Origin of the sequence: uncultured Piscinibacter sp. (assembly GCF_937952055.1) — a bacterium.
Classification (GTDB): Bacteria; Pseudomonadota; Gammaproteobacteria; order Burkholderiales; family Burkholderiaceae_C; genus Piscinibacter.
On sequence record NZ_CALFYO010000020.1, the window covers coordinates 452,015 to 506,032 of the forward strand.

A 54,018-nucleotide genomic window follows, 5' to 3' on the forward strand; every position below is an offset into this window, starting at 1 on the left:
CGGCCGCAGCGAAGGCCCGCCGGCGGCCAGCGTCGAAGCGCTGGCCGACTGGACGCTCGCCTTGCTCGATGCCGCCGGCGTGCAGCACGCCGCCGTCGTCGGCCACAGCATGGGCACGCTGGTCGGGCTGGAGATGGCCGCGCGTGCACCACAGCGCGTCACGCAGTTGATCATGCTGGCAACCGCCTTTCCGATGAAAGTGTCCGATGCGCTGCTCGTCACTGCACGAGAGCAGCCGCTGCGGGCGATCGACATGGTCAATGCGCTGTCGCATGGCGGCCTCGCTGCCAAACCCTCGTTTCCCGGGCCGGGTGCGTGGCTGCACGGAGGCAACCGCGCGCTCATGCGGCGCATGCTCGCCGGGGCCACCGGCCTGACCGGCATGAACCTCTTCGAACACGACTTCCGCGTCTGCGATGCCTACGCCAACGGGCTGCAGGCCGCCTCGAAGGTACGATGCCCGGTGACGTTCGTGCTCGGCACGCGTGATCAGATGACAGCGCCGAAGAGTGCCCGCGAACTCGGCCGCGCGCTGCGTGCCAACATCGTCACGCTGCCGGCCGGACATTCCCTGATGACCGAAGCGCCGGACGGCGTGTTGAATGCGACGATAGCGGGTCTGACCCGCACCGAGGGGGCTGCATGAGCGCCGATGCTGTCGATCCGAAGTCGCTGAAGACCTTCGCCGAGTTCTATCCGTTCTACCTGAGCGAGCACCGCAACCGCACATGCCGGCGGCTGCATTTCATCGGCTCGACGCTGGCGCTGGTGTGCCTGGCCATGCTGGTGGCGACCGGTCGGCCGCAATATCTGCTCTACGGCCTGCTGTGCGGCTACGGCTTCGCCTGGATCGGCCACTTCGGCTTCGAGAAGAACAAGCCTGCATCGTTCAAGCGCCCGCTGTTCAGCTTCATGGGCGACTGGGTCATGTACAAGGAGATCCTGACGGGGCGCATCGCGTTCTGATTCATGTGCCAGGGCCAGCCGTCTTCCGCATCCATGCCCGACTCCGCCGACACCTCCTCCCGCTCGATCGAGCGGCTCGTCAACGTCGTCGCGCTGCCGATCGGTCGTTGGGACCGCGAGTCTCGGCTGGTGTTCTGCAATGCGCCCTACCTGATGTGGTCGGGCCGCACGCGCGACGATTTGCTCGGCCACACGCTCGCCGAGCTCTATGGCGACGAAGCCTGGGATCGGGCCCGTCCTGCCTTCGAGCGCGCTTTCCGCGGCGCGACGACGAGCTACGAGCGGCTGCTGCGCCACGGCACGCTCAGCGGGCGCTGGGCGCGCATCCAGGTGTTCCCCGACGCCGACGCGAACGGCGAGGTGCATTCGGTGTTCACCATTGCCACCGACATCCACGAAGACATCACGGCGCGCGAAGCGCTGATTGCCGCGCGCGTGCGCCTGGACCGCTTCACCGAGAACATCCCCTATCCGCTGACCTACGTCGATCGCGAGTTCGTGCTGCGCTTCGTCAACAAGGCCTACTGCGAGATGGCCGGCAAGCCCGCCGAGCAGCTGCTCGGCCGGCACATCGGAGCGGCGCGCGGCCAGCGGCGCTGGGCCGAGCATGAACCGCACTTCCGCCGCGCGCTCGAGGGCAAGACGGTGCAGTACACGAGGCTGGTCGACGGATTGGCCTACAACCCCGGCGGCGGCCCGCGCTGGCTGCGCACCAGCTACGTGCCCGACTTCGACGCCGAGCAGAACGTCGTCGGCCTGTACACCGTGACGATCGACGTGCACGACCTCACCGTCGCGCAAGAGCAATTGCGCCGCAGTGTCGAGCGCGACATGCTCACCGACGTGCTCAGCCGGCGCACCATGATGGATCGCATCGAGGCGGCGCTGGTCACCGCCGCGCACGAGCCGGTGGCGCTGTTCTTCGTCGATCTCGACGGTTTCAAGGCGGTCAACGACCGGCTCGGCCATCGCGAGGGCGATGCGCTGCTCGTCAGGGTGGCTCAGGCCCTGCAGAAAAGCGTGCGCGCGGACGACTCCGTGGGCCGTTTCGGCGGCGACGAGTTCCTCGTGCTCGCGGCGGTGCGCGGGCCATCGGGCGCGCGCGCACTGGCGCTGCACATGCTCGAGGCAGTGCGCCAGGTGAGCCTCGCGGTCAGCGGCGGAGGCGTCAGCGCGAGCATCGGCTATGCGCTCGCACCGGCAGACGCGCAGCATCCACTCAAGCTGCTGCAGGCGGCCGACGATGCGATGTACGCCGCCAAACGGCTGGGCAAGGACCGCGTGCAGCACCACGGCACGGTGCGCACCGAGCTCAGCGCTGCAGCAGTTCGGCCAGCGTGAGGCGGTCGAAGCCCGCGCGGTCGCGAAAGGCGCGCAGCGCCGGTGACGGCTCGAGCAGCATTTGCGCGAGCAGCGGCGCAGCCGGCGTCGTGGCCGGCTCGGCGAGCAGCACGTAGCGCGCCGCTCCTGGCTCGTCGAGCCGCGCCAGCCAGTCCATCTCGACCAGCGCATCGACGATCGGTTCGGCCTGCAGCGGGTCGACGCGCAGCGATTCCGACAGTTCGGCCAGGCTCAGCCCGCGAGCCTCTCCACGGCGCGCACGCTCCAGTTCGACGAGCAAGGCCACCGCGAGCCCGAAGCGCGAACCCGGCGCATCGGGCCAGCGTGCCACGCGCATCTGCAGGCTCGGCGCATAGGCGGCGATGACCGCCCCGAGCAGCACGATCACCCAGCCGAGGTAGATCCACACCAGCAGGATCGGCAGCGTCGCGAAGGCGCCGTAGACGACCGCGAAAGTCGGCACCTGGGCGATGTACCAGGCCAGCGCCTTCTTCGCCACCTCGAAGCCGATCGACACGAACACACCGCCAGCGATCGCATGGCGCCACTTCACATGGGTGTTGGGCACGTAGTGGAACAGCGCGGCCATGCCGGCGGCGAGCAGCACGAACTCGATGGTGTTGAGCAGCAGGCTCACGCCGCCAGGAAGTTCGGAGACGAGGCCGCGCGAGGCCGAGATCACATAGGAAGTGAGGCTCAGGCTCACGCCCAGCACCAGCGGCCCGAGCGTCGCCGCCGCCCAGTAGACGAGCACGCGCTGTGCGATCGGCCGCGGCTTGCGCACGCGCCAGATGGCATTGAGCGTGCGATCGATGGTCAGCATCAGCGCGAGCGCGGCGAAGAACAGGAACACCAGGCCCACCGTGCCGAGCCGGTTGGCCTTGGCGGCAAACTGGGTCAGCGCCGTCATCACCTGCTTGGCGATGTTGTCGGGCACCAGGCTCTGCAGGAAGTACTTCTGCAACGATTCCTGGAACGAGGCGAACATCGGGAAGGCGGCGAAGACCGCCAGCGTCACCGTGACCAGCGGCACCAGCGAGATCAGCGTCGTGAAGGTCAGGCTGCTCGCCGTCAATCCGAGGTGGTCCTCGCGGAATCGCTGGCGCAGCGTACGCAGCGTGTCCATCCAGGGCCAGTTCTGCAGCGTCTCGACGAGCAGCGCGATGCGCTCGCGCCAGCTCTCTTCGAGGCGGGACTTCAGATGGGACGGGAGATTCATTGCTGGCATCATAGCCAGCGATGCAGCACGCACCTTCCTCTGCGGTGGCCTGGACGCAGCGCGTCGCGGTGGCCAGCCTGCTCGGCCTGATCGCGCTCGGCCTGGCCTGGGAACTCTGGCTCGCCCCGACCGGCAACGGCACGCTGGCGCTGAAGGTGCTGCCGCTGACGCTCCCCCTGGGCGGGCTGCTCAAGCGTCGCATGTACACCTACCGCTGGGTCAGCCTGATGGTCTGGCTCTACTTCACCGAGGGCGTGGTGCGGGCCACCAGCGACGCTGGCCCGTCGGCGGCGCTGGCGGTGATCGAGATCGTCCTGTGCCTGCTGCTGTTCGCCGCCTGCGCGGCGCATGTGCGCTGGCGATTGCGAGCGGGAAAGGAGAGTGCCGCATGACGCTGGAAGCGACGCTGCGCGGCATCGTCGGCACGGCGCACGTGCTGCAGGGCGGCGACCTGTCCGCCTACGAGGTCGACTGGCGCAAGCGCTTTCGTGGCCGCGCCCGCTTGGTGGTGCGCCCGGGCTCGACCGTCGAGACCGCCGCCGTGGTACGCGCCTGCGTCGGGGCAGGGGTCTCGATCGTGCCGCAAGGCGGCAACACCGGCCTGGTGGGTGCCTCGGTGCCCGACGACAGTGGCACGCAGGTGCTGCTGCACCTCGGCCGCCTCAACCGCGTGCGCGAGATCGACACCGCGAATCTGACCATGACCGTCGAAGCCGGCTGCCTGCTGCAGCTCGTGCAGGATGCGGCCACGGCCAAGGGCTTGCTGTTTCCGCTCAGCCTGGCCGCCGAGGGCAGCTGCACCATCGGCGGCAATCTCGCCACCAACGCCGGCGGCACTCAGGTGGTTCGCTACGGCAATGCGCGCGATCTGTGCCTCGGGCTGGAGGTGGTGACGGCCGAGGGCGAGGTCTGGGACGGCCTGTCCGGCCTGCGCAAGGACAACACAGGCTACGACCTGCGCGACCTCTTCATCGGCAGCGAGGGCACGCTGGGCGTCATCACCGCGGCCACGCTCAAGCTCTACCCGCAGCCTGCGGCCGTGACGACGGCGATGGCCTCGCTTGACTGGCTGGACTCGGCGGTAGAGTTCCTCGGCCTCGCACAGTCCAGGCTGGGCGCTTCGCTGACCGGCTTCGAGGTGATGAACCGCTTTTCGCTCGAGCTGGTGCGGCAGCACTTCCCGCAGCTGCCGCAGCCTGTGCCCGGCGCCGCCTGGACGGTGCTGCTCGAACAGTCCGCCAGCGACGACCAGGCCGGCGCCGCGCAGCGCTTCGAGGACCTGCTCGCCGCCGCATTCGAGCGCGGCCTGATCACCGACGCCGCCGTGGCGGCCAGCCTCGAGCAGTCCAAGACGATGTGGCATCTGCGCGAGTCCATCCCGCTGGCGCAGAGCCTCGAAGGGCTGAACGTCAAGCACGACATCTCGGTGCCGATTTCCCGCATCCCGGCCTTCGTGCGCGCCACCGACGAGGCGCTGGAGCGCGCCGTGCCCGGCGTGCGCCTGGTCGACTTCGGCCATCTGGGCGACGGCAACCTGCACTACAACGTGCAGGCGCCGCTGGACGTGCCTGCGGAACGCTTTCTCGCCGACCGCGAGGCGGAGGTCAACCGCATCGTCTACGACGCGGTGACGGCCCATGGCGGCTCGATCTCCGCCGAGCATGGCATCGGGGCGCTCAAGCGAGACGAGCTCGCCCGGCGCAAGTCGCCGGTGGCGCTGAAGCTGATGATGTCGATCAAGCAGGCTCTTGACCCGCTGGGCCGCATGAACCCGGGCCGGATGCTCTGAGGACGGTCGCTGCGGTTACTGCAGCGGGCCCTTGAGGGCGGCGGGAACGGGAACTGCCAGCACTTCGATGCCCTCCTCACGCAAGGCGTCGGCGTCTTCGCGCGAGGCCTGGCCACGGATGCCACGTGCCTGCGCTTCCCCATAGTGGATGCGGCGCGCTTCCTCGGGGAAGCGCTCGCCGACGTCCTCGGTATGGGCCATCATGTGCCGGACGGCCTGCACCCAGGCGGCCTGCACGGCCTGCCCCGGCTCCGCGCCGACGACCTCCTGCTTCAGGCCGGAGACGTTGAGGCGCGGCGCAGTGGGCAGGCGGGAGACGGCGCTGTCGCCACAGACCGGACAGCTCACCAGCTGGCGCGACGACTGCGATTCAAAGTCGTCGTCGCAGCCGAACCAGCCTTCGAAGCGATGGTCATGGGCGCAGCGCAGGTTCAGGACCTTCATGGGCCCGATTATGGGCCGGCAGGGTTCAGCGGGGCTTAAGTCCCGGGATGGCCCAGCGTCCGGCTTGCCAATTCTGCAACCACTGCAGCCCGACCAGCGTCTTCGCGTCGGTGACCCCGCCGGTGCCGCAGAGGCGATCGAGCTCCTCGACGGAACAGATTTGCAGGTCGAGAAACTCGCCATCGTCGAGTTGGCGCTCCCCCGCGCTCAGGCCGCGCGCGAACCAGATCTCGATGCGCTCGCTCGAGTAGGCGATGGCGTTGTGCAGCACGCCCGCGAGCGCCCATTCACGAGCGCGATAGCCGGTTTCCTCGAACAGTTCGCGTTGCGCACAGTCCAGCGTCGGCTCACCAGCCTCCAGCTTGCCGGCGGGAAATTCCAGCATGACGCATTCCAGCGGGTAGCGCCACTGGCGCTCCATCACCAGCCGACCATCGTCGAGGATGGGGACGATCATCACCGCGCCGGGGTGGACGATGAACTCTCGCGTCGCCTCGCCGCCATCGGGCAGGCGGATGCGGTCGCGGCGAACCTCGAGCAGGCGCCCATGGAACACCGTCTCGGTGGCGACGGTTTCCTCGCGAAGGTGCGCGTCGTCGGCGCCGGCAGGCGGCTGGCTCACGCCCGCACGCTCAGGAGCCCAGCGCCTTGACGATCGCCTGGGCGCACAGCGCCATCAGGCCGCCCGGCAGGATGCCGAACACCAGCACGGCCGCACCGTTGAGCGACAGGATCGTGCGCACCTCTCCGGTGCTGGCAATGGGGTGCGTGTCGAGCGGCTCGTCGAAGTACATCACCTTGACCAGGCGCAGATAGTAGAACGCCGCCACCAGCGAGAGCAGCACGGCGATCACGGCAAGCCAGATGTAGAGCGCGACGTTGGTGGAGACGATCGCCTGCAGCACCGCCAGCTTGGCGTAAAAGCCCACCGTCGGCGGGATGCCGGCCAGCGAGAACATGAAGATGGCCATCACGGCCGCGTACCAGGGGCTGCGCCGCGCCAGACCCTTCAGGTCGTCGATCTGCTCCGACTCGTGGCCGGCGCGCGACAGCAGCATGACGATGCCGAAGGTACCCAGCGTGGTGAACACGTAGGTGAGCACGTAGAACATCGAGGAGCTGTAGCCGTTGGCGGCCGACAGCGTATTGCCGGCGACCACCGTCGGCGTGAGGCCGAGCAGCATGAAGCCCATCTGCCCGATGGTCGAATAGGCCAGCATGCGCTTCAGGTTGGTCTGCGCGATGGCGGCCACGTTGCCCAGCGCCATCGATGCGACCGACAGCACGATCAGCATCTGCTGCCAGTCGACGGCCAGCCCGGACATGCCCTCCACCAGCAGGCGGATGGTGATCGCGAAGGCGGCCAGCTTCGGCGCGCCGGCGACCAGGACAGTGACCGCCGTGGGCGCGCCCTGGTAGACGTCCGGGATCCACATGTGGAACGGCACGGCGCCCAGCTTGAACGCCAGACCCGAGACGACGAAGACGACGCCGAGCACCATCACGCCCTTGTCGATCTGACCGGTGGCGATCGCGTTGAAGACGCCGGCAATGTCCAGCGAACGGGTCGCGCCATACATCATCGAGAGTCCGTAGAGCAGGAAGCCACTGGCCAGGGCGCCCAGCACGAAGTACTTCATGGCCGCCTCGGTCGCCGCGGCGTGATCGCGGCGCAGCGCCACCAGCGCGTACAGGCTCAGCGACATCAGCTCCAGGCCGAGGTAGACGACGAGGAAATTGTTCGCCGACAGCATCACGTTGATGCCCAGCAGCGAGAACATCGCCAGCGTGATCAACTCGCCCTTGAGGATGTCGCGCTCGGCCGCATAGGGCCGCGCGTAGGCGAGCGAGACCATCGTCGCCAGGGTGGCGAAGAAGGCCAGCAGGTGACCCATCGGATCGGCCACCACCATGCGCTGCACGGCGTAGAAGGTCTCGCCGTCGTCGAAGCGCAGCAAGTGCATCGCCGCGACCACGGCGAGCGAGGCCTGGGCCAGCAGGTAGGTGGGCGTGCGGCGCGGATGCTTGATCCACAGGTCGACCATGGCGACCACCAGGGCCATGACCAGCAGCACGACCTCGGGGGCAATGGCGAGCCAGTTCATCTCGTTCATGTCAGGGGACCAGCTTGGATTGCGCCACGTGCTTGAGCAGTTCAGTCACCGACACGTGCATCACGTCGGTGAAGGGCTTGGGATACACGCCCATCCAGAGCACGGCGACGGCGAGGATGGCCATCATCAGGAACTCGCGGCTGTTCAGGTCCGTCAGCGCCTTGACGTGGGCGTTGGCCACCGGACCGAAGTACACGCGCTTGACCATCCACAGGTTGTAGGCGGCACCGAACACCAGCGCGGTGGCCGCCAGGAAGGCGAGCCAGAAGCCGGCCTTCACCGTGCCGAGGATGACCATCCACTCGCCGACGAAGCCGCTCGTGCCCGGCAGGCCGCTGTTGGCCATCGCGAAGAACACGGCGAAGGCGGCAAACTTGGGCATCGTGTTCACCACACCGCCGTAGGCGGCGATCTCGCGCGAGTGCACGCGGTCGTAGAGCACGCCGATGCACAGGAACATCGCACCGGAGACGAAGCCGTGCGAGACCATCTGCACGATGCCGCCGGAGACGCCCAGTTCGCTGAAGATGAAGAATCCCAGCGTGCAGAAGCCCATGTGCGCGATGGACGAGTACGCCACCAGCTTCTTCATGTCCTGCTGCACCAGCGCCACCAGGCCGATGTAGATCACGGCGATCAGCGAGATCGCGATGATGAACCAGGCCCACTCGCGGCTGGCGTCGGGCGCGATCGGCATCGAGAAGCGCAGGAACCCATAGGCGCCGAGCTTCAGCATGATCGCCGCCAGCACGACCGAGCCGCCGGTCGGCGCCTCGACGTGGGCATCCGGCAGCCAGGTGTGCACCGGCCACATCGGCACCTTGACCGCGAAGGCCGCGAAGAAGGCGAAGAAAAGCAGGGTCTGGGAGGTCGACGTCAACGGCAGCTTGTGCCAGGCGAGGATGTCGAAGCTGCCGCCGGACTTGTAGTACAGGTAGACCAGCGCCACCAGCATCAGCAGCGAACCGGCCAGGGTGTAGAGGAAGAACTTGAACGCGGCGTAGACGCGCCTCGGGCCGCCCCAGATGCCGATGATGATGTACATCGGGATCAGCGTGGCCTCGAAGAAGACGTAGAACAGCAGGCCATCGACAGCACTGAACACGCCGACCATCAGGCCGGAGAGGATCAGGAACGCGCCCATGTACTGGTTGACGCGGTCGGTGATCACTTCCCAGGCCGAGATCACCACGATCACGGTGATGAAGGCGGTCAGCGGCACGAACCACATCGACAGGCCGTCGACGCCGAGGGCGTAGCGCACGTTGAAGCGCTCGATCCAGGGCAGCGCCTCGGTGAACTGCAGCGCCGCGGTGGAGGTGTCGAATCCCGCGATCAGCGGCAAGGTGACGAGGAAGCTGGCGATCGCGCCGACGAGCGCGATCCAGCGCACCGCGATCGCGTTCGAGTCGCGGCCGAGCGCGAGCAGCAGCACGCCGCAGGCGATCGGCAGCCAGATGGTCAGGCTGAGCAAACCCATGTTCTTGTTCTCCGTCCTGTCCGCTACTTGCCGCCCAGGCTGCCCAGGTAGGGCCACAGCTGCCAGGTCATCAGGCCGATCACGCCCACGATCATCACCAGCGCGTACCAGTAGAGGTAGCCGGTCTGCAGGAAGCGCGTCAGCGCCGCGAGGCCGCCGACCGCACGCGCAGAGCCGTCGATCACGATGTTGTCGATCAGGCCGACGTCACCGCCCTTCCACAGGCCACGGCCGATGCCGCGCGCCGCCGGGGCGAAGATGGTCTCGTTGATCCAGTCCATGTAGTACTTGTTCTCCAGCACACGCACCAGCGGGCTGAAGATGCGTGCAAGCGCGGCCGGGATCTCCGGCTTGAGCATGTAGAACACGTAAGCCGTGAGCACGCCGGCCAGGGCGAGCCAGAACGGCAGCGTGCTGAGGCCGTGAGTCGCCATCGCCAGCGCGCCGTGGAAGCCCTGGGCCAGTTCCGCCATGGCAGGGTGCTTGTCGAGGTTGACGACGATCGAATCCGAGAACAGCTCGCCATAGAGCATCGGCTGGATCGTCAGGTAGCCGATCACCACCGAGGGCACGGCCAGCAGCAGCAGCGGAGCGGTCACCACCCAGGGCGACTCGTGCGGCTCGTGCGCGTGGCCGTCGCCGTGATCGTCATGGTGGTCATGTTCGCCCGGGAAGGGCTTGTGCCGGAAACGCTCCTTGCCATGGAAGACGAGGAAATACATGCGGAACGAATAGAACGCCGTGACGAACACGCCGGCGATGACCGCGAAGTAGGCGAAGCCCGAGCCCGGCAGGTGCGAGGCGTGCACGGCCTCGATGATGCTGTCCTTGCTGTAGAAGCCGGCAAACAGCGGCGTGCCGATCAGCGCCAGTGAACCCAGCAGCGAGGTGATCCAGGTGATGGGCATGTACTTGCGCAGGCCGCCCATGTTGCGGATGTCCTGATCATGGTGCATGCCGATGATCACGCTGCCCGCGGCGAGGAAGAGCAGCGCCTTGAAGAACGCGTGCGTCATCAGGTGGAACACCGCCACCGAGTAGGCCGAGGCGCCCAGCGCCACTGTCATGTAGCCCAGCTGCGAGAGCGTGGAGTAGGCGACGACCCGCTTGATGTCGTTCTGGATGATGCCCAGGAAGCCCATGAACAGCGCCGTGATCGCGCCGATCACCAGGATGAAGCTCAGCGCCGTGTCCGACAGCTCGAACAGCGGCGACATGCGCGCCACCATGAAGATGCCGGCGGTCACCATGGTCGCCGCATGGATCAGCGCGGAGATCGGCGTCGGGCCTTCCATCGAGTCCGGCAGCCAGACGTGCAGCGGAAACTGCGCGCTCTTGCCCATGGCACCGATGAACAGGCAGATGCAGGTCACCGTGATCAGCATCCACTCGGTGCCGGGGAATGTCAGCTTGGCCAGCTCCGGGCCCTTGGCGAAGGCCTCGCCGTAGTTGAGCGTGCCGGCGTAAGCGACGATCAGGCCGATGCCGAGGATGAAGCCGAAGTCGCCGACCCGGTTGACCAGGAAGGCCTTCATGTTGGCAAAGATCGCCGTCGGCCTGGTGTACCAGAAGCCGATCAGCAGATAGCTGACCAGGCCCACCGCCTCCCAGCCGAAGAACAGCTGCAGGAAGTTGTTGCTCATCACGAGCATCAACATCGAGAAGGTGAACAGCGAGATGTAGGAGAAGAAGCGCTGGTAGCCCGGGTCCTCCTCCATGTAGCCGATGGTGTAGATGTGCACCATCAGCGAGACGAAGGTCACCACGCACATCATCATCGCCGACAGCCCGTCGATGAGGAAGCCGATCTCCATCTTCAGGTCACCGAGCACCATCCACTCGTAGACCGTGGCATTGAAGCGCGCGCTGTCGACGGCGACGGACTTCAGCACCATCGCCGAGAGGATGAACGACACCAGCACGCCGAGGATGGTGATGCTGTGCGCGCCGCGGCGGCCGACGGTCTTGCCGAACAGTCCGGCGATCACCGCACCGGCCAGCGGCGCCATCGGGATCGCGAGCAGGAGATTGGGATTCAATGCAGCGGACATGGCGGTCTCAACCCTTCAGCGAGTCGAGCTCGTCGACGTTGATCGTGGAGCGGTTGCGGAACAGCACCACCAGGATCGCCAAACCGATGGCCGATTCTGCCGCCGCGACGGTGAGGATGAAGAACACGAACACCTGGCCGGCCATGTCGCCGAGGTAGTGCGAGAAGGCCACGAAGTTCAGGTTGACCGCCAGCAGCATCAGCTCGATGGCCATCAGCAGCACGATCAGGTTCTTGCGGTTCAGGAAGATGCCGATCACCGACAGCGCGAACAGGATCGCGCCGAGCGACAGGTAATGGCCGAGTGTCACCGGTCCGATCATGGGGTGTCTCCTCCCGCAGGCGCGGCCGGTGCCGGGACTTCCACCTCGGCCTTCATCTGCACGATGCGGACGCGGTCCGCCTTCTTCGCCCGCACCTGCTCGGCCGGGTCGATGTACTTCGAGTCCTTGCGGCGGCGCAGCGTCAGCGCGATGGCCGCGATGATCGCCACCAGCAGCAGCACCGCGGCGATCTGCAGCGGATAGAGGTAGCGCGTGTAGATCTCGATGCCGAGCAGCTTGGTGTTGCCCATCTTCAGCGCCGCGGCGTCGGCCACCGGCGCCGTGCTCACGTCGAAGCCCGGGATCAGCACCAGCGCCATCTCCAGCGCGATGACCACGCCGATCAGGCCGGCCAGAGGGAAGTGCTTCCAGAAGCCCTCGCGCAGCGCGTCGACGTTCATGTCGAGCATCATCACGACGAAGAGGAACAGCACCATTACCGCACCGACGTAGACGAGCACCAGGGCGATGGCGAGGAACTCGGCGCGCAGCAGCAACCACACACACGCGGCGTTGAAGAAGGCAAGTACGAGGTAGAGCGCGGCGTAGACCGGCGTGCGCGCCGTGATGACGCGGAAGGCCGCGAACAGCAGCACGGCCGAGAAGACGTAGAAGAGCGCGGTTTGCATGTCCATGTTGTTGTTGCAGGCGCGAAGGCCGGCCGCCGCAGCGGTCAGCGGTACTTGGCGTCCGCCTCCTTGGTGGCCGCGATCTCGCGCTCGTAGCGGTCACCCACCGCGAGCAGCATGTCCTTGGTGAAATAGAGGTCGCCGCGCTTCTCGCCGTGGTACTCGAAGATGTGCGTCTCGACGATCGAGTCGACCGGACAGCTCTCCTCGCAGAAGCCGCAGAAGATGCACTTCGTCAGGTCGATGTCGTACCGCGTGGTGCGGCGCGAGCCGTCATCGCGCACGTCGGACTCGATGGTGATCGCCATCGCAGGGCAGACCGCCTCGCACAGCTTGCAGGCGATGCAGCGCTCCTCTCCGTTCTCGTAGCGGCGCAGCGCGTGAAGGCCGCGGAAGCGCGGGGACAGCGGCGTCTTCTCCTCCGGGAACTGCACGGTGATCTTGCGCTGGAAGAAGTGCCGCCCGGTGAGCTTGAAGCCCTTGAGCAACTCCAGCAGGAAGAAGCTGGAGACGAAGTCCTTGAGCGTGGAAGCCGATGCCATGGTTGGTTCTCGCCTCACTTCCAGATGTTCCAGGGCGACTGGATCCAGGCGCCGACCACGACCAGCCAGACCAGCGTCAGCGGGATGAAGATCTTCCAGCCCAGGCGCATGATCTGGTCGTAGCGGTAGCGCGGAAAGCTCGCGCGCACCCAGAGGAACAGCGTGCACATGCAGAAGACCTTGATGCCGAGCCAGATCCAGCCCGGGATCCAGTTGAACAGCGCGCTGTCGATCGGCGGCAACCAGCCGCCGAGGAACATGATCACGGCCAGCGTCGAGACCAGGATGATGTTCGCGTACTCGGCGAGGAAGAACATCGCGAAGGCCATGCCCGAGTACTCGACCATGTGGCCGGCGACGATCTCCGACTCGCCCTCCACCACGTCGAACGGATGGCGGTTGGTCTCGGCGATGCCAGCAATGACATAGACGCCGAAGATCGGCAGCAGCGGCAGCCAGTTCCAGGACAGGAAGTTCAGCCCCATCGCGGCGAACTGGCCCCTGCTCTGCCCCATCACGATCTCGGTCATGTTCAGGCTGGCCGAGACCATCAGCACGACCACCAGCGCGAAGCCCATGGCGATCTCGTAGGAGACCATCTGCGCCGAGGCGCGCAGCGCGCCGAGGAAGGCGTACTTCGAGTTGGACGCCCAGCCGGCAATGATCACGCCGTAAACCTCCATCGAGGTGATCGCCATCAGGAACAGCAGGCCGGCGTTGATGTCGGCCAGCGCGACCTCCGGTCCGAAAGGCACCACCGCCCAGGCCGCCAGCGCCGGCATGATGGTCATCACCGGTCCGAGCAGGAACAGTCCCCTGTTCGCCGCGGTCGGGAGGATGATCTCCTTGAAGATCAGCTTCACCGCATCGGCGATCGGCTGCAGCAGGCCCTTGGGTCCGACTCGATTCGGCCCGGGACGGATCTGCGTCCAGCCGATGGCCTTGCGCTCCCACAGCGTGAGGTAGGCGACGCAGATCATCAGCGGCAACACGACCGCGACGATCTTCACGAGGGTCCAGACGACCGGCCAGGCAGGGCCGAGCAGTGAACTGCCGTAGGTGGTGACGGTGTCGAGCATCGTGCGCCTCAGGCTTTGTCGACCGCGACGGCGCCGAACATGGCACCGAGGGTGGCGGTATCGGGATGGCCGGCCGGAACGCGCAGGGTGTCGGCAGCCAGCGTGGCGTCCAGGCGGGCGGGGAGCACGGCGCCGACGCTACCCTGCGACACGCGCACCCGATCGCCGGGGACAAGACCCAGCCGCGACCACAGTGCCTCGGGCAAGCTGACCTGCGGCGCACGCGCGTCGGCAGTCATCTGCAACGAGGCCGCGCGGCGCACCAGCGAATCGGCGCTGTAGATCGGCACGTCCGCGATGCGCTGCAGGCCCGTCACGGCAGCCGGCGCAGACAGCACGGCACCGGTGACGTTGTCCAGGCGCGCAGTCAGCGACGCGGCATCGCCCAGCGCCTCGGCCCGCACTTCTTCGGAGGTCTCGAACTCGAAGCCGGACAGGCCCAGCATGTTGCCGAGCACGCGCAGCACCTTCCAGGCCGGGCGGGTCTCGCCCAGCGGCTTGACGACGCCGTGGAAGCTCTGCACACGACCCTCGGCATTGACGAAGCTGCCGGAGGTCTCGGTGAAGGGAGCGATCGGCAGCAGCACATCGGCCACGTCTAGCGCGGTGTCCTTGAATGCGCTGAAGGCAACGACCATCTCGGCGCCGTGCAGCGCAGCCTTCGCGGCGCTCGGGTCGGCGGCGTCGAAGTCGGGGTCGACGTCGAGCATCAGCATCGCCTTGAGCTGTGCGCTGCCCAGCATCCGGCCGGCGTTCAACCCGCCGGGACCGGGCTGGGCGCCGACCAGCTGGGCGCCGACGCTGTTGGCGGCCTCGCCCAGGTAACCCACCGAGGCGCCGGTTTGTTCCGCGATCCAGTTCGCCAGCACGAGCAGCGCACCGGCCTGCGGATGCTGCGCGGCGGCGTTGCCCAACAGCACCGCCTTGCGTTCGCCGGACAGCAGCGAGTCGGCGACCGCCTTGGCCTCGGGGGACGGGTTGCCGGTCATCGGCGCGCTGCTGCCCTTGGCGGCACCGATGGCCGCGGCAATGTCGGCCAGCGATTGCAGCCAGGCCGACGGCGCAGCCACCAGGCGCGTGCCCATCGGCATCAGCCAGTCGTCGGCCAGCGCGTGCAGGCTGTGCACCTGCGCGCCCTTGCGTGCCGCCTGGCGGATGCGCTGGGCGAACAGCGGATGGTCCTTGCGCAGGAACGAGCCCACCACCAGCACGCGCTGCAGGGTCGAGAGCGCGGCAATCGGCAGCCCGAGCCAGCGCGCCTTGCCCGTACCCGCGACATTGACGAAATCGGCATGACGGGTGCGGTGGTCGATGTTCTCGCTGCCCAGCCCGCGCACCAGCTTGGCCAGCAGGTGCAGCTCCTCGACGGTGGCATGCGCCGAGCCGAGCGCGCCGATGGCCGACGGCCCGTGGTCGACCTTGATCTGCGTGAGGCCTCGCACCACGTACTCGAGTGCGGTCTTCCAGTCGACCGTCTTCCACTGCCCGCCCTGCTTGAGCATCGGCGCGGTCAGGCGCGCGTCGCTGTTGAGGGCTTCGTACGAGAAGCGGTCGCGATCGGCGATCCAGCACTCGTTGACGTCCTCGTTCTCGAGGGGGACGACGCGCATCACCTGGTTGTTCTTCACCTGCACGACGAGGTTCGCACCGGTGCTGTCGTGCGGGCTGACGCTCTTGCGGCGCGACAGCTCCCAGGTGCGGGCGCTGTAGCGGAACGGCTTGCTGGTCAGCGCGCCGACCGGGCACAGGTCGATCATGTTGCCCGACAACTCGGAGTCGACCGTTTCGCCGACCACGGTGGTGATCTCGGAGTGCTCGCCGCGGTGGATCATGCCGAGCTCCATCACCCCGGCCACTTCCTGGCCGAAGCGCACGCAACGCGTGCAGTGAATGCAGCGGCTCATCTCCTCCATCGAGATCAGCGGGCCGACGTTCTTGTGGAAGACGACGCGCTTCTCTTCCGTATAGCGCGAGGCCGAGCCACCGTAGCCGACGGCGAGGTCCTGCAACTGGCACTCGCCGCCCTGGTCACAGATCGGGCAGTCCAGCGGGTGGTTGATGAGCAGGAACTCCATCACCGACTGCTGGGCCTTGATCGCCTTGTCGCTCTTGGTGCGCACGATCATGCCCTGCGTCACGGGCGTCGCGCAGGCCGGCATCGGCTTGGGCGCCTTCTCCACGTCGACCAGACACATGCGGCAGTTCGCCGCGATGGAGAGCTTCTTGTGGTAGCAGAAGTGCGGGATGTAGGTGCCGGCCTTCTCGGCGGCATGCATCACCATGCTGCCTTCGAGCACCTCCACCTTCTTGCCGTCGAGTTCGATTTCGATCATGTCAGTGCCCCGGTCGCTCAGGCGGTGGCCGCGACCTTGCGGGTCTTGTGCTCGATGAGATGCACGAATTCATCGCGGAAGTGCTTGATCATGGCCCGCACCGGCATCGCCGCGGCATCGCCGAGCGCGCAGATGGTGCGGCCCTGGATGTTGTCGGCCACCGAGTTCAGCAGGTCGATGTCTTCCTTGCGGCCCTGGCCGTGGGCGATGCGCTCGATCACGCGGTGCATCCAGCCGGTGCCCTCGCGGCACGGCGTGCACTGGCCGCAACTCTCGTGGGCGTAGAAGTACGACAGACGCAGCAGCGAGTTCACCATGCAGCGGGTGTCGTCCATCACGATGACGGCGCCCGATCCCAGCATCGAGCCGGCCTTGGCGATGCTGTCGTAGTCCATCGTGCACTCCATCATGACGGAGGCCGGCAACACCGGGGCCGACGAACCGCCTGGAATCACCGCCTTCAGCGTGCGACCCTTGCGCACCCCGCCGGCGAGTTCGAGCAGCTTCGCGAACGGCGTGCCCATCGGCACCTCGTAGTTGCCGGGGCGCTCGACGTCTCCCGACACCGAATAGATCTTGGTACCGCCGTTGTTCGGCTTGCCGACCTCGAGGTAGGCCTGGCCGCCGTGGCGGATGATCCAGGGCACGGCGCCGAAGGTCTCGGTGTTGTTGATCGTCGTGGGCTTGCCGTACAGGCCGTAGCTGGCCGGGAACGGCGGCTTGAAGCGCGGCTGGCCCTTCTTGCCCTCGAGCGACTCGAGCAGCGCGGTCTCCTCGCCGCAGATGTAGGCGCCGAAGCCGTGCGAGGCGTGGAGCTGGAAGTCGAAGCCCGAGCCCATGATGCCATTGCCGAGATACCCGGCAGCGCGCGCCTCTTCCAGGGCAGCTTCGAAGCGCTCGTAGACCTCGAAGATTTCGCCGTGGATGTAGTTGTAGCCGGTCGCGATGCCCATCGCGTACGCCGCGATCGCCATGCCTTCGATGACGATGTGCGGGTTGAACATCAGGATGTCGCGGTCCTTGCAGGTGCCCGGCTCGCCTTCGTCGGAATTGCACACGAGGTACTTCGGGCCCGGGAAGGCGCGCGGCATGAAGCTCCACTTCAGACCGGTGGGGAATCCCGCGCCGCCGCGGCCGCGCAGGCCGGAGAGCTTGACCTCGGCGATGACCTGCTCGGGCGTCATGCCCTCGCCGCCGTCCTTGCCGAGGATCTTGCGCAGCGCCTGGTAGCCGCCGCGCGCTTCGTAATCCTTCAGCGACCAGTTGCGGCCATCCAGGCCGGCGTAGATCTGCGCGCCGATGTGGCGGCCGTGGAAGCAGGTCTCGTTGCCGCTGGACTTGAATTGGGACAGGTCGACCATGGAACTCAGCCCTTGCGAAGCGTGTCGAGCAGCGCGTCGAGACGCTCTGTGCTCATGAAGCTGCACATCTCGCGGTCGTTGACCAGCAGCACCGGCGCATCGGCGCAGGCGCCGAGGCACTCGCTGTGCTGCACGGTGAACAGGCCGTCGGCCGTGGTGCCGCCGGCCTCCACGCCCAGCTTGCCGCAGACATGGTCCAGCGCCTTCTGACCGTCGCGCAGCTGGCACGGCAGGTTGGTGCAGACGTTCAGCTTGAACTTGCCCACCGGCTGCTGGTTGTACATGTTGTAGAAGGTCGTGACCTCGTGCACCGCGATCGGCGGCATGCCGAGGTAGGCTGCCACGGCCTTCTCGCTGTCGGCAGACACGAAGCCCTGCTCCTGCTGCACGATGGCCAGGCAGGCCATCACGGCCGACTGCTTCTGGTCCGCGGGGTACTTGGCGACTTCCTTGTCGAAGCGCGCCAGCGTCGATTCCGAGAAGTTCATCGATCGATCTCGCCGAAGACGATGTCCATGGTGCCGATGATCGCGACGGCGTCGGCGATCATGTGTCCGCGCGACAGCTCGTCGAGCGCGGCCAGATGCGCGAAGCCGGGCGGACGGATCTTCAGCCGGTAGGGCTTGTTCGCGCCGTCGCTCACCAGGTAGATGCCGAACTCGCCCTTGGGATGCTCCACCGCCGCGTAGGCCTCGCCCTCGGGCACGTGGAAGCCCTCCGTGAAGAGCTTGAAGTGGTGGATCAGCTCCTCCATGCTGGACTTCATGTCCACGCGCGACGGCGGGGCCACCTTGTGGTTGGCGGTGATCACCGGACCGGGGTTGGCGCGCAACCAGTCCACGCACTGCTTGATGATGCGGTTGCTCTGGCGCATCTCCTCGACGCGCACCAGGTAGCGGTCGTAGGTGTCGCCGTTGACGCCCACCGGGATGTCGAAGTCGAGCTTGGCGTAGACGTCGTAGGGCTGCTTGCGGCGCAGATCCCACTCGACCCCCGAGCCTCGCAGCATCGGGCCGGTGAAGCCGAGATTCAGTGCGCGCTCCGCCGAGACCACGCCGATGCCCACGGTGCGCTGCTTCCAGATACGGTTGTCGGTGAGCAGCGTCTCGTACTCGTCGACATAGGTGGGGAAGCGCTGCGTGAAGTCGTCGATGAAGTCGAGCAGCGAACCCTGCCGGTTCTCGTTCAGTCGCGAGATCGCCTTGGCGTTGCGGATCTTCGAGGCCTTGTACTGCGGCATCGTGTCGGGCAGATCGCGATACACGCCGCCCGGTCGAAAGTAGGCCGCATGCATGCGCGCGCCCGAGGCGGCCTCGTACATGTCGAACAGGTCCTCGCGCTCGCGGAAGCAGTAGATGAACACGTTCATCGCACCGCAGTCGAGGCCGTGCGCACCCAGCCACATCAGGTGGTTCAGCAGGCGGGTGATCTCGCTGTACATCACCCGGATGTACTGTGCGCGCTCGGGCACCTCGATGCCGAGCAGCTTCTCGATCGCCAGGCAGTACGCATGCTCGTTGCACATCATCGACACGTAGTCGAGGCGGTCCATGTACGGCAGCGACTGGATGAAGGTCTTGCTCTCGGCAAGCTTCTCGGTGGCGCGGTGCAGCAGGCCGATGTGCGGGTCGGCGCGCTGGATCACTTCGCCGTCGAGCTCGAGCACGAGGCGCAGCACGCCGTGCGCGGCCGGGTGCTGCGGCCCGAAGTTCAACGTGTAGTTCTTGATCTCGGCCATCTCAGTGCAGTCCGCCGTAGTTGTCTTCGCGGATGATGCGCGGGGTGATCTCGCGCGGCTCGATCGTCACCGGCTGGTAGATCACGCGCTTCTGCTCGGGGTCGTAGCGCATCTCCACGTGGCCCGTGGTCGGGAAGTCCTTGCGGAACGGGTGCCCGATGAAGCCATAGTCGGTGAGGATGCGGCGCAGGTCGAGGTGGCCCTCGAAGATGATGCCGTAGAGGTCGAAAGCCTCGCGCTCGAACCAGTTGGCCGAGCTCCAGACCTCGGTGAGCGAGGCGACCATCGGCACGTCGTCGTCCGGCGCGAACACCTTCAGTCGCACGCGCCAGTTCTTGCTCACCGACAGGAGGTGCGACACCACGCAGAAGCGCGGCCCCTCCCAGGGCTGGTCCTTCCAGCCCGAGTAGTCGACGCCGCACAGGTCGATCAGTTGCTCGAACTTCAACTCGGCATGGTCGCGCAGCGAACGTGCCGCTTCGATGTAGTTGATCGCCGAGACCGTGACGGTGATCTCGCCGCGGTCGCGCACCAGCTTGTCGATGCGCGCGCCGAGCGCCGATTCCAGGGCCGCCTGGAGCGTGTCGAGTTTGCTCATGGGCTTGTTGTTATCGAGCGATGGTGTTCTCGCGGCGGATCTTGGCCTGCAACTGTAGAACGCCGTAGAGCAACGCCTCGGCGGTCGGCGGGCAGCCCGGCACGTAGACGTCGACCGGCACGATGCGGTCGCACCCGCGAACCACCGAGTAGCTGTAGTGGTAGTAGCCGCCGCCGTTGGCGCAGGAGCCCATCGACAGCACCCAGCGCGGCTCGGCCATCTGGTCGTAGACCTTGCGCAGCGCCGGCGCCATCTTGTTGCACAGCGTGCCGGCGACGATCATCAGGTCGCTCTGCCGCGGGCTGGGACGAAACAGCATGCCGAAGCGATCGATGTCGTAGCGCGCCGCGCCGGCGTGCATCATTTCCACCGCACAGCACGCCAGCCCGAAGGTCATCGGCCACAGTGAGCCGGTCTTCGACCAGTTGATGACCGCATCCAGGCTCGTCGTGACGAAGCCCTCTTTGAGTACGCCTTCGATGCCCATGTCGGTGCCTGCGCTCTATTCCCAGTCCAGGGCGCCCTTTTTCCACTCGTAGGCGAAGCCGACGACGAGGATGCCCAGAAAGATCATCATGGCCCAGAAGCCTGACGCGCCGATTTCATTCAGCGACACGGCCCACGGGAAGAGGAACGCGATCTCGAGGTCGAACAGGATGAAGAGGATCGCGACGAGGTAGTAGCGCACGTCGAACTTCATGCGCGCGTCTTCGAAGGCCTCGAAGCCGCATTCGTAGGGCGAGTTCTTCGCCGCATCGGGCCGCCGCGGCCCGAGTAGGAAGCCCAGCACCTGGGGCGCCACCCCCACCGCCACGCCGACCAAGATGAACAGGATGACGGGGAGGTAAGGTTCCAGATTCATGGGGGGCGCGTGTCTGGTGCCGACGGCGAGACTCGAACTCGCACAGCTTTCGCCACTACCCCCTCAAGATAGCGTGTCTACCAATTTCACCACGTCGGCCGTGTTCTCACGGTTGTGCCGGCTTGCATGAGGAATGGCTTGCCGGACAGCCGCGCATTCTAACCTCAATCGCTGCGCGCACCCTCGTTTTCGCTGCACTGCAACAGCGTGGTTTGCGCTGGCGCATGTCGAGCCGAGCGCTTCACGCGACGACTCAGTTGGACGGTACCGCGCCTGCACCGGAAGACGCTGCGGCGGCCGGTGCCGGCGTGGCCGCAGCCGCCGGCGCGCTCGCCGAACCCGGCACCAGGGCTGCACCGGTGGCCGGCACGCTCGCGGCAGGCGCCGCCGCGCCCTCCAGCACGCTGCTGCCTCCGGCCGGCCGCGCGCTGCGGTCGTTCGCAAAGAAGGCCAGCGTCAGCGTGGCCGCGAAGAACACCGTGGCACACACCGCCGTCGAGCGCGACAGGAAGTTCGCGCTGCCGGTGGCGCCGAACAGACTGCCCGAGGCGCCGCTGCCGAAGGACGCACCCATGTCGGCGCCCTTGCCGTGCTGGATCAGCACGAGGCCGATCATCACGAGCGCCGAGATGATCTGGACGGCCACGAGCAGGTTGTGCAAGAGATTCATTCTTGGAGACTCCGAGATTTCGAGCGCCGCGGGCCGTCAGGCCCCGGCGCGACAGATGGCGACGAAGTCGCTCGCCTTCAACGAGGCCCCACCGATCAGACCTCCGTCGATGTCGGGCTGCGCGAACAGCGTGGCCGCGTTGTCGGGCTTGACGCTGCCGCCGTAGAGGATCTTCATGCCGCGGGCCTTTTCGCTGGCTGCTTCAAGCTGCATGCGCAGCAGCGCATGCACCGCCTGCGCCTGTTCGGGCGTGGCGGTCTTGCCGGTGCCGATGGCCCACACCGGCTCGTAGGCCACCACCGCCTGCGAGATGCAGTGACCGAGCGTGTGGATCACCGCCGACATCTGGCGCTTCACCACCGTCTCGGTCTGGCCCGACTCGCGCTCGGCGAGCGTCTCGCCGACGCAGACGATGGGCGTGAGGCGATGCGCCAGCGCGATCTTCGCCTTGTCGGCGACGATCTGGTCGCTCTCGGCGTGGTAGGCGCGGCGCTCCGAGTGGCCGACGATCACGTAGCGACAGCCGTACTCCGCCAGCATCGGCGCGCTGACCTCGCCGGTGTAGGCGCCGCTTTCATGGGCCGAGCAGTCCTGCGCGCCGGAGGCGATGTCCGACCCCTGCAGCGACAGGGCCACGTCGGCCAGATAGGGGAACGGCGCACACACCGCCACCTCGGCGGAATACGGGCCGGCTTCCTTGATCGCAGCGAGCAACTCGATGTTGCCGACGCGCGTGCCGTTCATCTTCCAGTTGCCGACCACCAGCTTGCGACGTGTCATCGTGTTCATCCTCGAGAGCTCACCAGCTCAGCACCAGCTTGCCGATGTGCTGGTTCGATTCCATCAATGCGTGCGCCTGCGCCGCCTCGGCGGCCGGGAACACCTTGTGGATCACCGGCCTGACCCGCCCGGCTTCGATCCACGGCCATACGTCGCGGCGCAGCGCCGCGGCGATGGCCGCCTTGAAGGCCACGGGTCGCGGGCGCAGCGTGGAGCCGGTGATCGTCAGCCGGCGGCGCAGCACGGCACCCGCGTCAATCCTCGAGTCGATGCCACCCTGCACCGCGATGATCACCAGCCGGCCGTCGTCGGCCAGGCAGTTCAGCTCGCGCGCCACGTAGTCGCCAGCCACCATGTCGAGGATGACATTGGCGCCCTTGCCTCCGGTGATGCGCTGCACCTCGGCGACGAAGTCGTGGCTGCGGTAGTTGATCGCATGGTCGGCACCCAGCGCGAGGCAGGCGGCGCACTTGTCGTCGCTGCCCGCGGTGACGATCACCGTCGCGCCGGCCGCCTTGGCCAGCTGGATGGCGGTGACGCCGATTCCGCTCGTCCCGCCCTGCACCAGCAAGGTTTCGCCGGGCTGCAGCCGCGCCCGATCGAACACGTTCGACCAGACGGTGAAGAAGGTCTCCGGAAGGCTCGCCGCCTCGACGTCGGACAGACCGGCCGGCGACGGCAGGCATTGCCCGACCGGCGCGACGCACAGTTGCGCGTAGCCCCCGCCGGCGACGAGCGCGCAGACGCGGTCGCCGAGCTTGAAGCCGGCGGCCGCCATCGCCGAGGTGTCGCCACCGACGATCGTGCCCGCCACTTCCAGCCCGGGCAGGTCCGGCGCGCCCGGCGGCGGCGGATAGGTGCCCTTGCGCTGCAGCACGTCGGGCCGGTTCACGCCGGCCGCCGCCACGCGGATGAGCAATTCACCCGAGCCGGCCACGGGGTCGGGCCGCTCGGTGAGCTGCAGCACTTCGGGAGCGCCGGGTTGCCGGATCTGGATCGCTTTCATGCGCGCGGGGCCTGTCCTCAGTCCTGCGTCGGCGCAGCCTGCGGCTCGCGGTCGAGCAGCGCCTTCATCGACAGCTTGACGCGGCCCTTCTCGTCGGTCTCGAGCACCTTGACCTTGACGATCTGTCCTTCCTTCAGGAAGTCGGTGACCTTCTCGACGCGCTGGTGCGCAATCTGGCTGATGTGCAGCAGGCCGTCCTTGCCGGGCAGCAGGTTCACCAACGCACCGAAGTCGAGGATCTTGGTCACCGGACCTTCATAGACCTTGCCCACCTCGACCTCGGCAGTGATCTCGGTGATGCGCTGCTTGGCGAACTCGGCCTTCTCGGCGTCGGTCGACGCGATGGTGATGGTGCCGTCCTCGCCGATGTCGATCGTGCAGCCGGTTTCTTCGGTCAGTGCCCGGATCACCGCGCCGCCCTTGCCGATCACGTCGCGGATCTTCTCGGGGTTGATCTTCATCGTGTACAGGCGTGGCGCGAACTGCGACACCTCCGTCTTCGCGCCACCCATGGCCTCGACCATCTTGCCGAGGATGTGCATGCGGGCTTCCTTGGCCTGCGCCAGCGCCACCTGCATGATCTCCTTCGTGATGCCCTGGATCTTGATGTCCATCTGCAGGGCGGTCACGCCGGCGGTCGTGCCGGCCACCTTGAAGTCCATGTCGCCGAGGTGGTCCTCGTCACCGAGGATGTCGGTCAGCACGGCGAAGCGGTTGCCTTCCTTGATCAGTCCCATGGCGATGCCGGCCACATGGGCCTTCATCGGCACGCCGGCGTCCATCAGCGCGAGGCAGCCACCGCACACCGAGGCCATCGAGGACGAGCCGTTCGACTCGGTGATCTCCGACACGACACGCATCGAGTAGGGGAACTCGGCACGATCCGGCAGCACGGCGACGAGCGCGCGCTTGGCCAGGCGGCCGTGGCCGATCTCGCGGCGCTTCGGGCTGCCCACGCGGCCGGTCTCGCCGGTGGCGAACGGCGGCATGTTGTAGTGCAGCATGAAGTGCTCGCTGAACTCGCCGGCCAGCGCGTCGATCTTCTGCGAGTCGCGGTCCGTGCCCAGGGTGGCCGCCACCAGTGCCTGCGTCTCTCCGCGGGTGAACAGCGCCGAGCCATGCACGCGCGGCAGCACGCCGTTGCGGATCTCGATCGGGCGGACGGTGCGCGTATCGCGGCCGTCGATGCGCGGTTCGCCGGCGAGGATTTGGCTGCGCACGATGCGCGCCTCGATGTCGAACAGCAGGCCCTCGACCTTGACGGTGTCGAAGGCCACGCCCTCTTCCGTCAGCGCACCGATGACGAAGGCATAGGCCTCGCGGCAGGCCTGCGTGCGCGCCTGCTTGGAGCGGATCTGGTAGGCCGCGCGCAGCTTGTCCTCGCCCAGCGCTGCCACCTTGGCGATGAAAGCCTCGTCCTTGGTCGGAGCCTTCCAGTCCCAGGCGGGCTTGCCGGCATCGCGCACCAGTTCGTGGATCGCGTTGATGGCGATGTTGCCCTGCTCGTGACCGAAGACCACACCACCGAGCATCACCTCTTCGCTGAGTTGCTGCGCCTCGCTCTCGACCATCAGCACGGCGGCTTCGGTGCCGGCGACGACGAGGTCCATCTTCGAGTCGAGCAGTTGCGTCTTGCCCGGGTTGAGCACGTACTCGCCGTTGATGTAGCCGACGCGCGCCGCGCCGATCGGACCGTTGAACGGGATGCCGGAGATGGCGATCGCAGCGCTCGCGCCGATCATCGCCGGGATGTCGGCCGACACCTCGGGATTCAATGACAGCACGTGGATGACGACCTGCACCTCGTTGAAGAAGCCGTCCGGAAACAGCGGGCGCAGCGGTCGGTCGATCAGGCGCGAGGTCAGCGTCTCGAGCTCGCTCGGGCGGCCTTCACGCTTGAAGAAGCTGCCCGGGATCTTGCCGGCAGCGTAGGTCTTCTCGATGTAGTCGACGGTCAGGGGAAAGAAGTCCTGGCCCGGCTTGGCGTTCTTGGCGGCCACGACGGTGGCCAGCACCACGGTGTCGTCCACGTTGACCATCACCGCGCCGGAGGCCTGGCGCGCGATCTCGCCCGTCTCCAGGGTGACGGTGTGCTGGCCCCATTGGAAGGTCTTGGTGACTTTGTTGAACAGGCTCATTGGGTTCTCCAATTCAGGTTGGCGGGCGACGCTGAGGCCGTCGCCGGGGTCCCGGAGCTTCGGCATCCTGGCGCGATGCCATTCCAGTGGCGTTCGCTGCCGGAACGCCGGTGGAATGACACATCGTCATCGATGGCTGCCTGACTCCAAACGCAAAGAGCCTGTGCTGGCAGGTCCAGACAGGCTCTTCGATCTCATCGACTGCTTACTTGCGCAGGCCGAGCTTCTGGATCAGCGCGGTGTAGCGATCCGCGTCGCGGCCCTTCAGGTACGCCAGCAGGCTCTTGCGCTGGTTGACCAGCTTGAGCAGGCCGCGGCGACCGTGGTGGTCCTTGGCGTGGGTCTTGAAGTGCGGCGTCAGCTCGTTGATGCGCGCGGTCAGCAGCGCGACCTGCACTTCGGGGGAGCCGGTGTCGTTGGCACCGCGGGCATTGGCCTTGACGATCTCGGCCTTGTTGATGGCGGACATTGCTCGTTTCCTGTGTGGAGAAACCGAGCGCGGGCGCCACTCGTGAGTCTGGGACGCCCCGCCGCGGTTTCCGGTTTCACTTGCGGACACCGGTGAAACCGACCGGTGCCGTGCCTGCTTCGCGCCCGGTGTCCGAGCGCAAAACCGGCGGATTATAGCCCGAGGACGCGGGCCAGGCGAGTCACCCCCTCGGTGAGCCGACGCGGGTCGTGCGAGGCGAAGCACCAGCGCAACCAGCCCTCTGCCTCCGGCCCGAAGGCCGCGCCCGGCGCCAGGCCCAGCCCTGCCTCGGTGACCAGCCGTTTGGCGAAGGCCAGCGAATCGTCCTGGCCGGCGACGCTGAAGAATGCATACATGCCGCCTTCGGGCGTCGCCACCGACACGCCAGGCAGCGCGGCCAGCGCCGGCAACAGGATGTCGCGGCAATGCCTGAGCCGGTCGATCAGCCCGGGCACGAAGGCTTCGGCACCGTCCAGCGCCGCGATGCCGGCCCGCTGCACGAACACCGGCGCGCAGGATGTGTTGAACTCGATCAACTTGGCCATCGCCTCGATCAACCCTTCGGGCGCAACCATCCAGCCCAGCCGCCAGCCCGTCATCAGGAAGCTCTTGGAGAAGCTGTGCACCACCACGAGCCGGTCGTCGGCATCGGCGATGTCGAGGAAGCTCGGCGCGCATCCTGCGCCGGCCCGGAAGTAGATCCGCTCGTAGACCTCGTCGGCGACGATCCAGGTCCCGGTACGGCGGCAGTGGTCGAGGATGGCCTGCTGCTCGCCGCGCTCCAGCGTCCAGCCGGTCGGATTGTTCGGTGCGTTGACAAGCAGCACGCGGGTGCGCGGCGTCACCGCCGCGAGCAGCGCGTCGAGGTCGAGCCGCCAGGCGCCTTGCCGTACCTTCAGCGGCACGCGCGTCACCGTCGCGCCCAGGATCTGCGGCTGAGCGGTCAGGTTGGGCCAGACCGGCACCACCGCGACCACCTCGTCGCCGGCACCGGCGAGCGCCTGCATCGCCAGCATCAGCGCGTTGACGCCCGAAGAGGTGACGGCGATCCGCCCCACCCCCACGGTGCCGTGCAGCCCGGCCGTGTAGCGCGCCAGCGCCTCGCGAAGCTCGGGCAGGCCAAGATTGTGTGCGTAGAAGGTTTCGCCATTGGCGAGCGATTTCCGGGCTGCATCGCAGATGAACGAGGGCGTGACTTCGTCGCTCTCGCCGAACCAGAAGGCGAGCAGGTCGGCTCGCCCCAGGCCCGCGTTGGCCACCTCGCGGATCTTCGAGCCGGGGAGTTCGGCGATCACGGGTCTCATGGGCGCTCCATCGTGCAACTGTGGGCCTGTTCGGTCTGATGCGCGTCGAAGCTGCGCAGCGTGCGGAAGCCGAAGCCGGAGCCCTCATTGTCGACGCGCACGCCGGCTGCACCGAGCCTGTCCATCTCGCTGACCACCAGCGGCTGGATGAATTGGTGATCGGCGGCGCGCATCGTGCCGGTGTGCAGGCCGCCGAGCGTGCTGCCGTCGTAGCGCAGACCCTCGAGCGCGCGCGCCACCGCGGTCGCCTCGGCGCTGCCGGCGCGCTCGATCGCCGCCACGAGCATCTCCACCATCACCTGCATGCGCGCATGCTGGTAGTCATCCTGCGGCCGCGGGAAGCGCGCGCGAAAGGCGGCGTGGAAGTTGCGCGACGCCGGCGTGTCGATGTTCGGGTGCCATTCCGCCACCGCCAGCACACGGCCGATACCGGCCTCGCCGATCGCCGCCGGCGCACCCAGCGCGTTGCCGTAGAAGGTGTAGACGCGCGCGTCCACGCCCACCTCGCGCATCGCCTTGACGAGCAGCGTGAGGTCGTTGCCCCAATTGCCGGTGAGCACGGCCTGCGCGCCGCTGACCTTGATCTTCATCGCGTAGGGCAGGAAGTCCTTCACGCGGCCGATCGGATGCAACTCGTCGCCGACGATCTGCACATCGGGACGGCTTGCGGCGATGCGCTCGCGCGCCGCGCGCAGCACATGCTGGCCGAAGCTGTAGTCCTGGCCGATCAGGTAGACCTTCTTCACTGCCGCATCGTCGCGCAGCACCTCGACGAGCGCAGCCAGCCGCATGTCCGCATGGGCATCGAAGCGGAAGTGCCAGAAGCTGCACTGCCGGTTGGTCAGCGCCGGATCGACCGCCGCGTAGTTGAGCAATAACGCGCGAGATGCCGGTTCGCGCCGATTGTGCTTGTTCAATGCCTCGACCAGGGCTGCGGCCACCGCCGAGCTGTTGCCCTGAGCGACGAAGGCAATCCGCCGGTCCAGCGCTGCGCGCAGCATGGCCAGCGACTCCTCGCTGCTGCCCTTGCCGTCGTAGCGCCGCAGTTCCAGAGGCCGCGGACCGCGGGGCAGGCGCACACCGCCGCGCCGGTTGACCCGCTCGACCGCCATCAGCAGGTTGCGATGCACCGCCTCGCCGGCATTGGCGAATGGGCCCGACAGCCCTTCGACGAGGGCAATGGGGATGGGCTCGGTGGCAGGGTTGGCGAGCGACGGCTGCCCGAGCAACAGCGCGGCAGCGGCCGACGCAACGGCGAACACGGTGGTGATTCGAGGCATCGGGAGACGACGGCGCACTCGGCGCCCTTGAGAGGCCGCGGATTCTAGGCGGCGGCGCGCACCACGTCGGCCAGCGGCCAGCGGGGCCTCACCGTGAATGCGTAGTCGGCCGTGGCCTCCTGCGCACCGCTCTGCAGCCGCAACGCCGCCGCGAGGGCGATCATGGCGCCGTTGTCGGTGCACAGCGCCACTTCCGGGTAGTGCACGCGAATGCCGGACCGCTGGCAGGCATCGTCCAGCTGGCGGCGCAGGGAGGCGTTCGCGCCGACACCTCCGGCAACGACGAGCCGGTTCAGGCCGGACTCGCGCAGCGCGCTCAACGACTTGCGCACCAGCACGTCGATGATCGCCTGCTGCGTGGACGCCGCGAGGTGGGCCAGGTCCTGCTGACAGACGTTCACCCCGAGCTTGCCGAGCCTGGTGCGCACCGCCGTCTTCAGCCCGGCGAACGAGAAGTCGAGATTGCCGCTGTGCAGCAGCGGCCGCGGCAGATCGAACGCGGCCGGATCGCCGAACTCGGCCAGCCGGGCCAGCGCCGGCCCGCCGGGATAGCCCAGCCCCATCAGCTTCGCCGACTTGTCGAAGGCCTCCCCCGCGGCGTCGTCGATCGTCTCGCCGAGCAACTCGTACCGGGCGACACCGTCAACGCGCATCAGCTGCGTGTGGCCGCCGGAGACGAGCAGCGCCACGAAGGGGAACTGCGGGGGATCGCTCGAGAGAAAGGGCGACAGCAGGTGCCCCTCGAGGTGGTGAACGGCCAGCGTCGGCTTGCCCAGCGAGGCAGCGAGTGCGCAAGACACGCCGGCGCCGACGAGCAGCGCCCCGGCCAGTCCCGGCCCCTGCGTGTAGGCCACCACGTCGATGTCGGCGAGCGTGCGGCCGGCTGAGTCCATCACCTGCCGCACCAGCGGCACGACGCGGCGAATGTGGTCACGCGAGGCGAGCTCCGGCACCACACCGCCGTAGGCCCTGTGCATGTCGATCTGCGTGTGCAGCGCATGGGCAAGCAGTGCCGGAGTGCCCTCGCCCTGTGACGAGACCAGCGCCACGCCGGTCTCGTCGCACGACGACTCAATGCCGAGAACGTTCATGCGCCGAGTCTACGGCGCGTTGGCGACCGCCTCAGCGTTGCTGCACCTGGCCGACCGTACGCAGATCCTGGGTCACGCGGCCGCCCGCGAGCACGACCACGCGCGACGCGGCGGCGATCGTCTCCGGGCGGTGCGCCACCACCACACGGGTGATCTCGAGGTGGCGGATCGCCTGGTTGACCTGGCGTTCGCGATCGACGTCGAGCGCGCTGGTCGCTTCGTCGAGGAACAGGATCTTCGGCCGCTTGTACAGCGCCCGCGCGAGAAGGATGCGCTGCTTCTGCCCGCCGGAGATGCTGGCGCCCATGTCGCCGATCAGCGTGTGATAGCCCATCGGCATGGCCTCGATCTCGTCGTGGACCGCGGCGAAACGGGCGCACTGCTCGACCCAGGCCATGTCGGCGCGCGCGTCGAAGAACGCGATGTTGTCGGCGATCGAGCCGGCGAAGAGCTGATCGTCCTGCATCACCGTGCCGATCATGTCGCGCCAGGCGCGCAGGCCGAGGTGACGCAACGGCACGTCGCCGATGCGCACCTCGCCCGACTGCGGCGCCTGGATGCCCAGCATCAGCTTGAGCAGCGTGGTCTTGCCGCAGCCCGAGGGCCCGACGATCGCCACCGACTCGCCCGGCTCGATCGTCAGGTCGAGGTGCTCGATCACCGGCGGCTCGCCGTCCGAGTAGGCGAAACGCAGGTCGCGCAGTTCCAGCCGTGCGGGCAGCTCGCCGCGCCGCGGTGCGGCCTCGGTCTCCGCCTCGGGCGCGGTCAGCACGATGTCGGCCAGGCGCTCGCCTTGCAGGCGCAGCATCTTCAGCTCGACCACCTTGTCGATCAGGCCGCTGACGCGCAGCGCGAACTGCTCCTTGTAGGCGAAGAAGGCGAACAGCATGCCCACCGAGAAGCGCTGATCGAGTACCAGCAGCGCGCCGACCCAGATCACCGCCACGCGCTCCAGCCCGAAGACGAGCTTGTGCAGCACGCCGAACAAGAGTTCCAGCTTGCGCGTGGCAATGTCGGCGTTCATCGCGTCCACCACCAGGTTCATGAAGCGTGCCTGGCGGTCCTCCTGCCGGTTGGCCAGCTTGATCGCCTGCACGCCGCGCAGCGACTCGAGGAAATGGCTGGCCCGCTTGGCGTCGTGCACGATCGCCTCTTCGGTGGCGTCGCGCAGCGGACGGAAGAAGGCCCAGCGCAGCAGCGCATACAGGCCCACGCCGGCCAGCGCGATCGCGCTCAGCGTCGGGCTGTAGACGAACATCATCGTCAGCGTGACGATCACCAGGGCACCGTCGAGCACCGCCTCGATGAAGCTGGTGGTCAGCGTCTGCTGGATCTGCTGCACCGCCCCGAAGCGCGACAGCACGTCGCCGGTGTGGCGCTTCTCGAACCAGTCCACCGGCAGGCGCATCAGGTGCGCGAAGACGTTGTTGAGCCACTGAAGGTTGAGCGTGGCCGAGAGGTGCAGCACCGCCCAGGAGCGCACTGCGCCGGTGGACACCTGCAGCAGCACGAGCAGCGCGAAGCCGATGCCCAGCGTGACGAGCAGCTCGCGGTCGGCGCTGACCAGCACCCCGTCGACCACCCACTGCATGAAGAACGGCGTGAGCAGCACGAAGGCTTCCAGCGCCAGCGCCAGCAGCAGGATCTGGAACATCGAGCGCTTCAGGCCGCTGACGCGGCCGAGCAGCTGACGCAGGCTGACCGGCTGGCGCTCCCGCTTCGGCTGAAAGTCGGACTGCGGGGACAGTTCCAGTACCACGCCGGTGAAATGACGAGACACCTCGGCCAGCGGCACGCGACGCACGCCACGCGCCGGATCGTGGATGACCGCGTGACCGCGCCGCACGCCCTGAAGCACGACGAAGTGGTTCAGATCCCAGTGCAGCACACAAGGGGTGGCGAGCTGATCCAGGTGCTCCATCTCGGCGCGCAGCGCTCGCGCGTGCAGTTGCATCTGCCCCGCCATGCGCACCATGTCGACCATGGTGACGCCCTTCATCGAGACGGAGAAGCGTCGGCGCAGGCCCTGCAGATCCGTCTGCAGCCCATGATAGGTGGCGATCATCGCCAGGCAGGCGAGGCCACATTCCGCCGCCTCGGTCTGCAGGATCATCGGCAGCCGAGCGCCGCCGAGACTGAGTCGCAGGGAATCGGTCATCCTCAGACGCGCCGGGCCAGTCCGAGCAGCGGCTCGAACAGCCACTCGAACAGGCGGCGGCGATCGAGGAGCACGTCGGCGTCGAGCTGCATGCCCGGGACTAGCGCCTGATCACGACCGTAGGCGGCCACGGTCTGGCGATCCAGCGTCACGGTGATGCGATACAGCGGCTCCGCCTCGCCCGCCGACTTGGGCAAGGCCATGCCGGCGAGCTCGCTGGCCTGCAGCGGCGAGCGCGAGACTTGCGCCACCTGGCCGACCTGCAGCCCGAACTTCTGGTACGGAAAGGCCTGGTAGCGCAGCAGCACCGGTTGGTCCGGCCGCACGAAACCGACCGCGCTGGACGGCGCGAACAGGTGCGCCTGCAGCCTGGCATCGGCCGGCAGCAGGCTGGCGAGCGCCACGGCCTCGCTGACGGCCTGACCCGGCTGCGCCACCACGCCCGTCACCACGCCGTCCTGCGGCGCGCGAATCTCGACGCGCTGCCGCGAGGCGTTCTCGGCCTGCTGCTGGGCGATCTCGGCGAGATCGCGCTGCAGCTCGCCCTGCACCACCTGCGTCTGCAGCGGCAGTTCGCGCCGGCGTGCGAGCAGCTGCTCGATCTCGCGTTGCTGCGCGGCGCGCTGCCGCTGCAGCGACTGCGCCTGCGCGCGCAGCCCGAGGATCTCCTCGTGCTTTGCCTGCACCTGGGCCGACGAAATGAAGTTGTCGGCGCGCAGCGACTCCAGACGGTCCAGCGCCTGTGCCGCCAGCGCGAGGCGCTGCTCGTGCAGCCGAGCCTCGGCATCGATCTGCGCCAGCTCGCCGCGCATCGTTTCGACTTGGCGCTCGATGGCGGAGGCGCGCTCGCGCTCCAGCTCGGCCTGCTGGCGCGCGGCGTCCTGCAGGCTGCGCTCGCGTGCCGTCAAGGTCTCCCGCACAGTGCCGGAGACGTTGGCCGCATCGACCGAAAGGACGTAGAGCAGGTCGCCGCGGCGAACGGCGGCACCCTCCGTGATGCGGCTTTCAAGCACCGTGGCACGCTGCGGTGCCACGAGCCGGATCACGCCGCGGTCGGGCACCAGGAAACCGGTCACACGCGCCTTGCGCGTGTACTCGCCCAGCCAGAGATACGAAGCCACCAGCACCGACGTGCCCACTGCGAGCGCGGTGAGCACGTGCAGGGACACTGGCCGCAGCAACTGGATGTTGCCCAGCCACTGACTCTGGCGGTGCTCGATGACCTCGGGGCGGAACAGGCTGCTCATGGGGACCTGTTGTCGACCCCCCGCGCAAGAGCTCGGCGGATCACCAGTACTTCTTGGGCAGTTCGGTGGTGCCGCCCGCCACGTGACGCAACGCCTGCACGTCGATCTCGACCGGCTTGCCGACCTGTTCCGTTTCGCGCTTGGTCGTCAACGACACCGCGCGCTGGGTCACCGGGGCGTTGTGCGAGGGGGTGCGCTTCTGGGTTTGCATCGGGTGCTCCTGTGCTGAGTCAAGTCGCGCTTTCGTTGCGCGGGATTGATTTCAGCAGCCCGATGAGGCAAACGAAACTGTCAGTTCTTACAGGTCGCCCGTCCGGGCCGTCCCGGCGAAGTCCTCGCAGACTCTCGCACAGCGTTGCGGGTCAGCGGATCAGCCCGAGGCGAAGCGCCTTGAGCACGGCTTGGTGCTTGTTGACGCAGCCCAGTTTGTGCATCGCGTTGTTGACGTGCAGAACCGCCGTGCGCTCGCTGATGCCGAGGATGTTGCCAACCTCCCAGGCGGTCTTGCCATCCATGGTCCAGCGCAGGCTCTCGATCTCGCGAGGCGTCAGCGCGGGTGCGCCGGACTCCTTCGCGGCGGGCAGCATGATGCGCATCGCAGCCTCCTGAGCGTGTACCGCGAAGAGTTGCAGATCCGCCACGATGCGCGTCAGTTCGGACCGGTCGCTGGGCAGCGACTGATCACGGTCGACACCGAGGACAAAATGCCGCCCCTCGGGCATGTGCAGCGCCAGGGCAATGCCGGTGTGGTAGCCGAAGCGCGCCTGTTCGTCCCAGACGTCCGCCTGCCCCACCTTCACGTAGGTGTCGCGGTTCCAGATGATGGGCACGCTCTGCCGCTTGCAATGCTGCATCACGGGGTCGACGCGACCCTGGCTCAGATCCTCGTAGACATCGCGGAAGCTGGCCGGTGCGTTGTCGACGCTGATGAACTCGGGCTCGCCCAGGAAGTGGTCAATGACCGTCGTGGCCGTCACCGTCTCGAAGCCGAGCCGCTTCGCGAAGAGCACGACATGCCCCAGGAACTCCTCGCGGTCCCTTGCTCCCAGCACCGACAGATATCCATCCTGAAGCATGCTCTGCCTGGGCGTCGCCACCCCGGATCCCTTTCAATCGCCCCCGCGTGGTTCCTGCAAGGTCTTACAGATGGCAGGCGAGCGACGACTCGCCACACTCTGCCTCATCGGCTCATCAACGATGGATCTCCATCGCAAGCATTCCACCATGACACCCGCCTGGATCGTCTGCGCATGGCCACCCGTATTGTGGCCGGTGTCCTCCGCTTCCAACCTGCATCTGGTCCATCTCGGCACCCGCGTGCTGCATTATGGAGACGCTGCCTGCCCGTGCAGCGGCCAGACGCTGTGGGCAGGGGCCTCTAATGATCGCTCCGCCGGCGTCGCCTGGGACTGGATCGAAGTCGAGGAAGGCGTGGTCGCCCTGGCCGACCCGTTTGGCCTGGTGACCAACCTGAAACTGCTGGATGCCAGTGGTCAGGCGCTGAGCGACTTCGAAGTCGCAGTGCATCTCAACGGCCTCGTCCATGCCTTGCCCTGGCAATCCGAAGTGCAGCGGGCGCTTCATCACCTCGATGCCTGAGCTGACGGGCGAGTCAGCATCTCGTTACCAAACAGCGTCAGGAAATCCCCGATAGACGGCGACCGGCCCCTTCCCCTGGCCGCGCCGTGCGACTACCCTTTTCATCTTAGCGACAACGAAGTATTGCCGCGTGGTCTTCTCCGTCGTTGGATGCATGAAAGAGTATCGACTATCCGCTTGGCCCGACCTCGACGCGTCTCATGAGCGCATGGCCTATCGCCGCATGCTCAGCGACATGTCTCAGCGCCATGTCACGCTCGCCGAGTTGTGCGCGCACAGCGGTCTGGCGCGGCAGCAGGTCACCGCTTTCCTTGGCATGCTCGCCGGCCGTGGACTGGTGGTCGAACGCGACGTGCCGCGGCTGGCCTTCAGCAGTCCGCTGCGCCCACTCGGAGAATGGCTGCGCCGCAGTCTGCCGGCCCGCAACGGCAACACCCGACGCGGCTGACGGCGGCCGGACCGGGGACCGGTCCCTTGGCGCGAATGTTGCGGTGCGCCTGCCATGCCGCCCCCGCAACCACTTCGCATCGTCATCGTCGCCCCCGAGGCAGCGGACCGCGATCTGTCGGACGCGCTGAGCGAAGGTGAGCTGGAGCGCTCGCGCAGCCTGCGTATCGGCCTGCTGGAGAGCGGCTACAACATCGTCGCCATGTTGCCGGCCGATCCCTTCCTCCCGGAACGGCTGGCGCAGATCGCTCCCGACATGATCATCGTCGATGCCGAGAGCCAGGCTCGGGACACTCTTGAGCATGTGGTCATGGCCACCCGAGACGCACGTCGTCCGATTGTGCTGTTCACCAACGACGAAGACACGAGCGGCGTCGGGGCCGCCATTGCAGCGGGTGTCTCGGCATACGTGGTGGCCGGGCTCGCGCCGGAACGCATTCGTCCGGTCCTGGATGTGGCGCTTGCACGATTCGCCCACGAAGAAGCACTGCGCCGGGAATTGGCCGACGCGCGGACGCAGTTGAGCGAGCGAAAGGTGATCGACAAGGCCAAGGGGATCCTGATTGCGCGACACGCGCTCACCGAAGACCAGGCCTATGCGCGCCTGCGCAAGACCGCGATGGACCGTGGCATGCGCCTGGTCGAGGTGGCGCAGCGCATCATCGACGTCGCCGATCTGCTGATTTGAGCGAACCTGCACCGCGGCGGTGCAGTTCGGCCCCGAGCGCCACGAGATTGGTGCATCGCAGCATCGATTCTGATGAAACCACCGCGCCACCGGCTGGCACGCTGATTGCTCCGACTTCGTCGGAAGGGTCAAAGGCGACCCTCCCGATCACCGCAGCGCCTCGAGGCCGACTCGCTGCGGTGGGACGACGACGTCCTCACGAACTCAGCCCGATGGGCTGAACACGTGCGGACGTTTTTTTTTGCCTGCGATCCTGCCCTCGACCTCGAAGCAGCCTCGACCGACTCGACGCCCATGAGCCAGCCAGATCACGCCACAGCCGATTCGAATGTACGCGCGCCGGCAGACCTGCCCGGGGCGCGTACTGCCGTGCATGTGCAGGGCTCGGACAAGCCCGAGAAGGAGGAAGTGCGCATCGGCTTCATGCCACTGACGGACTGCGCCTCGGTCGTGATGGCCTCGGAGCTCGGATTCGACGCGAAGCACGGCATCAAGATCGTCCCGACGCGCGAAGCCTCGTGGGCAGGCGTGCGAGACAAGCTCGTGAGCGGCGAAATCGACATGGCGCACGCGCTCTACGGTCTGGTCTATGGCGTGCATCTGGGCATCGGCGGGCCGAAGCACGACATGGCGGTACTGATGACCCTGAGCCAGAACGGACAGGGACTGACCCTTTCCAGGGAACTCGCCGCGAAGGGTGCCACAGACGCAACGTCGTTGGCGCGGCTCATGAAGAAGGAAAGGCGCGACTACACCTTCGCACAGACCTTCCCCACCGGCACGCATGCCATGTGGCTGTACTACTGGCTGGCCTCGGCAGGCATCAACCCTTCCACCGACACCAAGGTCGTCACCGTGCCGCCATCCCAGATGGTGGCCCACATGCGCGACGGGCATGTCGATGGCTTCAGTGTCGGCGAACCATGGAACCATCGAGCCGTGATCGACGGCATCGGCGTCACCGCGGCCACCTCACAGGAGGTCTGGAAGAATCACCCTGAAAAGGTTCTGGGCACCACCAGCGAGTTCGTCCGCAAACATCCCAACACCTGCCGCGCCGCGGTGATGGCGGTGCTGGAGGCGAGTCGCTGGATCGAAGCCAGCCCGCAGAACAAGTTGAAGATGGCCGAGACGATCGCCGGCAGGGCCTTCGTCAACACGAGCGTCGAGGCCATCAGTCCGCGCATCCTGGGTCGCTACCAGAACGGGATGGGAAGGTCCTGGGACGATCCCGACAGCCTGAGCTTCTTCTCTGACGGCTCCGTCAACTTCCCGTACCTGTCTGACGGAATGTGGTTCATGACCCAGCACAAGCGCTGGGGGTTGCTCAGGGAGCATCCGGACTACCTCGCGGTGGCTCGGCAGATCAATCGCACCGATCTCTACAGGCAAGCCGCGAGCGCACTGAACATCAGCGCGCCGGCGCAGCCCATGCGCAGCAGCACGCTGATCGACGGCGTGCTGTGGAACGGCACCGAACCGGCCGCTTACGCCGACAGCTTCCGAATCCGATTCGCCGCACCGCAGAGTGCGTTGGCGTAGCGGATCCATGCCGACTCGTCGCCGATCCACCCTTTTCACCGACCACGTCTCGCAGGAGCTCAACATGACCCAATCTTCAAACCCCAACATCCGTCGTCGCCGACTCATTGCCGGATCGGCCGCGCTGGCGGGAAGCAGCCTGCTCGGTTCGACGGCGGCACTCGCTCAGAAGAGGCCACTGCCCGAGAAGGAAGTCCTGAAGTTCGGGTTCATCAAGCTCACGGACTGCGCCCCGCTCGTCATCGCCTACGAAAAGCACTTCTTCGAGGACGAGGGCCTGAACGTCACGCTCGAAGCCCAGGCCAACTGGAAAGTGCTGCTGGACCGCGTGATCGACGGACAGCTCGACGGTGCACACATGCTCGCCGGTCAGCCCCTGGGCGCAACGATCGGGTTCGGTACCAAGGCCGACGTGGTGACCGCCTTCAGCATGGATCTCAACGGCAACGGCATCACGGTGTCGAATGCAGTCTGGCAGGAGATGAAGCCGATGCTCCCGATGGAGGGCGGCAAGGTCAAGCATCCCATCAAGGCCGATGCGCTGAAGAAGGTCGTCGACAAGTGGAAGGCCCAGGGCAAGCCGTTCAAGATGGGCATGGTGTTCCCGGTCTCCACCCACAACTACGAGCTGCGCTACTGGCTCGCCGCCGGGGGGCTGAACCCCGGCTTCTACAGCTCGACGGACATCAGCGGCACCAAAGGTGCCGACGTGCTGCTGTCCGTCACGCCGCCGCCGCAGATGCCCTCCACCATGGAAGCCGGGACCATCAATGGCTATTGCGTGGGCGAGCCCTGGAACCAGCAGGCCGTGGTCAAGGGCCTGGGAGTGCCCGTCATCACCGACTACGAGATCTGGAAGAACAATCCGGAGAAGGTGTTCGGCGTCACACGCGGCTGGGCCGACAAGAACCCGAACACCCATGTCGCCGTGGTGAAGGCACTCATCCGCGCGTGCATGTGGCTCGACGCGAGCATGGCCAATCGGGTCGAGGCGGTGAAGATTCTGGCCCAGCCGAACTATGTGGGCGCGGATGCCGCGGTCATCGGAAACAGCATGACCGGCACCTTCGAGTACGAGAAGGGCGACAAGCGCCCGCTGCCCGACTTCAATGTGTTCTTCCGCTACTTCGCCACCTACCCCTTCTACAGCGACGCCATCTGGTACCTCACGCAGATGCGCCGCTGGGGCCAGATCACCGATGCCAAGCCCGACAGCTGGTACATGGAGACCGCGAAGAAGGTTTACCTGCCTGCGGTCTACATGAAGGCTGCGCAGGCCTTGATTGCGGAAGGCAAGGCGAAAGCCAGCGACTTCCCGGACAAGTCCGACGGCTTCAAGGGGCCGCAGGACGGCTTCATCGACGGCATCGTCTACGACGGCCGCAAGCCCAATGAGTACCTGAACAAATTCAAGATCGGGCTGAAGCAGGCCGACTCGGTCTGAAGCGCCTGCGGACCGCGGCCACTGGGCGCGGTCCGGGCCCACTCACGTCGACATTCGTCAGGACCTGACCATGGAATTCATTCTCAGACGCATCGGCGGCGGACTGCGCCGCGATCCACGCCTTCTCGCGCGCGCGTTGCTCCTGAATGCCGGCGTTCCGCTGGTGGCGATGGTGATCTTCCTCGCCGTGTGGGCCGCTTTGGCGCCCCGCATCCAGACCAGCCTCGGCGCGATTCCGGGGCCGGCCCAGGTGTTCGAGCAGGCCAGGACACTCTGGGACGACCATCTCGGCGAACGGATCAAGCGCCGCGAGTTCTACGAGCGACAGGACAAGCGCAACCAGGAACGTCTGGCCGAGGATCCGAACTACCAGCCTCGACATTTCGAGTGGACCGGCAAGCCGACCTACATCGATCAGATCTTCACGAGTCTGTACACGGTCTTCACCGGCTTTCTGCTGGCCACCATCATCGCCGTCCCCTTGGGCATCCTGGCCGGGTCGTCGAAGATCGTGCAGTCCGCCATCAATCCGATCGTGCAGATCTTCCGGCCGGTTTCGCCGCTGGCTTGGCTTCCGATCGTCACGCTGGTGGTCAGCGCCGTGTACGTCACGAGCGGGCCGCCGATGTTCCAGAAGTCGTTCCTGGTCTCGGCAATCACGGTCACGCTGTGCTCCCTGTGGACCACGCTGATCAACACGGCCGTCGGCGTGACCTCGGTGGACAAGGACCTCGTGAACGTGGGAAAGGTACTGAAGCTGCCGCTCTCCACACGCGTTCGCAAGATCATCCTGCCATCGGCCCTGCCCTTCATCTTCACCGGCATGCGCCTGTCGCTGGGCGTGGGCTGGATGGTGCTGATCGCGGCGGAAATGCTCGCGCAGAACCCCGGACTCGGCAAGTTCGTCTGGGACGAATTCCAGAACGGCAGTTCGGACTCGCTCGGCCGCATCATGGTCGCCGTGTTCACCATCGGAGTGATCGGCTTCGCGCTCGATCGGGCCATGCAAGTTCTCCAGAACCTCTTCGCGCGAAGCTGACGAGGGCCACCCCATGAACACCGCGTTGAAGCTGCCAACACATCCGCCGCAGTCCGGGCGCACGCTGGCGTCGAGTCCGGCGACACCCTCCGCGCCGGCCTTGGCCAGTGCCTCCCTTGAACTGCGCAACGTCAGCAAGAGCTATGGAAGCGGTGCGAGCCGCGTCTGCGTGCTCGAGGGGCTGAACCTGCGCGTCGATCAAGGCGAGTTCGTCGCCATCGTCGGCTTCTCCGGGAGCGGGAAGACCACGCTGGTCAGCCTGCTGGCCGGTCTGATCAGCGCCGACAGCGGCGGCGTCCTGAAGGACGGTCAACCGATCACGGAGCCCGGCCCGGATCGAGGGATCGTGTTCCAGAACTACTCGCTGATGCCATGGCTGAGCGTTCGCCAGAACGTGGCATTGGCGGTCGACCGCGTCTTTGCCCAGGACAGTGCTGCGCAGCGCGCCGAACGCGTCAAGCGGTACGTCGCCATGGTCGGCCTGAGTCCGGCCATCGACAAGATGCCTGCCCAGCTCTCCGGCGGCATGCGCCAGCGGGTGTCGGTGGCTCGCGCCCTGGCCACCGACCCTGACGTGCTGTTGCTCGATGAGCCGCTGTCCGCCCTGGATGCGTTGACGCGCGCCAACCTGCAGGACGAGATCGTCAAGATCTGGAGCGAAGACAGGAAGACGGTGCTGATGATCACCAACGACGTCGATGAGGCGTTGATGGTGGCTGACCGCATCATCCCGCTCGACATCGGGCCGCGCGCCAGGCTGGGCCCCTCTTTCCTGGTCGACGTGGCCAGACCGCGTGATCGCCGAGAGATGAACCACGACCGGCGCTTCCAGGAGCTTCGCGGTGAAATCACGCAGTACCTGATCGGCATGGCGCACCAGCGCCAGGCCATGCAGGGAGCGAAGGTCTTCCAGCTGCCTCAGCTGACACCCAAGGCGAGCTCCGCCGCCCCCACGCGCAGCGTGGCCTCGCTCATGGGCCTTCGGCACGCAGACGTCGTCGAGCGCATCGAGTCGGAGCTTCGTGCCGTGCCAGCCCAGTCGCCGCTGAATCCTGCGGCAGCTGCGGCCAGGTCCGGCGACGACCGCTATGTCGAGTTCTCCCGCCTGGTCAAGGTGTACCCGACGCCGAAAGGCCCGCAGACCGTCGTCGACGGCTTCGACCTGAAGATGCGCAAGGGGGAGTTCATCTCGATCATCGGCCACTCCGGTTGCGGCAAGTCGACCGTTCTGTCGATGGTGGCAGGCCTGACGGGCATCACCGAAGGCGTCATCGTCCTTGACGGACGCGAAGTGATGGATGCCGGTCCGGACCGGGGCCTGGTGTTTCAGGCGCCGAGCCTGGTGCCCTGGTTGAGTGCGCACGACAACGTCATGCTCGGGGTCGAGCGTGTCTTTCCGCACGCCTCGCCCGGCGAACGGGAGGACACGGTGGGCTACTACCTCAACCGCGTCGGGCTCGGCAGTTCGATGGACAAGAAGGCCTCGGAATTGTCCAACGGCATGAAGCAGCGCGTCGGGATCGCACGGGCGTTCGCGCTCAATCCCAAGCTGCTGCTGCTGGACGAGCCCTTCGGCATGCTGGATTCGCTGACGCGATGGGAACTTCAGGAGGTACTGATGGAGGTTTGGTCGCGCAGCCAGGTCACCGCCATCATGGTCACTCACGACGTGGACGAAGCCATCCTCCTGGCCGACCGCGTGGTGATGATGAGCAACGGCCCTCGCGCCAAGATCGGGCGCGTCATGGATGTGCCGCTGCAACGTCCTCGCACTCGCGAGGGGCTTCTCAACCACGCGCGGTACTACGAGCTGCGCGAGGAACTGATCGGCTTCCTGGAGGACTGCGGCCGCCAGCATTGAAATCGCCGGCCTGCCGGCACGCCACTTGCTTGTGAAGCTGTGACGGGTGGCAGAGCACCTGTCGCTGTCTCCTCAGCAGGGCATGTCCCTTTGAAGATGCCTCAGGCCTTCCCGGCCTGGGGCACTTTTTTCAGTGCTTTTCCTTGGCGTGATTGATCGAGTACTTCGGAATCTCGATCGTGACGTCCTTGTTCGACAGGATGGCCTGGCAGGACAGCCGCGAGGTGGGCTCCAGGCCCCAGGCTCGGTCGAGAAGGTCTTCCTCGCTCTCGTCCATCTCGCCCAGCGACTCGAAACCCTCGCGCACCACCACGTGGCAGGTGGTGCATGCGCAACTCATCTCGCAGGCGTGCTCGATCTCGACGTCGTTGTCGAGCATGGCCTCGCACAGCGAAGTACCGGCCGGCGCCGTGATCTCGGCGCCTTCGGGGCAGTAATCGGGGTGCGGCAGGATGCGGATGACGGGCATGCTCAGACTTCCTCGACGCGCTTTCCGGCCAGGGCCTGGCGGATGCCGCGGTTCATGCGTTCGGCGGCGAACGCTTCGGTGCTCTTGGCCAAGGCCTCGACGGCCTCGTCGATGCGGTGGTGGTCGGTGCTCTCGCGGGCGCGTGACACGGCAGCCATCTGCTCGTCGATGGCCCGGCGCGCGGCGGCGTCGAGCAGGTCACCGTCGGCCTGCAGCGCCGCCTGCGTGGCCAGCAGCAGCCGTTCGGCCTCGACGCGCGACTCGCGCAGGCTGCGCTCGCGCATGTCGGCCTCCGCGGTGGAGAAGCTCTCGCTCAGCATGCGCGCGATGTCCTCGTCCGACAAGCCGTAGCTCGGCTTGACGCTGATCGCCGCCTGCACCCCCGAGCCTTCCTCGCGCGCGCTGACGCTCAGCAGGCCGTCGGCATCGACCTGGAAGGTGACGCGGATGCGTGCTGCGCCTGCCACCATCGGTGGAATGCCGCGCAGCTCGAAGCGCGCCAGCGATCGGCAGTCGGAGATCAGCTCGCGCTCGCCTTGCAGCACGTGGATGGCCATCGCGGTCTGGCCATCCTTGAAGGTGGTGAAGTCCTGCGCACGAGCGGTGGGGATGGTGCTGTTGCGCGGGATGATGCGCTCGACCAGGCCGCCCATGGTTTCGAGGCCCAGTGACAGCGGGATCACGTCGAGCAGCAACAGTTCGTCGGCGCCGGCGTTGCCGGCCAGCGCGTTGGCCTGAATGGCGGCGCCGAGCGCCACCACCTCGTCGGGATTGAGATTGGTCAACGGCGTCATGCCGAACAGCTCGCCGACCGCGGCCTGAACGCGCGGCATGCGCGTGGAGCCCCCGACCATCACCACCCCCTTGACCTCGCCCTTGCCGACCTTGGCGTCGCGCAACACCTTGCGCACCGCGACGAGCGTGCGCGCGATCAGCGGCTCGGTCAGGGCGACGAATTCGTCGCGCGTGATGCGCACGTCGAGCTCGCCGGCGGCCAGCGGACAGGCCAGCGTGGCGTGGTCGGCCTGCGAGAGCTTCTCCTTGGCCGCACGTGCGGCGGCAAGGATAGACCGCTTGTCCTCGGGCGTGGTTGCGTCCAGCCCGGCGCGCCGAAGCGCGTGCTCCGCGAGCGCGGCGTCGAAATCATCGCCGCCCAGCGCCGAGTCGCCGCCGGTGGCCACGACCTCGAACACGCCGGCCGACAGGCGCAGCAACGAGATGTCGAAGGTGCCACCACCCAGGTCGTACACGGCGTAGAGGCCTTCGGCGCCATGCTCCAGCCCGTAGGCGATCGCCGCCGCCGTGGGCTCGCTGATCAGCCGCAGGACGTTCAGTCCGGCGAGTTGCGCGGCGTCCTTGGTGGCCTGGCGCTGCGCGTCGTCGAAATAGGCGGGCACCGTGATCACCGCCCCGAACAGCTCGTCGTCGAAACTGTCCTCGGCACGCTGGCGCAACGCGGCGAGGATCTCGGCCGAGACTTCCACCGGCGACTTCTCGCCGTCGACCGTACGGATCTTCAGCATGCCCGGCGCGTCGACGAACTCGTAGGGCAGCTTCTCGCGCCCGGCGATGTCGGCCAGGCCGCGACCCATGAAGCGCTTCACCGAGACGACGGTATTGCGCGGGTCGAGCGCGGCATCGGCCAGCGCCGCCGCACCGATCTGGCGCCGCCCTTGCGGCAGGTAGCGCACGGCGGAAGGCAGGATCACCCGACCGTGCTCGTCGGGCAGGCATTCGGAGACGCCGTGCCGCACCGAGGCCACCAGCGAGTGCGTGGTCCCGAGGTCGATGCCGACAGCAATGCGGCGCTGATGCGGGTCGGGCGTACCGCCGGGTTCGGAGATCTGGAGCAGGGCCATGGCGCTATTGTCCCAGCGCCTCGAGGCGTCGATCGACGTCCAGCGCAAAGCGCTCGACGAACATGAGGGCTCTCACCTGCTCTGCCGCCGAAGCCGCATCTTGCTGTTCGTCCAGCGTGTGCTGCAGTCGCGCGATGGCGTCACGCCGATGTGCGTCCACCTGCTCGGCCAGCGCCTCGACCTCCTCGATGCTGCGCGCCTCGTCGAGGGCTTCGCGCCACTCCATCTGCTGCATCAGGAAGGCGCCGGGCATGGCGGTGTTGTTCTCGGCGTCGATCGGCTGGCCGGACAACCCGCACAGGTAGGCGGCGCGCTTGAGCGGGTCCTTCAGGCGCTGGTAGGCCTCGTTGACGCGCACCGCCCACTGCACCGCGACACGCTGGGCCGACGCGCCTTCCGCGGCGAAGCGGTCGGGATGCACCTCGGCCTGCAGAGTGCGCCAGCGCGCGTCGAGTTCGGCACGGTCCTGCGCGAAGCGTTGCGGCACGCCGAACAGTTCGAAGTCGTTGGCATCCAGCTTCATGCGAGTCTCTTCTCGTAGAACAGGCTGGTACCGTTGTCCTCGTAGCCACCGAAGGGTGCACGTCGCACGTAGCCGCAGCGCTCGTACAGGCGCAGTGCCTCCGGCTGGGCGTCGCCGGTCTCCAGCAGAGCCAGCTCGAGGCCTCGGCGCTTCAGTCCGTCCTCGAGTTCGGCAAGCAGTTGCTCGCCGAGGCGCTGTCCGCGACAGGCCGGTCTCACGTACATGCGCTTGATCTCGCCGTACGGGTGGCCCTGCGTCGCCGCCTCGCCCGGCATCCGCCGCGCCGCGCCGCAGCCGACCGCGCGGCCCGCATGCCGTGCGACGAGGAAACTGACTTCGGGGGCGAGCAGCGCCTCGACGTCGAGGATGTGGTTGTGCTCGGGCGCGTAGAGGCCGCCGAGGTAGACGTCGAGTTCGGCCAACAGCGCGCGCACCTCCGCCTGGTCGGGGCTCTCGGCGCGCAGTGTGAAGACGGTGGCAACGGTCATCGAAAGAAAAAGCGCGGCTCCGGGCCGCGCCTTCGGGTCATCGGCAGTCGGTCAGACGCGGAACGACTCGCCGCAGCCGCAGCGGTCTTTCTCGCGCGGGTTATGGAACTTGAAGCCCTCGTTCAGCCCCTCGCGCACGAAGTCGAGTTCGGTGCCGTCGATGTAGGGCAGGCTCTTCGGGTCGACCAGCACCTTGACGCCATGGCCTTCGAAGACGACGTCCTCGGGCGCGAACTCGTCGGCGTACTCGAGCTTGTAGGCCAGGCCCGAGCAGCCCGTGGTCTTCACGCCCAGGCGCACGCCGACGCCCTTGCCCCGCTTGGCCAGGTAGCGCGTGACATGGCGGGCTGCTGCTTCGGTCAGGGTGACTGCCATGGTCGCTGGGTTCACTGTGTCTGGCCGGTCTTGGCCTTGTAGTCGTTGACCGCCGCCTTGATCGCATCCTCGGCGAGGATGGAGCAGTGGATCTTCACCGGCGGCAGCGCCAGTTCTTCGGCGATCTGGGTGTTCTTGATCGTCAGCGCCTCGTCGAGCGACTTGCCCTTGACCCATTCTGTGACCAGCGAGCTCGACGCGATCGCCGAGCCGCAGCCGTAGGTCTTGAACTTCGCGTCCTCGATCAGGCCGGTGACCGGGTTGACCTTGATCTGCAGCTTCATCACGTCGCCGCAGGCCGGGGCGCCGACCATGCCGGTGCCCACGGTGTCGTCACTCTTCTCAAATGAACCGACGTTGCGCGGATGCTCGTAGTGCTCGATAACCTTCTCGCTGTATGCCATGGTGGTGCTCCAACAACTCGTTCAATGTGCCGTCCACTGGATGGCACTGATGTCCACGCCGTCCTGGTACATCTCCCACAGCGGGGAGAGCTCGCGCAGTTTTGCCACGCGGTCTTTCAGGGTGCTGACCACGTAGTCGATCTCCTCTTCCGTCGTGAACCGGCCGATCGTCATGCGCAGGCTCGAGTGCGCCAGTTCGTCGGAACGCCCCAGTGCGCGCAGCACGTAGCTCGGCTCCAGGCTGGCCGAAGTGCATGCCGATCCCGAGGACACCGCGATGCCCTTGATGCCCATGATCAGCGACTCGCCCTCGACGAAATTGAAGCTCATGTTGACGTTGTGCGGCACGCGCTTCTCGGGGTGGCCGTTGAGGAAGGTCTGCTCGATGTCCTTCAGGCCGTCGAGCAGCCGCTTGCTCAGCATGCGGATGCGTTCGCTCTCCGTGCCCATCTCCTCGCGGGCGATGCGGAAGGCCTCGCCCATGCCGACGATCTGGTGCGTGGGCAGCGTGCCCGAGCGCATGCCGCGCTCGTGGCCACCGCCGTGCATCTGTGCCTCGATGCGCACACGCGGCTTGCGTCGCACGTAGAGCGCGCCGATGCCCTTGGGGCCGTACGTCTTGTGCGAGGCCAGACTCATCAGGTCGACCGGCAGCGTCTTCAGGTCGATCGCGACCTTGCCGGTGGCCTGCGCCGCATCGACGTGGAAGATGATGCCGCGCTCGCGGCAGATCGCGCCGATCGCCGCGATGTCCTGGATCACGCCGATCTCGTTGTTGACGAACATCACCGAGACCAGGATGGTGTCCGGGCGCAGCGCGGCCTTGAACTTCTCCAGGTCGAGCAGGCCGTCTTCCTGCACGTCGAGATAGGTGGCCTCGAAGCCCTGCCGCTCCAGTTCGCGCACCGTGTCGAGCACCGCCTTGTGCTCGGTCTTCACGGTGACGATGTGCTTGCCACGGCCCTTGTAGAACTGTGCCGCGCCCTTCAGCGCGAGGTTGTTCGACTCGGTGGCGCCGGAAGTCCAGACGATCTCGCGCGGGTCCGCGCCGACCAGTTCGGCCACCTGTTCGCGCGCCTTCTCCACCGCTGCCTCCGCCTCCCATCCCCAGGCGTGGCTGCGCGACGCCGGGTTGCCGAAATGCTCGCGCAGCCAGGGGATCATCGCGTCGACGACGCGCTGGTCCACCGGGTTGGTGGCGCCATAGTCCATGTAGATCGGGAAGTGCGGGGTCATTTCCATGGCAGAACGCGAGGCGGAAAGCGAAGGCCGGTTACTTGGTGAAGGCGTTGCCGAGGGCGAACACCGAGTTCGGCGCGGTCACCTTGATCGGCTTGACGACCGGCTGCGACGAGATCGCGCGCTTGACCGGGTGCTCCTCGATCGAGACCCCCTTGGCGATCTGCTCGTCGACCAGCTTCTTCAGCGACACCGAGTCGAGGAACTCGATCATCTTGGCGTTCAGACTGGCCCAGAGGTCGTGCGTCATGCACTTGCCGCTGTCTTCACCCATGCAGTCGCCCTTGCCGCCGCAGCCGGTGGCGTCGATCGGCTCGTCGACGGCGACGATGATGTCGGCGACCGTGATCTCCTCGGCCTTGCGGCCGAGCGAGTAGCCACCGCCCGGACCACGCGTGCTCTCCACCAGTTCGTGGCGACGCAGCTTGCCGAACAGTTGTTCAAGATAGGACAACGAGATTTGCTGGCGGGCACTGATCGCGGCCAGGGCCACGGGCCCGGTGTGCTCACGCAGCGCCAGGTCGATCATGGCGGTCACGGCAAAACGGCCCTTGGTGGTCAATCGCATCTCAAATCTCCTAAAGCCGGCAAAGGCACGAGGGTTCTGGAAACTGTCCAGACAGTCGGCTCCCGCCCACCCTCGGACAATCCCGAGCGGTTTGGTCGAGTATACCTGAGACCGACTGTTTTGGTCGGGATCGACCCCGGAAGTTCCCCTCAAGCGCTCAGGGGCTGCCGCCGGATCAGTCCCACCAATCCATCGCAGGCGTCTTCGACCAGGTCGAGCACTTCCTCGAAGCCCTGCGGCCCGCCGGCGTAAGGATCCGGCACCACCGGGCTGTCGTGCAGCCGGCAATGCTCGGTCAACCGCCCCAGCTTGCGCCGATACGGCGGGGGGCAGCGCTCCTCGAGCAGGGCGAGATTGTCCCAGTCCATGGCCAGGATGAGGTCGAACTGGTCAAAGTCGGCCTCCACCACCTCGCGGGCTCGCAGTGCAGCGAGATCGTAACCGCGCCGGGCCGCATGCGTCTGCGATCGGCCATCCGGCGGGGCGCCGGCGTGCCAGGCATGGGTGCCGGCCGAGTCCACCCGCACGGCAACGTGCAGGCCCGCCTCGCGCAGCTTGTACCGCATCACCGCTTCGGCCGTCGGCGAGCGGCAGATGTTGCCCATGCAGACGAACAGGACGCTGGAGATCATTCGCTTCAGACAGGAGTTCCACCCATTCTGGCAGCCCCCGCCACCCCCTGCACGATCATGGCAAGCTCCGCCTCATGCCGGACCCCACCACCGAACACTGGCGGACCGACGTGGCCGACGCCGACGTCGCCACGCTCGACATCCCCCCTTCCCTGACGCGCAGCCGCCGCTTTCACGTCGATGTGCGCTTCGTCGTGCGTTGCCCGGACGACCCGGAAGGCGCCTGGCATGCACTGACGGTGGAGTTGGACGGCAGGCAGCGCTGGTCGCGCCGCATCCCGACCAGCAATCCGGGCCAGACCGACAGTCTGGACTACCACTGCACCGTCGAGTTGCCCGAAGGCGCCGGCCTGCGTGTTCGCGCCGTCACCCAGGTACGCGGCGCGGTGCGTCGGCAGCTTCGCATCGACGCGGAGGAACCATGAGCCACGCCGGCATCGCGACGCTGTGCCTGCTGATCGCCCCCGGCGCGGCCCTGGCGGACAACTGCGAGACGATCCGCGCCAGCATCGACAGGAAGATCAAGGCCTCTGGAGCCTCGGGCTACGCGCTGACCGTGGTGGACCGGGACGCGAAGGTCACTGGCAAGGTGGTCGGCAGCTGCGACCTCGGCCGCAAGAAGATCGTCTACGCGCCGGGCCAGGTGACGGCCGATCGCGACGAGGCACCCATCCTGACCGAGTGCAAGGATGGCACGGTGTCGATGGGCGGCGACTGCGGAAAGTGACGGGGCGGCGGCAGCGCGCCAGTGAGGCGGCTCAATGCGCTGCCTTGGCGCGCGGGGAAGATGCGGTTCCATGGAATCGGCGAAGGACAAGAAGCGATGAGCGGGGCTTTCGCCAACCGCGCCGAGGCCGGGCGACTGCTCGCCAAGCGTCTGGCTGCCACGCCGCACGAGGGCCGCGTGGTGGTGCTGGCGCTGCCGCGCGGCGGGCTGCCGATCGGTCTCGAAGTGGCACGGGCGCTGAAGGCGCCGCTGGACCTGCTGCTGGTGCGCAAGATCGGCGCCCCCTGGCAGCCCGAGCTGGCCGTGGCCGCGGTGGTCGACGGCAACCCGCCGCAGCTGGTGATCGACGCATCGACCAGCGCGCTGACCGGTGCCGACAGCGAGTACATCGAGAAGGAGAAGGCGCGCGAACTGCGCGAGATCGAGCGGCGCCGCCATGTCTACCTGCGCGGCCGAGCGCCGCTGGCGGTGGAAGGCGCAACGGTGATCGTCGTCGATGACGGCATCGCCACCGGCACGACCATGCGCGCGGCGCTCAAGGGCCTGCGCAGGATGCATCCGAAGCGTCTCGTCATCGCCGTCCCGGTGGCGCCGGGCGACACCTTGGCCGAACTGCGCTCGGAGGTCGACGAGATCGTCTGCCTGGCGCAGCCGGAGTTCTTCCACGCCATCGGCAACCACTACGTCGACTTCCATCAGGTGAGCGACGACGAAGTCATCGCCGCCCTCGACGCGGCGGCCGCCCCTTCAGCGCCCTGAGGGACGCGCCTCGAGTTCGAGCTGCTGCTCGGTCTGGATGGCCTGCGCCATGTCGGCGAGCTGGCCGGCCAGCAGTGCGAGCAGGTCGTCGAGCGTGACCAGCCCGAGCAGCGCCCCGCGGGCGTCGACGACCGGCAGCCGGCGCAGGCCGCGACGACGCATCGTGCGCAGCAGGTCGGTGAGCGAGTCGTCCTCCCGCGCCGTGACCGCGTCGGCGCTCATCACGTCCTCCACGCGCAGCTTGGCCGGGTCGACTTCCTTCGCGATCACCGCAGTGACGATGTCGCGGTCGGTCAGCATGCCCGCCACCAGGCGCGCGCCACTGGACTCGTCGACGACGACCAGACAGCCCACGTGATGGTCGCGCATCAGCTGTGCAGCGCGCAGCACCGACAGATCGCGCTCGGCGAAGCTCACGATGCGGTTGCAGATGTCGCCGGCACTCAGCTTCGGGCTCATGGTCGTGTCCTTGCGATTCGCGTGAAGGTTCGCGCGTCATGCTCCGCCGGCCGGCCCCCAAGCCCATTGAGGCCACGCAAGAAATGCGTCACGACGCGCTGCACAGGCCCAGCACGCCGTCGCGCTTGACTTCGACCCGCGTGCCCAGCGCACGGCCACCCTCGTCGAAGAGCGCGGCGACCCAGCGCATCGCTGCCGGATCGGCACGCTCGAGGCGGAAGCGCCGCATGCGCATCGGCACGACCTCCGCGCTTCGCAGCGCGCCGTCCACCGCGAGCCGGACGCGGTACAGGCAGCCCACGTCGCTGCGCAGCGCGCCGTGCGGCTCGATCCCCTCGTAGTCGTTGATCAGGTCGCCGCAGCCGTAGAGGATCAGGCGATCGCGGTACACCTCCATGGCCAGCGGGTGGTGGGAGGAGTGGCCGTGGATCAGGTCGACGGCGCCCGAGTCGATCAGCCGGTGCGCGAAGCGCCGGTGCGCGCTCGGGATCTCGGTGCCCCAGTTGCCGCCCCAGTGGACGGACAGCACCACCAGGTCGCCGTCACGGCGGTGGCGCGCCACGTCGTCGGACAGCCGGCGCGCCGTCGCATCCGACAGGTCGGGCAGCAGGGCCACACCCGCACGACCCCGCTCCGCCGCCCATTCCGGCGGCACGCCGCTGCTGGCGGCGGCGCAGGCGAACAGCAACAGATGCCGTCCCGCGCTCCCGTCCAGGCCGGCCGGTGCCCAGGCCAGGTCGCCGCTGCGGCCGGCACCGGCGGTACGCAGCCCGGCGGCCTGCAGCGTGGCCAGCGTCTCCTCCAGGCCGGCCCGGCCCCAGTCGAGCACGTGGTTGTTGGCCAGCACGCAGGCGTCGAGGCCGGCGGCGTTCAGGCAGGCGACGTTGTCCGGGTGCATGCGGTAGTGGATGCCCTTGCCCGGCCAGGGCTCGCCGGCGCGGGTGACCGCGCTTTCCAGGTTGACGATGCGCAGGCACGGGCCGTGGCCGGTCAGTTCGGCGAGCGCATCGCCCCACACGTAGGCGGGATCGACGCGGCGCGGGATGGGCCCGTTGACGCGCTCCGCCAGGCGCACGTAGTCGCGCGCGTCGCGCACGAAGGACTCGTAGAGTGCCGGGTCGCCGGGTCGGGCGAGGATCTGGTCGATGCCGCGGCCGGTCATCACGTCGCCGCCAAGCACCAGCGTGAGGCCCTCCTCCACGGCCGATCAGCCCTTCACGCACACCAGCGGCGACAGGCGTGCCACGGTTCGCGCCAGCCCGGCCGTCTGCGCCGCCTCGACCACTTCGGCGACATCCTTGTAGGCACCTGGCGCCTCCTCGGCCACGCCGCGCGAGGAGGGGCTGCGCACGACGATACCGCGCCGCGCGAGTTCGTCCACCACTTCGCGGCCGTGCCAGGTCTTCAGCGCCTGGTGGCGGCTCATGGCGCGGCCGGCACCATGGCAGGCCGAGGCGAAGGCGAGCGACGCCGAGGCGGCCGTGCCGGCCATCACGTAGGAGCCGGTGCCCATCGAGCCGCCGATCAGCACCGGCTGCCCCGCGTCCCGAAGCTCCGTCGGCAGTTCCGGGTGGCCGGGCCCCCAGGCGCGTGTCGCGCCCTTGCGGTGCACGTACAGCTCGCGCGGCTGGCCGTCGACACGGTGCGTCTCCAGCTTGCAGGTGTTGTGCGACACGTCGTAGAGCAGGCTCAGCCGCGCATCCGGCAGGTGCTTGGCGAACACCTCGCGCACCAGGTGGGTGAGGATCTGCCGATTCGCCAGCGCGCAGTTGATCGCGGCGCGCATCGCACCGAGGTACTCCTGACCGAGCGCGGAGCGGATCGGCGCGCAGGCCAGCTCGCGGTCGGCGAGCTGCAGGCCGTGGCGCGGCGCCTCCTCGGCCATGCGCAGCAGGAACTCGCTGCCGATCTGGTGGCCCAGTCCACGCGAGCCGCAGTGGATCATCACCACCATCTCGCCGCGCCGCAGGCCGAAGGCGGCGGCGATGCGCTCGTCGAACAGCTCGGTGACCTCCTGCAGCTCCAGGTAGTGGTTGCCGCTGCCCAGTGTGCCCATCTCCTGGCGCTGGCGGCGCCGCGCCTGCTGCGACACGCAGCCCGGCTTGGCGTGGCGCATCTGGCCCTGCTCCTCGATGCGCCTGAGGTCGGCCGGCTCGCCCCACCCCTGATCGACCGCCCAACGCGCGCCGCCGGTCAGCATGTCGTCCATCTGCTCGTGGTTGAGACGGATGTGGCCGGTGCTGCCCACGCCCGCGGGGATGTGCGCGAACAGCGCGTCGGCCAGGCGCTGCTGCAGCGCCGGCGTGAGCGACTCGCGCGACAGCCCGGTGAGCAGGCAGCGCACGCCGCAGGAGATGTCGAAGCCGACGCCGCCGGCCGAGACGACGCCACCGGCATCGGCGTCGAAAGCCGCCACGCCTCCGATCGGGAAGCCGTAGCCCCAGTGTGCGTCGGGCATGGCGAACGAGCCGGCGACGATGCCCGGCAGCGTCGCCACGTTGACCGCCTGCTCGCGCACCTTGTCGTCCATCGCGCGCAGCAGCGCCTCGCTGCCGTAGACGATGGCCGGCACGCGCATCGCACCCTCGCGAGGGATCTCCCAGGCGCAGTGACCGCGACGGACCAGCGAGGCGATGTCCATCAGACGTCCACCACGGTCTGGGCGAGCCAGCCGTCGTCCTGCGGCACGACACGAAGCGCGGTACAGGTGGCGCCCTTCACTTCGACCGTGGGATGATGGCGCGACGGCGAGATGGACTCGCCGAACGCGCGACCGTGAAGATGCCGGCCGTCGAGGCGCACGTCGAACTGGGCAAACAGCATGTGCCGCGAGCCCATCTCGCGGATCACTGCGTTGAGCCAGTGAGCGAGCAGCAGTTCGTCGTCGGGGGCGCGGCAGTCGATGTCCACGCCGCGCCGCGGCATCACGCTCGCCGGGTCGGCCACCACCGCGGTCAACGCCAGCGCGGCCTGCTCGAAGGCACCCGCCTTCGTCGCGGCGAGCCCTCGCACGCCGATGTCCGCGCCATGCTCGAAATGCTCCCAGTGATCCTGCATCGGCATCCTCCCGCTGCACTTGTGCGCCGAGATGCCCCTGTGGCGATTGAGCCGACGCAAGCGCACGTCGCGCCGGGCCGTTAAGGTCGAGCCCGCCTCCGGCTCAGCCACCGTTCTCGAATGACCCTGCCCGGCACCACAGCGCCCCGCCGCTACGACGTCTGCAACGGCGACGCCGACGGGCTGTGCGCGGTGCGCCAGTGGCGGCTGCACGAGCCGGCGGCGGCAACGCTGGTCACCGGACTGAAGCGCGAGATTGCCCTGCTGCAGCGCGTGCCCGAAGACGGCGTCGACGAGGTGCTGGTCTGCGACGTCTCGCTGGATCGGAACCGGACCGCGCTGACCCGCCTGCTCGAGCGCGGCGTGCAGGTGCGCTGGTTCGACCACCACGCCGCCAGCGACGTGCCGGTGCACGCACGCCTGGAGGCGCACCTGGACTTCGATGCCGAGGTCTGCTCCAGCCTGCTGGTAGACCGCGCCCTGGGCGGACGGCATCGCGCCTGGGCGCTGGCTGGCGCCTATGGCGACGAACTGACGGACGTGGCCGACCGCCTGGCCGCTCAGAGCCGCTTCGGCGACACGCAGATCGCCGCACTGCGGCGGCTCGGTCGCGCGATCAACTACAACGCCTACGGTGACGAGGCGTCCGACGTGTGCATCGCTCCCGCGGCGCTGTACGCGCTGATGGCCCGCCACGACGACCCGTTCTCGATGCTCGCGGGCGAGCCGGTGATCGACGAGATCGACAGCCAGCGCGAGGCGGACCTGCGCCAGGCCCTGGCGCTGTGCCCTTCGTGGCAGAGCGAGCGCGCACGCGTGGTCGTGCTG

General features: G+C 67.4%; 58 protein-coding genes and 1 tRNA gene (2 of these 59 only partly in view). 16 read left to right on the forward strand and 43 right to left on the reverse strand.

Annotated features, from left to right (window positions below):
• The 3 genes in view from Q0599_RS12970 to Q0599_RS12980 are tightly spaced (at most 33 nt apart) and all read left to right on the forward strand, a layout consistent with a single transcriptional unit that may run on beyond the window.
• Positions 1 to 646, forward strand: the 3' portion of a protein-coding gene (locus tag Q0599_RS12970) for an alpha/beta hydrolase (RefSeq protein ID WP_298830018.1). 182 nt of this gene lie to the left of the window's left edge; 646 of the gene's 828 nt are visible here — the last part of the coding sequence; its start codon lies beyond the left edge, outside the window; its stop codon occupies positions 644 to 646.
• Positions 643 to 966 (forward strand): DUF962 domain-containing protein, encoded by a 324-nt coding sequence (locus Q0599_RS12975; RefSeq protein WP_298830020.1) that lies wholly within the window; start codon positions 643 to 645, stop codon positions 964 to 966. The genes Q0599_RS12970 and Q0599_RS12975 overlap by 4 nt, the downstream gene beginning before the upstream one ends.
• Before the next feature lie 33 nt (positions 967 to 999).
• Entirely contained in the window at positions 1,000 to 2,307 is a 1,308-nt protein-coding gene (locus Q0599_RS12980) for a GGDEF domain-containing protein (RefSeq protein ID WP_298830021.1), read from the forward strand.
• Here Q0599_RS12980 and Q0599_RS12985 read toward each other — a convergent pair.
• On the reverse strand, positions 2,279 to 3,526 hold the full coding sequence (locus Q0599_RS12985; RefSeq protein WP_298830022.1) for a YihY family inner membrane protein: 1,248 nt from the start codon (positions 3,524 to 3,526) through the stop codon (positions 2,279 to 2,281). The genes Q0599_RS12980 and Q0599_RS12985 overlap by 29 nt on opposite strands.
• 20 nt (positions 3,527 to 3,546) lie before the next feature.
• On the opposite strand from Q0599_RS12985, the gene Q0599_RS12990 reads away from it, so the two are divergent.
• Positions 3,547 to 3,918, forward strand: coding sequence for a DUF2069 domain-containing protein (locus Q0599_RS12990; RefSeq protein ID WP_298830023.1), 372 nt, complete (start codon positions 3,547 to 3,549; stop codon positions 3,916 to 3,918).
• On the forward strand, positions 3,915 to 5,315 hold the full coding sequence (locus Q0599_RS12995) for an FAD-binding oxidoreductase (protein WP_298830024.1): 1,401 nt from the start codon (positions 3,915 to 3,917) through the stop codon (positions 5,313 to 5,315). The genes Q0599_RS12990 and Q0599_RS12995 overlap by 4 nt, the downstream gene beginning before the upstream one ends.
• 15 nt (positions 5,316 to 5,330) lie before the next feature.
• Here the strand turns inward: Q0599_RS12995 and Q0599_RS13000 are convergent, their stop codons facing one another.
• From Q0599_RS13000 to Q0599_RS13140, 29 genes are all read right to left on the reverse strand, one after another.
• Entirely contained in the window at positions 5,331 to 5,759 is a 429-nt protein-coding gene (locus Q0599_RS13000; protein WP_298830026.1) for a DUF1178 family protein, read from the reverse strand.
• A 25-nt stretch (positions 5,760 to 5,784) separates the two neighbouring features.
• Positions 5,785 to 6,381: an NUDIX hydrolase gene (locus Q0599_RS13005; RefSeq protein ID WP_298830028.1), complete on the reverse strand. Its 597-nt coding sequence runs from the start codon at positions 6,379 to 6,381 to the stop codon at positions 5,785 to 5,787.
• Positions 6,382 to 6,391: 10 nt separating this feature from the next.
• Positions 6,392 to 7,873, reverse strand: a complete 1,482-nt coding sequence (gene nuoN / locus Q0599_RS13010; protein ID WP_298830030.1) for an NADH-quinone oxidoreductase subunit NuoN — start codon at positions 7,871 to 7,873, stop codon at positions 6,392 to 6,394.
• Between the two features lies 1 nt (position 7,874).
• Complete coding sequence (locus Q0599_RS13015) at positions 7,875 to 9,353, reverse strand: NADH-quinone oxidoreductase subunit M (protein WP_298830032.1); 1,479 nt, start codon at positions 9,351 to 9,353, stop codon at positions 7,875 to 7,877.
• A gap of 23 nt (positions 9,354 to 9,376) precedes the next feature.
• Positions 9,377 to 11,404 (reverse strand): NADH-quinone oxidoreductase subunit L, encoded by a 2,028-nt coding sequence (gene nuoL, locus Q0599_RS13020; RefSeq protein ID WP_298830034.1) that lies wholly within the window; start codon positions 11,402 to 11,404, stop codon positions 9,377 to 9,379.
• Positions 11,405 to 11,411: 7 nt separating this feature from the next.
• Positions 11,412 to 11,726 (reverse strand): NADH-quinone oxidoreductase subunit NuoK, encoded by a 315-nt coding sequence (gene nuoK / locus Q0599_RS13025; RefSeq protein WP_298830037.1) that lies wholly within the window; start codon positions 11,724 to 11,726, stop codon positions 11,412 to 11,414.
• Entirely contained in the window at positions 11,723 to 12,361 is a 639-nt protein-coding gene (locus tag Q0599_RS13030) for an NADH-quinone oxidoreductase subunit J (RefSeq protein ID WP_298830038.1), read from the reverse strand. Before Q0599_RS13030 ends, nuoK begins: the two co-directional genes overlap by 4 nt.
• A 38-nt stretch (positions 12,362 to 12,399) precedes the next feature.
• On the reverse strand, positions 12,400 to 12,897 hold the full coding sequence (gene nuoI, locus Q0599_RS13035) for an NADH-quinone oxidoreductase subunit NuoI (RefSeq protein ID WP_209386185.1): 498 nt from the start codon (positions 12,895 to 12,897) through the stop codon (positions 12,400 to 12,402).
• Positions 12,898 to 12,911: 14 nt separating this feature from the next.
• Entirely contained in the window at positions 12,912 to 13,976 is a 1,065-nt protein-coding gene (gene nuoH, locus Q0599_RS13040; RefSeq protein WP_298830039.1) for an NADH-quinone oxidoreductase subunit NuoH, read from the reverse strand.
• Positions 13,977 to 13,984: 8 nt separating this feature from the next.
• The gene (nuoG, locus tag Q0599_RS13045) at positions 13,985 to 16,309 is read right to left on the reverse strand and encodes an NADH-quinone oxidoreductase subunit NuoG (protein WP_298830041.1); all 2,325 of its coding nucleotides are present in this window, start codon (positions 16,307 to 16,309) and stop codon (positions 13,985 to 13,987) included.
• Between the two features lie 17 nt (positions 16,310 to 16,326).
• Positions 16,327 to 17,670 carry an NADH-quinone oxidoreductase subunit NuoF gene (nuoF, locus tag Q0599_RS13050; protein ID WP_298830043.1) on the reverse strand — a complete coding sequence of 448 codons (1,344 nt, stop codon included), beginning with the start codon at positions 17,668 to 17,670 and terminating at the stop codon, positions 16,327 to 16,329.
• 5 nt (positions 17,671 to 17,675) lie between these two features.
• Positions 17,676 to 18,158: an NADH-quinone oxidoreductase subunit NuoE gene (nuoE, locus tag Q0599_RS13055; protein ID WP_298830045.1), complete on the reverse strand. Its 483-nt coding sequence runs from the start codon at positions 18,156 to 18,158 to the stop codon at positions 17,676 to 17,678.
• Positions 18,155 to 19,408: an NADH-quinone oxidoreductase subunit D gene (locus Q0599_RS13060; RefSeq protein ID WP_298830047.1), complete on the reverse strand. Its 1,254-nt coding sequence runs from the start codon at positions 19,406 to 19,408 to the stop codon at positions 18,155 to 18,157. The genes nuoE and Q0599_RS13060 overlap by 4 nt, the downstream gene beginning before the upstream one ends.
• A 1-nt stretch (position 19,409) precedes the next feature.
• Positions 19,410 to 20,006 carry an NADH-quinone oxidoreductase subunit C gene (locus Q0599_RS13065; protein WP_298830049.1) on the reverse strand — a complete coding sequence of 199 codons (597 nt, stop codon included), beginning with the start codon at positions 20,004 to 20,006 and terminating at the stop codon, positions 19,410 to 19,412.
• Between the two features lie 10 nt (positions 20,007 to 20,016).
• Positions 20,017 to 20,493 (reverse strand): NADH-quinone oxidoreductase subunit B family protein, encoded by a 477-nt coding sequence (locus Q0599_RS13070; protein WP_293430864.1) that lies wholly within the window; start codon positions 20,491 to 20,493, stop codon positions 20,017 to 20,019.
• Positions 20,494 to 20,508: 15 nt separating this feature from the next.
• Entirely contained in the window at positions 20,509 to 20,868 is a 360-nt protein-coding gene (locus tag Q0599_RS13075) for an NADH-quinone oxidoreductase subunit A (RefSeq protein WP_298830052.1), read from the reverse strand.
• A gap of 14 nt (positions 20,869 to 20,882) precedes the next feature.
• A tRNA-Leu gene (locus tag Q0599_RS13080) sits at positions 20,883 to 20,967 on the reverse strand.
• Between the two features lie 154 nt (positions 20,968 to 21,121).
• Positions 21,122 to 21,538, reverse strand: coding sequence for a preprotein translocase subunit SecG (gene secG / locus Q0599_RS13085; RefSeq protein WP_298830054.1), 417 nt, complete (start codon positions 21,536 to 21,538; stop codon positions 21,122 to 21,124).
• Positions 21,539 to 21,574: 36 nt separating this feature from the next.
• Positions 21,575 to 22,327 (reverse strand): triose-phosphate isomerase, encoded by a 753-nt coding sequence (gene tpiA / locus Q0599_RS13090; protein ID WP_298830056.1) that lies wholly within the window; start codon positions 22,325 to 22,327, stop codon positions 21,575 to 21,577.
• A gap of 10 nt (positions 22,328 to 22,337) precedes the next feature.
• A complete protein-coding gene (locus Q0599_RS13095) occupies positions 22,338 to 23,324 on the reverse strand; it encodes an NAD(P)H-quinone oxidoreductase (protein WP_298830058.1) in 987 nt (328 codons plus the stop codon).
• 17 nt (positions 23,325 to 23,341) lie between these two features.
• Positions 23,342 to 25,462 (reverse strand): polyribonucleotide nucleotidyltransferase, encoded by a 2,121-nt coding sequence (gene pnp / locus Q0599_RS13100; RefSeq protein ID WP_298830060.1) that lies wholly within the window; start codon positions 25,460 to 25,462, stop codon positions 23,342 to 23,344.
• A 205-nt stretch (positions 25,463 to 25,667) separates the two neighbouring features.
• The gene (gene rpsO, locus Q0599_RS13105) at positions 25,668 to 25,931 is read right to left on the reverse strand and encodes a 30S ribosomal protein S15 (RefSeq protein ID WP_298830063.1); all 264 of its coding nucleotides are present in this window, start codon (positions 25,929 to 25,931) and stop codon (positions 25,668 to 25,670) included.
• 152 nt (positions 25,932 to 26,083) lie between these two features.
• Positions 26,084 to 27,235, reverse strand: coding sequence for a pyridoxal phosphate-dependent aminotransferase (locus Q0599_RS13110; RefSeq protein WP_298830065.1), 1,152 nt, complete (start codon positions 27,233 to 27,235; stop codon positions 26,084 to 26,086).
• A complete protein-coding gene (locus tag Q0599_RS13115; RefSeq protein ID WP_298830067.1) occupies positions 27,232 to 28,515 on the reverse strand; it encodes a branched-chain amino acid ABC transporter substrate-binding protein in 1,284 nt (427 codons plus the stop codon). The genes Q0599_RS13110 and Q0599_RS13115 overlap by 4 nt, the downstream gene beginning before the upstream one ends.
• 44 nt (positions 28,516 to 28,559) lie before the next feature.
• Complete coding sequence (gene tsaD, locus Q0599_RS13120) at positions 28,560 to 29,606, reverse strand: tRNA (adenosine(37)-N6)-threonylcarbamoyltransferase complex transferase subunit TsaD (protein WP_298830069.1); 1,047 nt, start codon at positions 29,604 to 29,606, stop codon at positions 28,560 to 28,562.
• 31 nt (positions 29,607 to 29,637) lie between these two features.
• Positions 29,638 to 31,764, reverse strand: a complete 2,127-nt coding sequence (locus Q0599_RS13125) for a peptidase domain-containing ABC transporter (RefSeq protein ID WP_298830071.1) — start codon at positions 31,762 to 31,764, stop codon at positions 29,638 to 29,640.
• 2 nt (positions 31,765 to 31,766) lie between these two features.
• Complete coding sequence (locus Q0599_RS13130; protein WP_298830073.1) at positions 31,767 to 33,011, reverse strand: HlyD family efflux transporter periplasmic adaptor subunit; 1,245 nt, start codon at positions 33,009 to 33,011, stop codon at positions 31,767 to 31,769.
• A gap of 40 nt (positions 33,012 to 33,051) precedes the next feature.
• Positions 33,052 to 33,222 carry a hypothetical protein gene (locus tag Q0599_RS13135; RefSeq protein WP_298830075.1) on the reverse strand — a complete coding sequence of 57 codons (171 nt, stop codon included), beginning with the start codon at positions 33,220 to 33,222 and terminating at the stop codon, positions 33,052 to 33,054.
• Positions 33,223 to 33,373: 151 nt separating this feature from the next.
• Positions 33,374 to 34,087 (reverse strand): autoinducer binding domain-containing protein, encoded by a 714-nt coding sequence (locus tag Q0599_RS13140; protein WP_298830077.1) that lies wholly within the window; start codon positions 34,085 to 34,087, stop codon positions 33,374 to 33,376.
• A gap of 148 nt (positions 34,088 to 34,235) precedes the next feature.
• On the opposite strand from Q0599_RS13140, the gene Q0599_RS13145 reads away from it, so the two are divergent.
• The 7 genes from Q0599_RS13145 to Q0599_RS13175 all read left to right on the forward strand — a co-directional run bounded on the left by Q0599_RS13145 (position 34,236) and on the right by Q0599_RS13175 (position 41,631).
• A complete protein-coding gene (locus tag Q0599_RS13145) occupies positions 34,236 to 34,610 on the forward strand; it encodes a hypothetical protein (RefSeq protein ID WP_298830079.1) in 375 nt (124 codons plus the stop codon).
• 208 nt (positions 34,611 to 34,818) lie between these two features.
• The gene (locus tag Q0599_RS13150) at positions 34,819 to 35,058 is read left to right on the forward strand and encodes a hypothetical protein (protein WP_298830080.1); all 240 of its coding nucleotides are present in this window, start codon (positions 34,819 to 34,821) and stop codon (positions 35,056 to 35,058) included.
• A gap of 54 nt (positions 35,059 to 35,112) precedes the next feature.
• Complete coding sequence (locus Q0599_RS13155) at positions 35,113 to 35,745, forward strand: ANTAR domain-containing response regulator (protein WP_298830082.1); 633 nt, start codon at positions 35,113 to 35,115, stop codon at positions 35,743 to 35,745.
• 225 nt (positions 35,746 to 35,970) lie between these two features.
• Positions 35,971 to 37,287, forward strand: a complete 1,317-nt coding sequence (locus Q0599_RS13160) for a CmpA/NrtA family ABC transporter substrate-binding protein (RefSeq protein ID WP_298830084.1) — start codon at positions 35,971 to 35,973, stop codon at positions 37,285 to 37,287.
• A gap of 64 nt (positions 37,288 to 37,351) precedes the next feature.
• Positions 37,352 to 38,731: a CmpA/NrtA family ABC transporter substrate-binding protein gene (locus Q0599_RS13165; RefSeq protein WP_298830085.1), complete on the forward strand. Its 1,380-nt coding sequence runs from the start codon at positions 37,352 to 37,354 to the stop codon at positions 38,729 to 38,731.
• 70 nt (positions 38,732 to 38,801) lie between these two features.
• A complete protein-coding gene (locus Q0599_RS13170; protein WP_298830086.1) occupies positions 38,802 to 39,770 on the forward strand; it encodes an ABC transporter permease in 969 nt (322 codons plus the stop codon).
• A gap of 13 nt (positions 39,771 to 39,783) precedes the next feature.
• Entirely contained in the window at positions 39,784 to 41,631 is a 1,848-nt protein-coding gene (locus Q0599_RS13175) for a nitrate ABC transporter ATP-binding protein (RefSeq protein ID WP_298830087.1), read from the forward strand.
• 130 nt (positions 41,632 to 41,761) lie between these two features.
• Here Q0599_RS13175 and fdx read toward each other — a convergent pair whose 3' ends face one another.
• The 9 genes from fdx to Q0599_RS13220 form a co-directional block, all read right to left on the reverse strand.
• Positions 41,762 to 42,100, reverse strand: a complete 339-nt coding sequence (gene fdx / locus Q0599_RS13180) for an ISC system 2Fe-2S type ferredoxin (RefSeq protein WP_298830088.1) — start codon at positions 42,098 to 42,100, stop codon at positions 41,762 to 41,764.
• Positions 42,101 to 42,102: 2 nt separating this feature from the next.
• Positions 42,103 to 43,959 (reverse strand): Fe-S protein assembly chaperone HscA, encoded by a 1,857-nt coding sequence (hscA, locus tag Q0599_RS13185; protein WP_298830090.1) that lies wholly within the window; start codon positions 43,957 to 43,959, stop codon positions 42,103 to 42,105.
• A gap of 4 nt (positions 43,960 to 43,963) precedes the next feature.
• Positions 43,964 to 44,482, reverse strand: a complete 519-nt coding sequence (gene hscB / locus Q0599_RS13190) for a Fe-S protein assembly co-chaperone HscB (protein WP_298830092.1) — start codon at positions 44,480 to 44,482, stop codon at positions 43,964 to 43,966.
• The gene (locus Q0599_RS13195; protein WP_298830094.1) at positions 44,479 to 44,970 is read right to left on the reverse strand and encodes a GNAT family N-acetyltransferase; all 492 of its coding nucleotides are present in this window, start codon (positions 44,968 to 44,970) and stop codon (positions 44,479 to 44,481) included. Before Q0599_RS13195 ends, hscB begins: the two co-directional genes overlap by 4 nt.
• A gap of 51 nt (positions 44,971 to 45,021) precedes the next feature.
• Positions 45,022 to 45,345: an iron-sulfur cluster assembly protein IscA gene (iscA, locus tag Q0599_RS13200; RefSeq protein WP_298830095.1), complete on the reverse strand. Its 324-nt coding sequence runs from the start codon at positions 45,343 to 45,345 to the stop codon at positions 45,022 to 45,024.
• Positions 45,346 to 45,356: 11 nt separating this feature from the next.
• A complete protein-coding gene (gene iscU, locus Q0599_RS13205; protein ID WP_298830097.1) occupies positions 45,357 to 45,749 on the reverse strand; it encodes a Fe-S cluster assembly scaffold IscU in 393 nt (130 codons plus the stop codon).
• A 21-nt stretch (positions 45,750 to 45,770) separates the two neighbouring features.
• Complete coding sequence (locus Q0599_RS13210) at positions 45,771 to 46,991, reverse strand: IscS subfamily cysteine desulfurase (RefSeq protein WP_298830098.1); 1,221 nt, start codon at positions 46,989 to 46,991, stop codon at positions 45,771 to 45,773.
• Positions 46,992 to 47,022: 31 nt separating this feature from the next.
• A complete protein-coding gene (locus Q0599_RS13215; protein ID WP_298830099.1) occupies positions 47,023 to 47,556 on the reverse strand; it encodes a Fe-S cluster assembly transcription factor in 534 nt (177 codons plus the stop codon).
• A 149-nt stretch (positions 47,557 to 47,705) separates the two neighbouring features.
• Positions 47,706 to 48,188: a low molecular weight protein-tyrosine-phosphatase gene (locus tag Q0599_RS13220; protein ID WP_298830101.1), complete on the reverse strand. Its 483-nt coding sequence runs from the start codon at positions 48,186 to 48,188 to the stop codon at positions 47,706 to 47,708.
• Positions 48,189 to 48,262: 74 nt separating this feature from the next.
• On the opposite strand from Q0599_RS13220, the gene Q0599_RS13225 reads away from it, so the two are divergent.
• From Q0599_RS13225 to Q0599_RS13235, 3 genes are all read left to right on the forward strand, one after another.
• Positions 48,263 to 48,613, forward strand: a complete 351-nt coding sequence (locus Q0599_RS13225; protein WP_298830103.1) for a hypothetical protein — start codon at positions 48,263 to 48,265, stop codon at positions 48,611 to 48,613.
• Positions 48,610 to 48,915, forward strand: a complete 306-nt coding sequence (locus Q0599_RS13230) for a DUF1161 domain-containing protein (RefSeq protein WP_298830105.1) — start codon at positions 48,610 to 48,612, stop codon at positions 48,913 to 48,915. The genes Q0599_RS13225 and Q0599_RS13230 overlap by 4 nt, the downstream gene beginning before the upstream one ends.
• Positions 48,916 to 49,011: 96 nt before the next feature.
• Positions 49,012 to 49,674, forward strand: coding sequence for a phosphoribosyltransferase (locus Q0599_RS13235; RefSeq protein ID WP_298830107.1), 663 nt, complete (start codon positions 49,012 to 49,014; stop codon positions 49,672 to 49,674).
• Here the strand turns inward: Q0599_RS13235 and Q0599_RS13240 are convergent.
• From Q0599_RS13240 to Q0599_RS13255, 4 genes are all read right to left on the reverse strand, one after another.
• The gene (locus tag Q0599_RS13240) at positions 49,663 to 50,133 is read right to left on the reverse strand and encodes a CBS domain-containing protein (protein WP_298830109.1); all 471 of its coding nucleotides are present in this window, start codon (positions 50,131 to 50,133) and stop codon (positions 49,663 to 49,665) included. The two genes, Q0599_RS13235 and Q0599_RS13240, sit on opposite strands and share 12 nt — an antisense overlap.
• Before the next feature lie 88 nt (positions 50,134 to 50,221).
• Positions 50,222 to 51,334 carry a CapA family protein gene (locus tag Q0599_RS13245; protein ID WP_298830111.1) on the reverse strand — a complete coding sequence of 371 codons (1,113 nt, stop codon included), beginning with the start codon at positions 51,332 to 51,334 and terminating at the stop codon, positions 50,222 to 50,224.
• Positions 51,335 to 51,340: 6 nt separating this feature from the next.
• Positions 51,341 to 52,774, reverse strand: coding sequence for an RtcB family protein (locus Q0599_RS13250; RefSeq protein ID WP_298830113.1), 1,434 nt, complete (start codon positions 52,772 to 52,774; stop codon positions 51,341 to 51,343).
• The gene (locus tag Q0599_RS13255; protein WP_298830115.1) at positions 52,774 to 53,190 is read right to left on the reverse strand and encodes an archease; all 417 of its coding nucleotides are present in this window, start codon (positions 53,188 to 53,190) and stop codon (positions 52,774 to 52,776) included. The genes Q0599_RS13250 and Q0599_RS13255 overlap by 1 nt, the downstream gene beginning before the upstream one ends.
• A gap of 120 nt (positions 53,191 to 53,310) precedes the next feature.
• On the opposite strand from Q0599_RS13255, the gene Q0599_RS13260 reads away from it, so the two are divergent.
• Positions 53,311 to 54,018, forward strand: the 5' portion of a protein-coding gene (locus Q0599_RS13260) for a hypothetical protein (RefSeq protein ID WP_298830117.1). The gene runs 273 nt beyond the window's last position; 708 of the gene's 981 nt are visible here — the first part of the coding sequence; the start codon lies at positions 53,311 to 53,313; its stop codon lies beyond the right edge, outside the window.

What these genes read in the sequence shown, in the direction of transcription:
- Q0599_RS12975 (WP_298830020.1), top strand. Translation starts at nt 643, where the DNA reads ATGAGCGCCGATGCTGTCGATCCGAAGTCGCTGAAGACCTTCGCCGAG.
- Q0599_RS12980 (WP_298830021.1), top strand. Translation starts at nt 1,000, where the DNA reads ATGCCCGACTCCGCCGACACCTCCTCCCGCTCGATCGAGCGGCTCGTC.
- Q0599_RS12985 (WP_298830022.1), bottom strand. Translation starts at nt 3,526, where the DNA reads ATGAATCTCCCGTCCCATCTGAAGTCCCGCCTCGAAGAGAGCTGGCGC.
- Q0599_RS12990 (WP_298830023.1), top strand. Translation starts at nt 3,547, where the DNA reads ATGCAGCACGCACCTTCCTCTGCGGTGGCCTGGACGCAGCGCGTCGCG.
- Q0599_RS12995 (WP_298830024.1), top strand. Translation starts at nt 3,915, where the DNA reads ATGACGCTGGAAGCGACGCTGCGCGGCATCGTCGGCACGGCGCACGTG.
- Q0599_RS13000 (WP_298830026.1), bottom strand. Translation starts at nt 5,759, where the DNA reads ATGAAGGTCCTGAACCTGCGCTGCGCCCATGACCATCGCTTCGAAGGC.
- nuoN (WP_298830030.1), bottom strand. Translation starts at nt 7,873, where the DNA reads ATGAACGAGATGAACTGGCTCGCCATTGCCCCCGAGGTCGTGCTGCTG.
- Q0599_RS13015 (WP_298830032.1), bottom strand. Translation starts at nt 9,353, where the DNA reads ATGGGTTTGCTCAGCCTGACCATCTGGCTGCCGATCGCCTGCGGCGTG.
- nuoL (WP_298830034.1), bottom strand. Translation starts at nt 11,404, where the DNA reads ATGTCCGCTGCATTGAATCCCAATCTCCTGCTCGCGATCCCGATGGCG.
- nuoK (WP_298830037.1), bottom strand. Translation starts at nt 11,726, where the DNA reads ATGATCGGACCGGTGACACTCGGCCATTACCTGTCGCTCGGCGCGATC.
- Q0599_RS13030 (WP_298830038.1), bottom strand. Translation starts at nt 12,361, where the DNA reads ATGGACATGCAAACCGCGCTCTTCTACGTCTTCTCGGCCGTGCTGCTG.
- nuoI (WP_209386185.1), bottom strand. Translation starts at nt 12,897, where the DNA reads ATGGCATCGGCTTCCACGCTCAAGGACTTCGTCTCCAGCTTCTTCCTG.
- nuoH (WP_298830039.1), bottom strand. Translation starts at nt 13,976, where the DNA reads ATGCTCGACACCGTCACCACCTACGGCAGTTCACTGCTCGGCCCTGCC.
- nuoG (WP_298830041.1), bottom strand. Translation starts at nt 16,309, where the DNA reads ATGATCGAAATCGAACTCGACGGCAAGAAGGTGGAGGTGCTCGAAGGC.
- nuoF (WP_298830043.1), bottom strand. Translation starts at nt 17,670, where the DNA reads ATGGTCGACCTGTCCCAATTCAAGTCCAGCGGCAACGAGACCTGCTTC.
- nuoE (WP_298830045.1), bottom strand. Translation starts at nt 18,158, where the DNA reads ATGAACTTCTCGGAATCGACGCTGGCGCGCTTCGACAAGGAAGTCGCC.
- Q0599_RS13060 (WP_298830047.1), bottom strand. Translation starts at nt 19,408, where the DNA reads ATGGCCGAGATCAAGAACTACACGTTGAACTTCGGGCCGCAGCACCCG.
- Q0599_RS13065 (WP_298830049.1), bottom strand. Translation starts at nt 20,006, where the DNA reads ATGAGCAAACTCGACACGCTCCAGGCGGCCCTGGAATCGGCGCTCGGC.
- Q0599_RS13070 (WP_293430864.1), bottom strand. Translation starts at nt 20,493, where the DNA reads ATGGGCATCGAAGGCGTACTCAAAGAGGGCTTCGTCACGACGAGCCTG.
- Q0599_RS13075 (WP_298830052.1), bottom strand. Translation starts at nt 20,868, where the DNA reads ATGAATCTGGAACCTTACCTCCCCGTCATCCTGTTCATCTTGGTCGGC.
- secG (WP_298830054.1), bottom strand. Translation starts at nt 21,538, where the DNA reads ATGAATCTCTTGCACAACCTGCTCGTGGCCGTCCAGATCATCTCGGCG.
- tpiA (WP_298830056.1), bottom strand. Translation starts at nt 22,327, where the DNA reads ATGAACACGATGACACGTCGCAAGCTGGTGGTCGGCAACTGGAAGATG.
- Q0599_RS13095 (WP_298830058.1), bottom strand. Translation starts at nt 23,324, where the DNA reads ATGAAAGCGATCCAGATCCGGCAACCCGGCGCTCCCGAAGTGCTGCAG.
- pnp (WP_298830060.1), bottom strand. Translation starts at nt 25,462, where the DNA reads ATGAGCCTGTTCAACAAAGTCACCAAGACCTTCCAATGGGGCCAGCAC.
- rpsO (WP_298830063.1), bottom strand. Translation starts at nt 25,931, where the DNA reads ATGTCCGCCATCAACAAGGCCGAGATCGTCAAGGCCAATGCCCGCGGT.
- Q0599_RS13110 (WP_298830065.1), bottom strand. Translation starts at nt 27,235, where the DNA reads ATGAGACCCGTGATCGCCGAACTCCCCGGCTCGAAGATCCGCGAGGTG.
- Q0599_RS13115 (WP_298830067.1), bottom strand. Translation starts at nt 28,515, where the DNA reads ATGCCTCGAATCACCACCGTGTTCGCCGTTGCGTCGGCCGCTGCCGCG.
- tsaD (WP_298830069.1), bottom strand. Translation starts at nt 29,606, where the DNA reads ATGAACGTTCTCGGCATTGAGTCGTCGTGCGACGAGACCGGCGTGGCG.
- Q0599_RS13125 (WP_298830071.1), bottom strand. Translation starts at nt 31,764, where the DNA reads ATGACCGATTCCCTGCGACTCAGTCTCGGCGGCGCTCGGCTGCCGATG.
- Q0599_RS13130 (WP_298830073.1), bottom strand. Translation starts at nt 33,011, where the DNA reads ATGAGCAGCCTGTTCCGCCCCGAGGTCATCGAGCACCGCCAGAGTCAG.
- Q0599_RS13135 (WP_298830075.1), bottom strand. Translation starts at nt 33,222, where the DNA reads ATGCAAACCCAGAAGCGCACCCCCTCGCACAACGCCCCGGTGACCCAG.
- Q0599_RS13140 (WP_298830077.1), bottom strand. Translation starts at nt 34,087, where the DNA reads ATGCTTCAGGATGGATATCTGTCGGTGCTGGGAGCAAGGGACCGCGAG.
- Q0599_RS13145 (WP_298830079.1), top strand. Translation starts at nt 34,236, where the DNA reads ATGACACCCGCCTGGATCGTCTGCGCATGGCCACCCGTATTGTGGCCG.
- Q0599_RS13150 (WP_298830080.1), top strand. Translation starts at nt 34,819, where the DNA reads ATGGCCTATCGCCGCATGCTCAGCGACATGTCTCAGCGCCATGTCACG.
- Q0599_RS13155 (WP_298830082.1), top strand. Translation starts at nt 35,113, where the DNA reads ATGCCGCCCCCGCAACCACTTCGCATCGTCATCGTCGCCCCCGAGGCA.
- Q0599_RS13165 (WP_298830085.1), top strand. Translation starts at nt 37,352, where the DNA reads ATGACCCAATCTTCAAACCCCAACATCCGTCGTCGCCGACTCATTGCC.
- Q0599_RS13170 (WP_298830086.1), top strand. Translation starts at nt 38,802, where the DNA reads ATGGAATTCATTCTCAGACGCATCGGCGGCGGACTGCGCCGCGATCCA.
- Q0599_RS13175 (WP_298830087.1), top strand. Translation starts at nt 39,784, where the DNA reads ATGAACACCGCGTTGAAGCTGCCAACACATCCGCCGCAGTCCGGGCGC.
- fdx (WP_298830088.1), bottom strand. Translation starts at nt 42,100, where the DNA reads ATGCCCGTCATCCGCATCCTGCCGCACCCCGATTACTGCCCCGAAGGC.
- hscA (WP_298830090.1), bottom strand. Translation starts at nt 43,959, where the DNA reads ATGGCCCTGCTCCAGATCTCCGAACCCGGCGGTACGCCCGACCCGCAT.
- hscB (WP_298830092.1), bottom strand. Translation starts at nt 44,482, where the DNA reads ATGAAGCTGGATGCCAACGACTTCGAACTGTTCGGCGTGCCGCAACGC.
- Q0599_RS13195 (WP_298830094.1), bottom strand. Translation starts at nt 44,970, where the DNA reads ATGACCGTTGCCACCGTCTTCACACTGCGCGCCGAGAGCCCCGACCAG.
- iscA (WP_298830095.1), bottom strand. Translation starts at nt 45,345, where the DNA reads ATGGCAGTCACCCTGACCGAAGCAGCAGCCCGCCATGTCACGCGCTAC.
- iscU (WP_298830097.1), bottom strand. Translation starts at nt 45,749, where the DNA reads ATGGCATACAGCGAGAAGGTTATCGAGCACTACGAGCATCCGCGCAAC.
- Q0599_RS13210 (WP_298830098.1), bottom strand. Translation starts at nt 46,991, where the DNA reads ATGGAAATGACCCCGCACTTCCCGATCTACATGGACTATGGCGCCACC.
- Q0599_RS13215 (WP_298830099.1), bottom strand. Translation starts at nt 47,556, where the DNA reads ATGCGATTGACCACCAAGGGCCGTTTTGCCGTGACCGCCATGATCGAC.
- Q0599_RS13220 (WP_298830101.1), bottom strand. Translation starts at nt 48,188, where the DNA reads ATGATCTCCAGCGTCCTGTTCGTCTGCATGGGCAACATCTGCCGCTCG.
- Q0599_RS13225 (WP_298830103.1), top strand. Translation starts at nt 48,263, where the DNA reads ATGCCGGACCCCACCACCGAACACTGGCGGACCGACGTGGCCGACGCC.
- Q0599_RS13230 (WP_298830105.1), top strand. Translation starts at nt 48,610, where the DNA reads ATGAGCCACGCCGGCATCGCGACGCTGTGCCTGCTGATCGCCCCCGGC.
- Q0599_RS13235 (WP_298830107.1), top strand. Translation starts at nt 49,012, where the DNA reads ATGAGCGGGGCTTTCGCCAACCGCGCCGAGGCCGGGCGACTGCTCGCC.
- Q0599_RS13240 (WP_298830109.1), bottom strand. Translation starts at nt 50,133, where the DNA reads ATGAGCCCGAAGCTGAGTGCCGGCGACATCTGCAACCGCATCGTGAGC.
- Q0599_RS13250 (WP_298830113.1), bottom strand. Translation starts at nt 52,774, where the DNA reads ATGGACATCGCCTCGCTGGTCCGTCGCGGTCACTGCGCCTGGGAGATC.
- Q0599_RS13255 (WP_298830115.1), bottom strand. Translation starts at nt 53,190, where the DNA reads ATGCAGGATCACTGGGAGCATTTCGAGCATGGCGCGGACATCGGCGTG.